Here is a 57,671-nt window from a genome sequence, read left to right as displayed (position 1 = left end):
TTTTTACCTAAAACTCGTTCTAATGAGCCGGTGATATCTTTCACTATTTCAGCCTTCTGCTCGCGACTTGCACCTTTAGTAATCTGTACGTTCACGTAAGGCATAAGGCCCCCAGTTGTTGATTACAGCTATTAAAATGCTTGTACATATCGCTAAGCCTCATTACGCCTTTTGGTTGAAAACAAGCCAAACCAAAATGCCCCTTCTAAAACAAGCCCCAAAATGATGAATAGAAACACACCTGACTGAATACCCATACTGTAAGATGCGATAGCTGCGACTAGAAGAACAAGAGCGATAAGAATTCGATAAACACCATTCATTTAAACTCTCCTTTTAAATGCCTAAAATAAAGATGCCTGTCTTACTTAATTTAGTTTAGTCAACTTTTAAGCTAAAAGCTTTAACCAATTTGTAACATGATGTCTTTAGTGATCAGTCGGTTAGCTTTGCAGTTTAATAGAGAGCAAGTCGGGCACAAAATATATACATCTGTATACAGAGATATCTGACTTATTAAGGTTTAACTTATCGCAATGCATATACTTGATATCTAAGGACAATTGGAGAGATAGCATGCAAGATATATATGACATCCATGCCCAAAAAAAGCGACTAATTTAAGCTTAAACAGCGACTTATTGCACAAAGCTAGAGACTTAAAAGTCAACCTATCTGCGACCTTAGAGCAGGCACTTAAAGACAAGTTGAAAAGTCTTGAAGAAGAAAGGTGGAAAAAAGAAAACAAAGCTGCCATAGCTGCGTACAACGAGTTTGTTGCTGAGAACGGCTGTATAGGCAATGAGTACAGGAATTTCTAGTGGCACAGTTTGAGTCGATTAGGCTTCTTATGTGTCGCGCTGTGACAACCTTTGAATTGCTTTAGGGTCTTCAGATATTTGTCGCTCAATAATGCTTAAGAGATCTTTGTATGAAACGCCCTTATATCCAACCCAAATATTTACGAAAACGAATACAGCGAGCCCAGGAAACATATAAATCAAATACTGCGAAAAACCAAGAGCATGAGAAAACGGTAAAAGAACACTGATTAAAAGCATTGCAAGTGATGATCGCTTCAAAACTACTAGACCTTCCCTAGCAGCTTGATACTTTTTAACATCTGACTGTTCCATAGTGACTAATTCCTAAATGTCTAACGACATATATTGTTTAAAAAGGGGCAAAGCCAAACGAGCCCATGGAGTTTTGTCGCTGGCGATTGTTAGTATTCTTCGTAAAGATGCTTGTCTTAGTTTTATGTCTGCTTTAATGTCGTGATTTGCACTTTTAACGCTTACTTGTGCCACACATTCTTTCTGAGGCCATATCCCAATACTCTTGCACCGATGACATCCCCATCTCGCCCCTTCGCGCATTTATTTGCTCTATTTCTTTAATTGGAAAAGGTTTAAAGGTACTTCCCTCACATTTACCTTGTGTCCCATAGAGTTGAGGCGTGTGGGTTCTGTCATATAGGTATACGTAGTTACCCGGGTCAATCTCTTTGCTTATGGCCAAAGGACGCATCATCGACAACATATTATTTTGAAACTGAGTATCGTGATCTGCATGTTGCACGATAATCCACGCCGCTTGAGAAGCATCTTTACCTACCATCTCTATTGTTGGCCAGCCAAATTTCTCAACTATCTCTTGGAGTCTTTTCGATTGCTCTGCGTTGAGTTCTTCAAAGCTAAATTGTGTTTTACCATGCAATGTATCTTGGTCCAGCTTCATCATTTCAAGTAACTCAGCGCGCAAATCGGAGAACTCTTCGCTGGCACATGAGGGACTACTTACGATTAATAAAAAAACTATACTATAAAAATACTTCATTTGGCTCCTCCGTGAGATTTAAAGTCCTATTTAGGTTATACATTGCGTTTGGTTTAAAGAAATAAAACAGGCACAAAATTTTATACTTTACGACGAAAGATGCCTGTCTTATCTAGTCCAAGTTATTTCATAATGAAGATATATAATGTTCTAACCGGTTGATACCAATTATTTCTTTTAACTCACCAGACGACTCCAAAACAAGCCAGCTGTTTTCAGTTTTTTCAAATTCAACCCCGTCAGAACGTAATAATGCTTCGGCAGTCTCGATTCTTTGTTGAAGCTCGAAAGATGCACTAACCTTACGCTGATACTTTTCATGTTCATTAATTTCTTTTTCTTTGTCTGGAGATATGGCTTCCCAACTTTTACTTCCACAACTCTCGCACTCATAGCCTTCATTGGCGACCCAATCGATTATTTCATCTTTGTACGCGAGCATGGCTGCGCCGCCAGTAATAATTGCTATGCAAATAGCCATAGCGAAGCCTGTTCCGGCAAAAAGAAAGCTAGTCCATGCCCAAAATCCAAATCCAGCTGTTGCACCACCCAGGATTTTCACAAAAAGATCTAAATTGACTTCTTCTGAAAAACCACAGTCACGACACTTTATTCTCATACCGAACCTCCTTGTTTTTAAATATAAGACAATTGACTAATGTAAACTTGCATACGCTATGGTGCATGTCTTGTTTAGTATTATTCATATCACCGCGCTTTTACGGCAAAATAAAGGCGTACTAAGATGCCTGTCTTGTTTAGTAGTGGCGGGAAGCTGGTGCTTCTCTTTCCACTCTGAATACGGCATTTTATATACCACTTCACGTGCGGCTTCGTAGTCGATATCAGCGACCTGCTCGCTTGCAGCCGCAAAAATAAACATGCCTGTCTTGTTAAGTGTGTTGTCTTTGCAATTACCTATTTAAAATAGAGAATAGACTGGCACAAAATGTATGACTTTGCACACAAACATGCCTGTATTGGTTAGTCGACGATTTTGCGTCCTGTTGGTGCACTTGTTAGGTTTACGAAACCAATAAATCACCATAGCCCCATACTGCAGTGCCAAGAATGACGAAGATATGAGAAACAACACTAAGGATTTTTCTTGAACGAGGCGCTTCTGGTTTCTTTGTTAGGTTTGATTGAACTAAACCGTTTACTATTGAATTATCCGAAACTGATGGCATAGTCGCTTTTTTTCTTGCAGTTTGGATGGCTGCATTATAGATATCTTCATAAGAATAAGATGCAAGTCTAAACTCAACTATTGCTGCGACTAGCACAACTATAGCGCCTGAACGTGCAAACCACGTAGTTAAGTTAATAGAGCATAAATCGAAATATATAGATATTGAAATACATAACAGCCCAAAAGCTAGTAACGACCATTCTATTTTATATTTTGATAATTCCACGATACTTGCCTTTAAACCTAGCGCCTTGCCCACAGGCCGATCGTCAGGGAGGTCCAGCCCGAAAGGCGATTGTGCGGCAACTTGTTAAATTTATACTCTAGTTTCACGTGCTTCATGTGCAAGTCCAGATTTCTCTGCCGCATTTTTGAAGACTGAATCTGCCTTAATATAAGCCTCTGATAATTCTACTCCGTTCTCTTTAAGACAAAACAGTAGAACTCCGATTGCTGCACTCCCCATAAAATACAAAAATGACAAAGTATTGTTTCTATGTTTACCAAGTGATTCTTGATCGCTTGGTATGTTTCCTGAACTAAATGTACCAAGATGGAAAAGCGCCCCATAAAGCGTCCCATGCAATGCTTCTGACGCATCACCGTATATCATTAAAACGTGTAATAATAAGTTCCTACCAGCCTTCAGGTCCAAAAAATCTGCTCTTTTTTCTATGTTCAATTTTGTCCATCTTGGGATTTCTCTGCCTTTTTCGCTAGTAAATCTCTCTACGGCATCCCTGTAATCTTTCGGAAGTTCGTATTGTCCACCGGAAAACTCAAGACTTATTTTTTTCTGGCCTCCAATTTCGATTTTTCTAGAAAGACTGCGAGCAACCTTGTTTTTTGTATAAGCAACGAATGATTCGTACTCTTCTTCGGGAGAATAAAGGAGGTAACAGAAATTTATTACTCTCTCTAGTAGCGCTCTTGAAATTATGTAGCACTGATTCACTCGAGAATTTTTTGCTAAAATATCTAGTGATATTGAATCTTCAATTATCGAAGCAAAAATAGGATAGAGCTTGACTGCCCTTTCATTCTGACATTCTCTCACTGTTATTTCATATGAAGTTAGTAGCTGAATATGCTTTTCAAAGCAATCCCTCCATAGAAGCATGCCTTTCTCTGTTTCCATATCTTTATAGTTAGACAATGTACGATTCCCTTAGAATTTAACAGCTTGCTCATCCCCAAACCGCCATGCTAATCCACACAACTTTCGAGAACCCCTCCTTGTACTTGAAACTTCAATACCCCATAACCACCAGAGAAATAGAGAAAAAACAGTAATGTCGTTTTTCGCTCATTTATAGAAAACACCAAACCGACGTTAAGATAAATTTGGTGTATTTCACGCAAGCTAAAAACAAAAAAAGCCAGCATTAGCTGGGTACATAAACATGCCTGTTTTGTTTAGTACTAAAACAGCCAACTGTTTTTTTAGTCCTTCTTGATACGCTTGTTAGATGATTTCTTAGGCGGTCTTCGCAATGAACTCAAGCCAAATAGCTGCCTAAGTTGATTCAAATCATCCGTTGCTTCAATGTGTTCTTCAAAAATCTTAACTATGTCACGTGAACTACTTCCTATTTTTGGGTACTTTGCTATAGATTTTGCAAAGCCAATCCCTGATTTGGCTGCTACTATTTCATCAATAATAGTTTCAACAGGAAGTTTGTACTCATCATTAAGGAAGCGTCCCAAGTCACTGGACTTTACTTGTTCTACTCGCTCTAGATCTCCTAACCTTTTATGTTCCGCTTGTATTATTTCACTAGATTTATCAGGTGAAACAACTTGCATAACCGACTCAAGGTAAGTTTTGAGTGTGGTGTTTATTTCTTTTAACCCATCTACTTGGTGAGATAATTCGTTGAATTTCTTTTGCTCTGACATTCGTTGTAAAAGCTCACGAAAAAGGCCTGCCCACTGCTCTCTAAGCCAACTTTCAATATCAGAAAATTTTTCAAAAGTTTTGGTAGCATTATTCCTAGGTAGAGAAAGTATTTTTTCAATAAACTTAAATATGTTCACGGAGTCAACATGAGCATATGAAATATTTTCATTTTTTTTATTGCGCAAATATGTTTGATACTCAGAATAAACGCTACTTTCAATTAAGATGTAGGTAGGCACGTCACGCTTATTAGCCTCTTCAAATTCCTTTTTTGTAACACTCTCATATCTATCAAAGAACTCTTTGTTTTTTTTTGTGTCACCTTCGCTAGTTTCTGAACCGTATCTTCCACCAACAATTAATACAAATATATCGGTGTTCAATATTTCTTTATAACAGGACTCATCTAGCGCCATATCTGGAGCGTATGCAATATTTCCTTTTTCTGACAATACAGTTTCGTAGCCTAAAGACTCAATAAATATATCCATTGAGGCTCGAACATGTTTTAAGTCATAATATGTTGAACTAATAAAAACCCTAGGATTTGCCAATGTACACTCCTTTGTTGATGATCATCTAACAGCTTACTCACTCCAAACCGTCATGCTAATCCACACAACTTTCGGGAAACTGTCCTTGTATCTACGAATACAATAACCCACAACCAACAGAAAAATAAAGAAAAACCTCAGAGTCGTTTCTAGCTCAGATATTAAAGTTACTAAATCAGCACACAAAAGCTAATATTGCATTCCCCCAACCAAAAAACCAAAAAAGCCAGCATTAGCCGGCTTTCAAAACACAAAAATAAATGTCGTCTTAACTAAAAACTACTTCCCCTGCCTAGCAGCCAATTTCTCTAACTGCTCATCAGTAGCAGGAAGCTGGTGCTTCTCTTTCCACTCTGAGTACGGCATTTTGTATACCACTTCACGTGCGGCTTCGTAGTTGATTTCAGCGCCCTGCTCGCTTGCAGCCGCCGAATACCATTTAGCTAAGCAGTTACGGCAGAAATCCGCCAAAATCATCAGGTCGATGTTCTGAACGTCTTTATTTGCGTCTAAGTGTTCTACTAAGCGGCGGAATACTGCTGCTTCTACTTCAGTTTGCGTTTGCTTATCCATTATCTTATACCTCTAAAAAAGCGCTTTTCGTAATGGTTTGAATGTGTGGGTTAACGAACAAAACCCAACCCGTTATTGCTTTTTAAACCTAAAACGAAAAAAGGGAGCCAAGCTCCCTTTTTACTTAAACATAACAAACTAGGTTTAAACCCTAATTGATATTACTCTGCGTCGTCAGACTTAGGCGCAGGCTTTTCTAGAAGCTCTTTAATGCTTAAACGTACACGGTTCTGGCGGTCGATTTCCATAACCTTAACGTCAACCATTTCACCTTCTTTAAGGTAGTCAGTAACCTTGTTCACACGCTCGTGAGCAATTTGTGAAATGTGAACAAGACCTTCTTTACCTGGAAGTACTTCTACGAACGCACCGAAGTCTACAATACGTGTAATCTTACCGTTGTAAGTCTTACCAACTTCAATTTCAGCGGTTACTTGCTCAATCTTGCCAATAGCGATGTCTGCTTTCGCACGCTCTGTAGCGAAGATTTTGATAGTACCGTCATCTTCAATCTCGATGTTAGTGTCAGACTCTTCAGTAATTTGACGGATCATTGCGCCGCCTTTACCGATAACGTCACGAATCTTGTCTTGGTCAATCTTCATTGTGTAAATGCGTGGAGCAAATTCACTTAGCTCTTCACGGTGACCGCCAATTGCTTCGTCCATTACGTTAAGAATGTGCAAACGTGCTTCTTTTGCTTGTTTAAGCGCAATTTGCATGATTTCTTTAGTAATACCTTCAATCTTAATGTCCATTTGAAGTGCAGTAATACCGTCGGTAGTACCCGCTACTTTAAAGTCCATGTCGCCAAGGTGATCTTCGTCACCAAGGATGTCTGAAAGTACAACAAAGTTGTCGTCACTCTTAACTAGGCCCATTGCGATACCCGCAACAGACGCTTTAATTGGAACACCTGCATCCATAAGCGCTAGTGAAGTACCACATACAGACGCCATCGAAGATGAACCGTTAGATTCTGTGATTTCAGAAACCACACGTACTACGTACGGGAATTCTTCTTCACTTGGCATTACTGCTTGAATACCACGCTTCGCTAGACGACCGTGACCAATTTCACGACGCTTAGGCGAACCAATCATACCGGTTTCACCAACACAGTATGGAGGGAAGTTGTAGTGAAGCATGAAACGGCTGTCGCGCTTACCTTGAAGCTCGTCAATCATCTGTGCGTCACGCTCTGTACCAAGCGTAGCAGCAACAATTGCCTGCGTTTCACCACGAGTAAATAGTGCAGAACCGTGTGTACGAGGAAGAATGCCTGTTGCTACGTCTAGAGCACGAATCATTGCTGGCTCACGACCGTCGATACGTGGCGCGCCAGAAAGGATGCGTGAACGTACTACGTCAGACTCAAGATCGTGAAGAAGGTCTAGTACTTCTTTCTTATCTTGCTCTTCGTCTTCAGCAAGGATAGCTTCTAGTGCTTTGTCTGTTGCTGCAGTTACCGCGTCTTTACGCTCTAACTTGTCAGAAATCTGGTAAGCCGCTGTCATTTCAGCTTCAGCTAGTGCTTTAACTTTATCTTTAAGTGCAGTGTTTTCTGCTTCTGGTGCCCAGTCCCACTTCTCAGTGCCAACTTCAGCAGCAAATTCGTTAACTGCGCTAACCACAGTTTGAAGTTGCTCGTGACCAAACATTACCGCACCTAGCATAGTATCTTCAGAAAGCACGTCAGCTTCTGATTCAACCATAAGTACTGCACCTTCAGTACCCGCAACAACAAGGTCAAGCTGGCTGTCAGCTTGCTCTTCTGCGCGTGTATTTAGAATGTATTCGCCGTTGCTATAACCAACACGAGCCGCACCGATTGGGCCGTTGAAAGGAATACCTGAGATAGCAAGCGCTGCAGAAGTACCAATCATAGAGATGATGTCTGTAGGGATATCTGGGTTAGCAGACATTACAGTAACAACAACTTGTACTTCGTTTTTGAAGCCTTCTGGGAATAATGGGCGAATTGGGCGGTCGATAAGACGCGCAGTCAATGTTTCGCCTTCAGATGGACGACCTTCACGCTTGAAGAAACCACCTGGGATTTTACCCGCAGCGTATGCTTTTTCTTGGTAGTTTACTGTTAGAGGGAAGAAGTCTTGATCTGGCTTGGCTTCTTTTTTACCAACTACTGTTACCAGTACAGACGTGTCGTCCATGCTCGCAAGAACCGCAGCTGTCGCCTGACGAGCAATTACACCCGTCTCTAGAGTTACAGTATGCTGTCCATACTGAAATGATTTAGTAATAGGAGTCACTATTTGTCCTTTAATTTCAATCTTTATTTTATCGCTTTTAAACGCGGCGCATAGTATAGCTTTGAAGTAGCTGTAATGCCATTGCCAAATACAGCCCCGCGTGGAATTTATTTAATGAATTTGCGAAAAATCGTTATCAGCTATAGCACCATGACTATATGAAATATCTGTGAAATTTCAATTATTGACTATATTTTCATCATACTGACACAAAACAGCGTATGCTAGAACAAAAAGCAAACAAGGAAATAACCCGTAGGTAATGCTGTAGACCATATACTGGCAATAAAGATACGGGCGACAAAGATTATTCATAACAAGAACGTCCAATATTAGTGTGCTAAGGAGATAACCATGTTGGTACTTCGACTTAATAAAGCAGGCATGCCACAAGAGTGGATAGATGTTGAACAAGCCGCAAAGCTTTACAGTCAGGACAAGGTGCTATTCGAGCTAGGCAGTGATGCTATAACCCTTAAAGGTGGCTGGAATCACGAAGGGCTGCAGAGCGAACTTACCCTATCAAGTATTATCGCTTGCGACGGCAAGGTAACAGATTTATCTGGCAAAGTTGCCCTTACCAACCGCTACTTGTTTAGACGCGATAGCTATTTGTGCATGTATTGCGGCAATAAGTTTACGCCTAAACAACTTACCCGAGACCACATTATTCCCCGCTCTCGCGGCGGAAAAGATATTTGGACGAATGTAGCCACCGCTTGTCAGCGATGTAATCATGCTAAAGCCGCTAAAACTCCTGAAGAAGCGAATATGCCTTTACTCGCTGTGCCGTTTAGGCCCAACGTTTACGAGCGTTTTTATTTAATGAACAGACGCATACTGGCAGATCAGATGGCATTTTTGGAAGGGCATTTTTCCCATCAGCGGGAATGGACGTGTAACGAATAAATTACAACGGATAAATGCAAGAAAAAGCAGTGAGCGACCAGTAAGTTAAAAAACAGGTCGCCCGTTGATAGAGTTTTACAGCCCAGTGCTAGTTGTTGTTTGCTGTTCTGTTGTAGCCGACGCTTGAAGGTTGGCGTTGTTATTCTCGCTTTGCTGTTGCATTAGCATCGCTTGCTCTTCTTTTTGCGCTCTAAACCATAGGCTTAACCAGTCAGAGCACATTTTGTGTTCTAGCTCATGGGCCTCAATGGTTGGGCAGAATAGACTTACCTTAACTACGACCTTTGCAAGTTCGTTTGTTTTAATCTCAACTTCTGGGTCTATACGAATAAACTCTTGCTCTAAATGACGTTCAATTAAGCCTTTATAGCGCTCTGCAACATCGCGAAAGTATTCACAGTGGGCTTGGGCGCGGGCGTGGAAAGCAGGTAACAAGCTATAGGCATTTACTGTAGGCTCGTTAACAATTTCAAACGAGTGCAAACGGTAGCGGCGCATAAAGTTAAGGTTACGCACGGTTTGGGTAACTAGCTGACTGTTAGGTACGTAAACGTGTTTACCCGTGTAGTTAAAGCTTTCTGGGTCAACTTCTAAAAGCGCAGTTTTTGCCCAGTCCATTTCTACTACTTCACCAATAATATTATTCATTTGGATCCAATCCCCTACCCTGAATGGCCTTGCGCCAAGGTAGTAAATGAAGCCCATAAAGCATTGAATAAATTCTCGGGTGGCTAGCACTATGGCAACCATAAATGCGGCAATGGATATAGCGAGTGTTTGTATTTCAGAGCTCCACACCATCATCAACACAATAATGATAAAAGCGTTACCTAACTGCTCTAAAATATTAATTTGGTTTCTTCTATCTTCCCCGCGCTGAGAACTGATGCGCCTTATCAGCAACAGCACACCTTTTTTAGAGAAGTGCAATACAATTAAAAGTAGTAGTGATGTCAGCAGTTTATACTCATTGGCAAACGCAATAAGCTGATTCCATAACTGCGTGGGGTCTATCACAATCTCCATGTATGCTCCGTCTGTACTGGCGAGGGTAAATCTTTGAATAAAAATAAAAAAGCGCCGACGAATGCCAGCGCTTTTCATTATGAAGCATGTAAACCTGCGGCACAATGCCGACCAGTTGCAACAACTATTTTTTAGTCGCGAATTTGGCCTTCACCGTTCACCAGGTATTTCTCTGAAGTCAACGACTCTAAGCCCATTGGACCGTAAGCATGTAGCTTAGTTGTCGCAATACCAATTTCTGCGCCAAGACCTAGCTGACTGCCGTCAGAGAAGCGTGAAGAGGCATTCACCATTACCACACTTGCATCTACGGCGCGTTGGAAAAGCTTACCTTTCTCGGCATCTTCGGTAACGATGACTTCGGTGTGGTTACTACCGAACTGCGCAATATGATCTACCGCACCTTCGAAGTCATCAACTACGCGAATTGCGATTTCTAAACCAAGGTACTCTTCGCCGTATGCGTCTTCTGCAATTACGTCTGCGCCATCAAAATATTGGCTACCTTTTTCGTTTACGTGAACCGTAACACCTTTTTCTTTAAAGGCATCGGCCACTTTAGGTAGAAAGTCAACCGCAACGGCTTGGTGTACAACCAAACCTTCAAGCGCATTACACACGCCAGTACGTTGAGTTTTACCGTTTAAAAGTATAGCCATGGCTTTATCTAAATCAGCATCTTTATCTACATAGAGGTGGCACACACCTTTAAAGTGCTGGATAACCGGTACCTTTGCGTTATCGGTAACGTAGTTGATAAGGCCTTCACCACCACGTGGAATAATAACGTCAATATAGTCGCGTTGTTCCATCAGCTCTTGCATTAATGCGCGATCTGGGTTTGGTACGACGGTAACTAGCGCTTTAGGCAAGTCATGCTTTTCAAGCACGTCTTGCATAAGTTCAGCAATGGCTAAACTTGTATCAAGGGCTTCTTTACCACCACGTAAAATTACCGCATTGCCCGATTTGAAACACAGCGCGCCCGCGTCGGCAGTAACATTAGGTCGTGCTTCATAAATCATGCACACAACGCCTAGCGGTATACGCATTTTCTTAATTTCAATTCCGTTAGGACGCGTACCAATAACACGCTCTTTGCCTACCGGATCGTCAAGCTCAACGATAACCTCGATGCCTTCGGCCATTGATTCAATGCGCTCATCGTTAAGGATTAAGCGGTCTATCATGGCTGCATCTAGATTATTTTCTTTAGCGCGCGCAACTTCCTTTTCGTTCACTTCAATAATTTTGCTTTTATTTGCGCGAATTGCCGCGGCCATATCAGTTAACACCGCGTTTTTCTGGCTCTCACTAAGAATTGCCAGTGTACGTGCAGCTTTTTTCGCCTGTTGTGCTAACTCTGTAATAATACTCATTCTTTCTCCAGATTTGCTATGTGCTGATCAGAAATAATTGGCCCTGTTTTTTCCTCAAACTCGTGGGCAAATTCATCACTTTCCTGATTCGCAATAAAATTCAATAAACAGCTACTGTAGTTCGACTTGGCTTTCACCAATTTAGTGCCGTCTTCTTTACGTACCAATATGGTATCGCCAACCGAGAACTCACCTTTCACGTCTACAATTTCGCTACTCGTTAGTTGCTCGGCGTCGGTATGTAAAGAGTCGTCGAAGTCTCCTTCTACTATCACCTCACCTTGCGCATTTGACGTATGGCGCATCCAATGCTCATTTTCTTGCATTGGCTTGGCGTGAGGTTTGAAATGCGTGCCTGGGTTTTCACCTGCTAGCAGCATATTAAACGACAGCTCAGTAAAGCCGTTAATAATATATGTATCTATACCATGCGAAACAGCTTTCTCGGCCGCTTCAATTTTTGTGCGCATACCGCCGGTGCCAACACCGCCTTTAACCGCACCACCAGCCATGTCATAAACGCTCTGATCGATGGTATCAACCGATTTAAGCAGTTTTGCGTCGTCATGTTCATGTGGGTTCTTGTCGTACAACCCATCAATATCTGAACAGATGATCAGTGCATCAGCTTCAGCCGCCGACGCCACCATGGCCGATAAATTATCGTTGTCACCAACCTTCAATTTGTCAGTAGTTACAGTATCGTTTTCGTTCACGATAGGTAGAATGTTGTTGTCTAACAAACTGAATATGGTTTCACGAATACTTACGTAACGCTCTCTGTCTCGTAGGTCAGCATGGGTAAGTAGCATCTGGGCAGACGGAAAATCAAACAGTCTATCCCATGTGGCAATCATCTCGGTTTGACCCGCTGCTGCCATAGCTTTCTTTACCGCTATATCTGATTTTTCTTGCTCTGGAAACAGGTGCGCACCCGCCGCGACAGAACCCGAAGACACAAGCACCACTTGTGTACCGTTAGCTCTACAACGTACGATAAATTGCGCGATGCTCAGTAAGTAGTGGCTGCTACAACCTTGCTGGTTGGGCGATATTAGTGCACTACCTACTTTGATGACTACGCGTTTCCAATTAGGATGACTCATAATAAACTTTTTAACCTTAAGATTGTTGACTCGCTAATTCTTCACTGGCTTGCACAAACGTTTCTTGTACGTTCGACGATGGGTTTTCGCTAAGGCGACTTACCATGTATAGCGTTAACGTACTTACCGCAAACCCTGGAATAATTTCATAAATAACGCTGCTTAACGTTTTACCGTCAGCTAAAACAGGCGCATAAATCCAAAACAGTACGGTTACCGCACCACTTATCATGCCCGCCATTGCCGCTTTCGCTGTCAGGTCCTTTTTATACAGACAAAACAGTACTAACGGACCAAATGCGGCGCCAAAACCAGCCCAAGCGTTACTTACTAAAGATAAAATTGTATTCGACGCATCCATGGCTAACAGCAATGCAACTACAGCCACACCTGCTACACCATATCGCCCAATTGTTACCGTTTGCTTTTCACTTAACGATTTTTCTGGCGACTTTTTATTTACCATTACACGGTAAATATCTTCTGTTAACGAACTTGCGCTAACTAATAACTGCGACGAAATTGTACTCATGATGGCCGCTAAAATTGCTGCCATCAAAAATCCACTAATTAACGGATGGAAAAGCAACTGCGAGAAGATAATAAATATAGTCTCTGGGTCGTCGACTGCAAGGCCAAATTGGTTAGCATAAGCAATGCCTACAAAGCCTGTAGCTAATGCACCAATAATTGTCACTGTCATCCAAGATATACCAATATTTCGTGCTGTTCCAATAGCTTTAACAGAGCGAATTGCCATAAATCGCACGATAATGTGCGGCTGACCGAAATAACCTAAGCCCCATCCCAAACTTGAAAGCAAACCGACTATCGTTAGTGTCTCTAACGATTCTGAAAAATTCGGTACAGATTGATAAGCGGCGCTTGTCATTTGCGAAACGCTATCAAACTCGGTAAATGCAACAATTGGAACCAAGACCAAAGCCACAAACATAATGCAACCTTGCACAAAATCTGTAAGGCTAACAGCTAAGAACCCGCCCAACAGGGTGTAAGACACCACAACACCTAGGGTGATGAATAAGCCCAGTTGGTAATCGACCGAGAATGCACTTTCAAACAACTTACCGCCTGCGACTAACCCTGCAGATGTATAAAGTGTGAAGAACAGCACAATGATTACCGCCGAAACGATTCGTAAGCTTGAATTTGGCTTATTGAAACGCTTGGCAAAGAATTCAGGCACAGTAAGTGAGTCGTTCGCCACCTCGGTATATACACGAAGTTTAGGCGCTACTAGTAAATAGTTAGCTAACGCACCTGCAACCAAGCCTATCGCGATGTATACCGCGTCAAAGCCGGTTAAGTACATAGCGCCGGGAAGACCCATTAACATCCAACCTGACATGTCGGATGCACCCGCGGACAGTGCGGTAACTTGAGGGCTTACTTGTCGCCCTCCTAATATATAACCAGAAATATCACTGGTAGATTGTCGGTAAGCAAACAACCCTATCCCCAACATCGCTATAAAATAAACGGCGAGTGATAGGTAACTTTCCATTGGCATAACGTTAGTTATTTCCTCTATTGCTCTTCGAAAACTCGTAAATGATTAACCGTTCTGAACACTTGCTACAACACATGTCGACGCAAATAATTAAATCGAACAATAATCATTAGAGCTCTAACAATATAAGGATTTGACAAAAAATTTCAAGTTTATTTTTTAAACAACTTAGTTTAAACAGCATTGATGTTCAAATTAACACCAACTATGTTTCACAACAATTTAGTCGAAAACAAAGTATATTTAACTCTAATAATCAACACCTTACAAAAAACCAGTCATTCATGGAACAATTTAACTTGGCGTTTAAAGCATAGAAAAAGCACAACTTTACTATCAGCTAAAACATTTTCATTAAAAATGCTTTGTTACGCACACTCAGCTGAAATAACATCCAAAAGAAGCTTTTCTACAGGCAATAATTGGGTTAGTTGCGTACAATCTTCGTTATTTAGTGAACGCACCTTTTCTATAAGCACCTCACACGCTTTTTTATCGTTTTTAACGGCAAATAGCTTCGGATGAATATAATATTTTCGGCATACTGTGGGCGTATTTCCAAGTTCTGCGGCCACAACTTTGCTTAAGGTACTTTCCCATTTTTTGGTTCTAGAATTATTAACTTGGTCGTAGACGTAAGGAAGGTTGGTTAACGCGAACCGACTAGAGGCCCAAGTCCTAAAGTCTTTGCAACTGAACTGCTCGCTTAGTTCTTTGTGAATGAACGCATTTACGTCTTCACTGGTTACATCGTGCCAGTGCTTACTCTTATCCTGATAGCGGAAAAGACAATAACCTTGCTGCTGAGCGCAATCGCAAATCAGCGAGGCAAGTTCAGGATCATTAACCTTCAAGGTTCTTGGTTTACCATGCTTTCCTGTGTAGGCAAGTTCAACGCTATCCTCACACTGTAACTGCACGTGTTTACGCCGCAGGGTCGTTAGCCCGTACGTTTCATTTTCTTTGCTATATTGAGTATTGCCTACCCGCGCGCCTGTGTAATCGAGCAGAAGGCACACCAGCGCACATGCTCGTTCTTGCGTCCACGTTGGTTGCGAAATCAAAGAAAGGCAGTGTTCTCGAAATTCAGAAAGGGCCTTGCCGAAAGCAAGCAGTCGCTCGAACTTTTCGACTTGCTGCTGTTCGTGCCATTTGTCATGGTAAATGTATTGTTTGCGCCCTTTCTCATCGAAGCCAACAGCCTGAACACTTGCCTTACTATCACGACTGATAAAAGTGTTTTGCCAATTTGGTGGAATAACAAGCTTCTTGATACGTTTAATCACACGTTCGCCCGTTACTTTCTTGCCACTGCTATAACGGTAGTAAAACCGTTTACTTCCGCAAGGAATACGCTTTATTGTCAGGTGGCTATCGTCTGTATACACATTGCAATAACCTTTAGTCCTTTTCATTTTTAGTTACTCCTTTCCCCTACTTGCCCCAAACAATAACAACTGAATAGCTGTAAGAGCACGCGTTAAGGGCGGCTTTGCTTCAATACTGACATGCCGTTGCGTTATTTTTGGGGAAAAGGTCAGTTCCCCTCGTACTACAGCGCTTATCTATAAGAAGAATTTACAGCTGAAATAAGGTAATTGATCACTTGCCTTTAAACCTTATTCCGAGTTTATCTATCTACCCAGAGCTTTATCTACCAACAGGGGCTTTTCACCTACGCTGTAACAATTTTTCACATCCCGTGTAAAATAATCGCAGTATCAACTCTTATCTTCACCCTTAAAGCTGATAGAGGCATAGTCATTTTTAATATTTGTCATCGACAGCCCACCCTTTTATTAACTAAACCATATGTAACTAACAGGAAATATCGCTATTTTACAGTCAGTTAGAGCATACCGCCCTAAAATTTGAACTAAAGTATTAGCTCTACTCATACTCCAGCGGAATACAAATTGAATAGTTAGTTATAACTAGAAATTAACTGCAGACATTTGGAAGAGACATCTGCAAACAGTTGCTTGCGAGGTTTATATGAAACCTGTAACCGGCGAGTAACTCTTGAACTAATTAAGTGGATTTAATTAGCGAGTCCAAGAAAAAAGTCGAGGATTTACATATGAGTATTCAAAATTCGAACAAGGTTGATTCAGAAAGCGCTAAAAGTAGCGAGCATGAGAACTTAAGGGCTAATGTCGTCTCTAACGACGAACTACAAGTGGCTGCCGTATTTAGTTCAAAGCAGAAAGTTCGTGAGGTACTAGAGATAGTGCAAAACAAAACATCAGTAGAATCATCACAGATAGAGATTATTGAAGCAGGTGACGCTAAGTTAAGTGAAAAGCTAGAGCGAAACAGCGAATCAATTGGAAAGAGTATGTGGTCTTCACACCTTCTTCTTGGTTCACTAGGGCTTGTAGCCGGCTTAATTGCCGCTTTTCTATTAACTCAATTTGGGCCTGCACTTACGCAGCAAAACCCGTTGTTTACTTATATTGCATTAATAAGCCCTGGCCTCTTCATTGGGCTATTCGTAGCTGGGCTAATCGGTTTGCGTCCGGACAGAAATGAAGTAATACAGACAGTAAGGCATGCAGTTCGCTATGGCAAAGTGGCGTTAGTTATTAATCTTAGAAAGTCTCAATCATCGTCAAAGGTGTCTCAGGTGTTGAAGCAGCACAGCGATAACGTGGTTGAATCTATTCGGTAGTGAAATTAATGACAGGAAAACATGCTAAACGGCAGAATGTGTTAAAGTGTTAAATTGTTAAACTGTTGATTGAGCTTGCTACTTAAAGCTCTTTCTTAAAAGTTATCTCAGGGCAATATACCGAATTTCGCGTATATTGCCCTTTAACGTTTGGTTTGTAGCAATTTGAAAGAAAGACTAGGCACCGATTGTATGGATTTGATATTTTTTGATTTAGATGGGACTTTGTTAAATAAGTCTTCAGAAATTTCTTCTTTCACAAGAGAAACATTGGGCTTACTAAGTGAAAAGGATATTGCCTTTACGGTAGCCACAGGGCGCACCATGCATTCAGCACAGTTCGTACTGCAGGGTCAATCTTTTGTACTACCTCATATCTATAATAATGGCGTAGCCATATGGGACCCAACCGGAAATGCCTTAACCTTGGAAAACTTGCTCGCCCCTAGTGAAGTTAACCTTATTATTGAGCATGCGGTTAAAAACAATATCACGCCTTTTATTAACACGGTTAATATGGATAGCCCTAACCACGAGCACGTGATTTATCATTCAGCGCCAAAGCATCAAGTGGAATTCGATTTAATCGACAAATACTTTTCGCGAACGAAAGCGCGGCTTGCCTCCATCGAGACCTTACCGGCTAATGCTCACATTACCAATATCAGTATGATTGGCGATGCTGCGCTGGTTTATGATATGTACAAGCAACTAAACATGCATGACGAGTTGATTGCCTATTCCGGCCCTGCCATTGAGGGCGATGAATATCGTTGGATGGACGTTCACCATAACCTCGCCAATAAAGGCAGCGCAGTAGAGCTATTACGCGGTCAATTAGATGCGAGCAATGTTATTGTTTTTGGTGATAGTGACAACGACTTGAGCATGTTTAAGCTTGCTGACGAAGCTTATGCGCCATCAAACGCAAAACCTTATATCAAAGATGCCGCCACTTCTGTAATTGGGCATCACGATGAAGATGGAATCGCTCGCTTTTTAAGAGAGCGATTCTCACTTTAGCCATTGTTGGCGCTTAGGCTACAGAATAAGGTGAAAACGTAGCTCACCGCTATGTAGCCAGCCTTTATAAGCGCCCCCCCCAATAAGAGCCCGTTGCTGAATTGTATTGATGGTGGCCCGGATTATGTTCGCTTGTTATATTTTCACTTATCTAAGTACTACCATTCGATAGGCTTTCTGTCTTTTAAGAATTGACCGTGAGGGCCGCCCTCTTCCTGCGTTGCAAGCCAAATTGCGGTATCTGCACCTTCTTCCGGTGTTTTAGGCGCGTCGCTGCCGCCCATTCGGGTATGTACCCAGCCAGGGGTCATGCTGTTTACCGTGACATCAATCTTTTTGCCATCAGCAGCTTTATCGACCTCGGCAGCCATTTTTACGGTAAGGGCATTAATAGCGGCTTTCGTTACTGCGTAGCATAAAGGCCCCTTTAAGCCTTCTGCAAAGCTACCGTAACTGGAACTTACGTTAATAATGCGACCAAACCCTCGTTCAATCATTTGCGGTAAGGTTTGCTGCATAAGCGTTAGTGGCGCGCTCACGTTAACCTGCATAGATTTCGCCAAACTTTCAGAATTCACTTCTTTCCAATCGGTATCGTCTAATATCCCCGCGTTATTTATCAGAATATCGATAGGGCCATACACGGCTTCTGCACGCACAAACGCGTCTACAATGGCTGTTTCATTATCAAGAGGCAGTTCAATAACATGTATATCCCCACCTACTATTTCCTTTTTGGTTTCAAGACCTGACTCTTCATCTCGACATCCCATCAATACTTTGTAACCTTTCGACAGCATTCCCTTCACTATTTCCAGGCCGATACCTCTATTGCCACCAGTTACTAATACGTTTTTCGTCATGCCAATACACTCCTTGCATTTACGCTTGGGCTTGTTTTGCCTCAAAACGATTGGATAAATAAAAACACAGCGGGAAAATTACGCTCCACACCAAAGCGATGAAAATATAAGAGAGCACCATGCTGGCACCTAGCTCTACCGCACCAAACTTAGCGCCTGCGATATAACTGAGAGGCGCAAAGACAGCCCCCGCAATTGCAGCGATAATCATTCGACCATTAAAAGCGGTTAAACTGTGATAGACAGTCCCCGCAAATGCGGCCCATAGAAGGCTAAGCCATATGGGAATTGGCCAAAAGCTCACTAACACTTCTGTCTGATTAAAAATAAATAGACCACTTAACGTCAGTAAGGCGTCAACTAGAGTACCAAGCAGAAAAACGACACTCATAAGCTTTATGTCTTCGATTCGTTTTGGGGAGAATACAATCCAAATCAAAAGTAGCCCTAGTACGGGTAGTACAGCGCTATTTTGAAACAGGATTACTAACCACCATATCGATTGAAACCACGCGAAATTAACAACCTTGAGTACTACCGTTTTATTCATTGTGAACGCTCTTATTTTCTATACAAAAATATACGCTTTCCGCCTTGTGATAGTTCAAATCAAAAATCTCAAAAGTAAACGAAATCAAATAAGTGTAAGTATAAACGCATAAGCTATTTGCTTTTTCCAATTACAAAGGATGTGTTAGTCGTGAAAATGGTGAAGTATTACATACTCGGAGCATTGTTGGCGTTAGTGCTAACGGTAACTGTACCCGTGCTATTGCTTAAAATTGCATTCGGATGGATAGCCTTTTCGCTTATTGCGGTAAGCAGTGCCTATTTGCTTAACTACCCAAGTTTATTTCGTAAACGCGAAGATGGCTCAATCCCCTTCTATATTCGTTGGATCTTTGTTCCATTTCTTTTGGGCTCAGGGCTGTATAACGAATATGCACGCAGAACAGACAAGGTTCCTCCGCTGCAAAAAATCGAACCCCATCTTTTTCTCGCATGCCGCATGTCTAGTCAACACGTAGACCTACTTAACGAAAATAATGTCGATGCCATCCTTGATGTTACAGCAGAATTTGACGGTCTAGATTGGACAGCGTATCAGGAAGATTATAAGTACCTAAACGTTCCTGTCTTAGACCATACAAGCCCCACCGCTGAGCAACTTGTCCTTGCTATCAACTGGCTCAATCAGCTGATATCTGATAACAAAAATGTGGTTGTTCACTGCGCACTTGGCCGAGGCCGTTCGGTGCTAGTAGTGGCGGCTTATCTTCTGGCAAAGAATCCGAGTTTGAGTGTAGATGATGCCTTATGTCAGATTAATCAAATACGCCAAACAGCAAGGCTCAATAAACGCCAATTAGCGTCGTTACAAAAAGTGAGAGATGGCGGGCTCTTATCTTTACGAAAAGAACTAACGTTAATTGTTAATCCAGTAGCAGGTGGCGGTAAATGGAAACAGTATCGAGGCGAAGTACTTTCTAGGCTTAATGAAAAGTTTAAAGTGACGGTAAAAGAAACCACACCGGAAGTAGACGGAAAAGCACTAGCGCAACAGGCCAAAGATGAAAAAGCGGATATTGTCATTGCCTGTGGAGGAGACGGTACATTAACCGAAGTTGCGTCAGCGCTAATTAATACTGACATCACCATGGGCATTATCCCCTTTGGAACGGCCAATGCACTTAGCCAAGTACTGCACGGGTATATCAGTAAAGTTATGCCTATAAGCACTGCCTGCGACATCATTATAAAGGGTGACACGTTAAAGATTGATACCGCAACTTGTAACGATAAAGTCATGTTGTTAGTAGCAGCCGTTGGTTTTGAAGAACAAATGATTTCGGCCGCTGACAGAGAAGAAAAAAACGTGGGAGGTCAGTTCGCCTATTTAAAAGGGCTGTGGAATGCTATTTCTAACAATGAAAATATGACATTTGAAGTAGCAAAAGATGACAAACCCGCAGAGACATTGGAAACGCCAAGCTTTGTGATCGCCAACGCTGCACCTATGACAACAGCATTGGCACAAGGCGCAGAGCAGCCTGATATAACGGACGGAAAGCTAGATCTCACTTGGTTATTGCCGCAGCCAAGCTCTGACAGGCAGTTTGCATCGCTAGCGGAACTCGTTTTAAGCCCAGCCGAATCTAAAAAGCAATCAGACTCCATACGCCATGAACGCGCATCACAAATAACATTGTCATTCGATAAGCCTACTGCCTATGCAGTTGATGGTGAAATCTATGAAGGCGATAAAATTATTATAAAAACCGTCCCTAGAAGCCTCACCGTGCTTGCCAACTTTGAAGATAAGGATTAATTGGTACATGGCTCAGAAAAGTAATTTTGAAGAAATTTTTAGCTTCCTTAATGACAAGTTTTCTAATGAAACAGAGTACCTTCAAGCGGTACACGAAGTACTTGAAGACATTGTTCCTGTTTACAATGCAAATGAACAATACAAAGCATTCGATATAGTCAGGCGCATAACCATGCCAGAGCGAGTTATTTACTTCACAGTCTCTTGGATGAATAGCGAGGGAAACATTGAAGTTAACCAAGGGTGGCGTGTGCAGCACAATTCAGCAATGGGCCCTTATAAAGGCGGGCTACGTTTTCACCCTACCGTTAACTTATCGGTGCTGAAGTTTTTAGCGTTCGAGCAATGTTTCAAGAATGCACTTACCGGCCTTCCAATGGGTGGTGGTAAAGGCGGTTCAGACTTTAACCCTAAAGGTCGTTCAGACCGAGACATCATGTTGTTTTGCCAAGCATTTATGCGTGAACTACAGCGACACATAGGCGCCAATACCGACGTTCCAGCCGGTGATATTAATGTTGGGGCCCGTGAAATAGGTTATCTCTATGGCGAATACCGCAGGTTAAATAATAAGTTTGAAGGTGTATTAACAGGTAAAGGGCTTGAATTTGGCGGCAGTTATGTACGCACAGAAGCGACAGGCTTTGGCTTAATCTACTTTTTAGAAGCCGTCTGCCAGCACCGAGGTTCAAAAATAGAAGGCCAAACTATAGCAGTTTCTGGCGCGGGCAATGTAGCACTTCATGGCGCACTTAAAGCGGTAGAAAAAGGCGGAAAGGTCATTTCCCTTTCTAATAGCCGAGGGCTTTTACATAATGAAGATGGGTTAACTGATACTGCGCTTGAATGGGCAATAGAGAATCACGCTAACCGTAATAATATTCTTGCAGATATGGCTGACGAAAACATGGGTAAGTGGGTACCTGATAAAAAACCTTGGCATTTAAAGTGTGATATTGCCCTGCCCTGTGCAACTCAAAATGAGCTGCTTGAAGATGACGCAAAAGCATTACTGGATAATGGTTGCCAAATGGTTTTAGAAGGAGCGAATATGCCGTGTACGAATGAAGCGCAATCACGCTTTTTAGACGCTAAAATCGTTTATGTTCCAGGTAAAGCATCAAACGCTGGCGGTGTTGCTTTATCTGGCTTAGAAATGAGCCAAAACGCTATGTTCAATCAACGGGATGCTAGTACGTTAGATGACCAACTTTATTCTATTATGGAGAGTATACATCAACGTTGTCTAGATGAAGGAAAGGCTAACGGTGGTGATTCCAAATACGTAAATTACATGAAGGGCGCTAACATTGCAGCGTTCAGGCGACTTGCTGATGCCATGGTTGCACAAGGCGTATAACCTCATCTTCATAATAAAATTGTCGATAAGTTTACGGTAAAGCCGCTGTGAATTTATCGGCAACCTCAGTGTAAATTTTGCTCTCCTCCTTTAACAAAACTGGTCTTCTTTTTATCAGTAAGAGTAATAAAACAAATAAATTCATAAAGTTATATACATAAGATTCTTGGAATAAAAATCGCATTACTAGAAGTGTCATTCACTTTTAAATTTGCAAAAGGAACTTCCCATGAAAATTTTTGAAGCACTTCGTCAAGACCACGAAAAACAACGTTTACTGCTTAAGATCTTAGCTGAGACCAGCGGTAATACTGCGGCACGTCGTGAATACTTTGAAGAGTTAAAAACACAGCTTGAAAGTCATGCTATTGCAGAAGAGCGCCATTTTTACACTCACCTGTTAGAGAAAGATTCGACGGTAGATTTAACGCGTCACGGTATCGCGGAACACCATGAAATTGACGAGCTACTTGAGAAACTTGACGAAACTGACATGAGTTCACCGGCCTGGCTACGTCATTTAAAGAATCTACAGGAAAAAGTAGAGCATCACCTTGCCGATGAAGAGCAGGAGTTTTTCCAAGTTGCTGGCAGTGTTCTAAATGAACGTCAGAAAACTCAGCTAGCCGATGAATATAAAAAAGAAATGAAACAAGAGCTAGATGAAGAAAAACTGACAGCCTAGTTAAAATAGCTGAAGCGCCATTAGGCGCTTCTCTTTTCTTTTAGTGTTGCATGAAAAAAGCCAGCTTAAAACGCTGGCTTTTGTTTGTTTCGTTACTGCTTTACAACACTTATTACATTGTTACTCGCGCAGTATAGCAAGTGACATCACCTACTTTTTGGCAATGATATAAATTGCGTGGATAACACCTGGAAAATAACCAAGGATGGTCAGTAGGATATTAATCCAAAAATGCGCACCCAAGCCAACTTGTAAAAATACGCCTAGTGGTGGAAGTAAAATTGATAAAAGTATACGAATGATGTCCATAATAAATTCCTTGTTTTTGAAGTAATTTCACAACTCAGTAGGCAAAATACTCACACGTAGCGATAAAATTAGGCCTATAGAGCGTTTTTACACGTCTCGATGTTATTTTTTGCATTAACAATGCCAAGTCGCATGAACAATGCCGAGTAACTGGAACGTACATACGTTACCTTGCTGTATATAAATACCGAGCAAACTGCATTGCGTATACTTAAAAAATAAACTTTTCCTTATAAAAAAGCTATTCACCGAAAGGCGTATTTTGAAGCCAATCATCAAGATCTGAACGATTTAGCGGGCGGCTAATGTAATAACCTTGTGCAATATCGCATCCCCACTCCTTCAAAATTTCAAGGGAAGCTAAATCTTCTACACCCTCAGCAACCACTTTCAAATTAAAGACATTCGCCAGACTAAGCACAGTATGAACAATTTGTTGATCGTTCTCATCGCTAGCCAGAGAAAGAATAAAGCTTTTGTCTATTTTAATCGTTTTAACAGGTAAGTTCTTTAAATAGGCCAGTGACGAATAGCCAGTACCAAAATCGTCAATCGCGAAGTGAAAGCCTCTAGCAGTTAATTCGTTAAGGTTTTCAATCGCAAGTGATGCATCAGCAACTAAATCACTTTCGGTTATTTCAAGCTCTAGAGATTCTGGTGATAGCCCCTCTTTCGTAAGCAGAGCCACAAGCTTGCTGAGTAACACTTTGTTTTGAATGTCTTGCGTCGACAGGTTCATGGCAACGGTAAACCGATAACCCTTCGACCTAAAGTAAGATAAGTCGGTAATGGTTTGCTGCATTACCCAGGTTGTTACTTGCTCTATTAACCCTGCTTGCTCGGCAATAGTGATGAATTCATCAGGCGGCACAAAACCAAGCGCGCTATTGTTCCAGCGGATCAACGCCTCCATGCTGCAAACTTTCATCGTTTGCAAATCAACCTTGGGCTGGTAGACCATAGACAGTTCGTTTTGCTGGCTCACAAGCGAGCGCTTCAATTCCGTTGTTATAGCAAGCCTGCGATTATATCTATCTTCTAAATCGGTCCGATACCGCACACACCAGCTATCACTATGAATAGCCTCATCGGTCACTATATTCATCTTTCTAAATAGCTCTTCAGAAGAAGAGGCGTCTTGAGGACACTCGATTACTGCCATAGCAACTTTAACGGGGATGGCAATTAAGTTACTTTCAACCGGCTGTTCTAAAATATGTTTAAGTGTTTCTAGCTGATCGTCGTTTAACGATTCGTGTGATATATACAGTATTTCGCCGCCAGCAAGCCGTGCAGACGTGCCAGGCCAGCGCTGCAAGCGCTCTGCAAGTGCTTTAAGGGTGTTATCACCATTCGAGTAGCCATATAAGTCATTTATGGTTCTAAACCCAATAACGGTAATAGCGACTACCTGAACCGCTCGCCCCTCTTTAAGCTCAGACTCAAAATAGCCTTCAACATAGTTACGATTAAAAAGGCCGGTTAATACATCATGTTCAGCCTGGTAGCGAATGTGCTTTTCACGACTTTTAATACTCTCTTGCATGCTGTCTACGGCAACTGCAAGTTCTGTAATTTCTTTTAGTTTTGACGGTGATTCAAGGGTTGAACCATAACTACCCGATGCTACTTTATTTACGGCTTTAACCAGTTTAGATACAGAGTCGCTCACATTTCTAGCCAGAAACAGGGAAAGTCCGAGCGCTACTAAAATGGCTAGTAGACAGAATGCCAATATGGTTAATTGAATACGCGTAAACGCGTTGAAATAAGACGTTGTATCGACAGCTAATGTAATAGCAACAGGTAAATTTTGCTCAGAGCCTATACTTACCTGCCGCGCCAAGTAAGTTAATTCGTTTTTAAAGGTTACATCCACCCAAGACGGATCTTGTTGTGATGCAATTATTCGTTGTGCTTCATCGTTATCTAATGTTGCCTTAATGATCTCGTTGGAATCTGCCTTAGAAATGATAATTTCGGCATCAACAAGTTGCTTTAGCTGTTCAAGTAAATCATCGTCAAATTCAACACCAATTAACATGTAGTATCTGAGTGTCGGGATCTCTACCCGAATAAGATTCAGCTCAACTAAATTATCGTTTACAACAAAGAAACCGCTATCTCGACCTTTTGCAACAAGCGATAAACTACTCTCTACGTCCTGACCAACCTTGAATAAGTCTGTGTGGGTTGCAACAACCTTGTGATCAAGGCTCACTAACGCAATGATTTTGGTATTAAGGCGGTCTGCATAACTCGTAAATGCAGCTTCAATAGAGGGAATATTCTCGGTTCCAACGGCGCGCCTGAAATCAAAGGAACGCGCCAGGACTTTCGATACACTTTTGATAACGGCTTGCCTGTCGGCGACAACTTTATCGAAAACTTTTTCAGCTAATAAAATATCGTGATCAATATTTTGAACAACAAGTGTGTTTGCAGAGCGCCAAACAGCGCCAATAATCAGAAGTGATGCTATTACAATCCCTATTAATAAGGTTTGGAATAAAGTCTGGCTTAGTGTCTTTTGCACTATAGTGCCCCGTGAAGATTGTTGTAATTTTGAAGCAGTCGAAATAGGTATCGATGTTAAGAATAGCTGAATAACAATAATAGGGACAGGTATAACATCCTGTAAATTTTAGATTTTAACGCTTTGTTACAAATGTCTTGCTCTTAACCGATATTTGCTAAAGCTAGGCTACTAAAGAAAAAAGCGAGGAAAAGCAAAAAGCCAGCTTAGCGCTGGCTTTTATTACTATTTGGTGCGGAAAGCGGGACTTGAACCCGCACGAGCTATGCTCACCACCCCCTCAAGATGGCGTGTCTACCAATTCCACCACTTCCGCGAAACTTTTTTTATGCTTAGTTTGAACCTTCAGAGCCATCAGCTACAGGAGCATCAGTATCATCAGCTACAGGCACATCAGATGCGTCTGCTTCACCAGCTGGCACGTCGCTTTGCGCCGCATCTTCAATAACTGGTACATCTTGGTCAGCCGGAAGCTGCACCGGCTCTTCAACAGCCGCTGGAACTTCTAAGTTGTTCCATTCATCTTCAGCACTTTCGCGGTTGGCGGTCAATGCACCTAAAGTAAGGCTAATGAAGAAAAACAAACCTGCCAATATGCCAGTGGTACGCGTCATAAAGTTGCCCGAACCAGACGAGCCAAATACTGTGTTTGAACCACCTGAGCCAAATGAAGCGCCCATATCTGCGCCTTTACCCTGTTGAATTAAAACAAATCCAATAAGTAAAAGTGCAACAATTAGGTATGCTACTAATAGCACTTCGTAAATCATAAATACCTCGTCAGTTTGCCGCTTGGCAAATTGAAATAAAATCTTCAGCCTTTAAACTGGCCCCGCCAATCAACCCGCCATCTACGTCTTTCTGCGCAAATAAGGTGCTGGCATTATCTGGCTTAACACTTCCGCCGTATAAAATACGTAGGCCTTGCGCCAGTTCTGTGTCTACTTTATCAAAGTAGCCACGAATAAATTCGTGAACGTCTTGTGCTTGTTCTGGACTTGCAGTTTTACCTGTACCTATTGCCCAAATTGGCTCGTAAGCTATAACTGTTTTGCTTAGTTCATCAACAGACATTGCATTAACAAGAGCGTCTAGCTGTTCACCGACAAACGACTCTACGTTGTCAGCCTCTCTCACTTCAAGGGGTTCACCCACACAAATGATAGGAACGATGCCAGATGCGACACACTGCTTAGCTTTTAGCGCTACAAGTTCGCTTGACTCACCCTGGTCTTCGCGTCTTTCAGAGTGCCCAACGATTGCGTATTCACAACCTGCTTCTTTAAGCATTTGGACTGATAACTCACCAGTATGTGCGCCATTTTCTAAATGACTTACGTTTTGAGTACCGATAGCAAATGAACGGGTTTCAAATGCGTGTAAAAGTAGAGAAGGAGCACAAATCACGATTTCCGATTCAGCTTTTACATCAGCAAGTTTCTGATTAAATTCAGCAACTAATGCCAAATTTCCATTCATTTTCCAATTGCCAGCCACGAATGGCTTTCTTACATTTTCACTCACAACGCAGACCTTAGCCCTGTCTTTAAAGCGGGCGTGATATTAACTATTTAATTGAAAAGATACAAGCACAAAAAGCAAAATTTCCTGCTACGCCAACTAATTGGCGAGATTACGAACAGTTTCTGCAATATGCTCAGCCCATTTATGAGATTGTGCATCGTCGTTCGACTCTACCATCACTCGAATTAGTGGTTCAGTACCGCTTTTACGCAATAATACCCTACCCGTCTTACCTAGGGCAGATTCCGCTTCTTTCTTAGCGTTTTGTACATCTTGATGTGAAAGATAATCCACTTCTTGGTTTGCGTAACGCACGTTAACTAATGTTTGCGGGTACATGTCAAAACCGCTCGCTAAGTCGTGTAGATCCATATGAGAACGCAACATTGCAGCAAGCACTTGAAGCCCGGCAACAATACCATCACCCGTAGAACTCATATTTAGATTGAGAACATGGCCCGAATTTTCACCACCAATTGCCCAGCCTTTCTGCTGCAACAATTCCATCACGTATCTGTCGCCTACGTTACTTCTTACAAATGGAACACCCAGCTTCGAAAGCGCGTTTTCAAGACCAAGGTTACTCATCAAAGTGCCCACTACACCGCCCTGCATCTTGCCATTTTTAAGCGCATCACGGGCAATAATGTAAACAATCTGGTCACCGTCTAAAACGTTACCGAGGTGGTCTACCATCATAATGCGATCGCCGTCGCCGTCTAGCGCAAAGCCAAGGTCAGCGCCGGTCTCTTTAACCTTTTCTACAATCGCATTCATTGAAGTTGCGCCAACGCCGTCGTTGATGTTTAGGCCATCAGGCGCTGTTCCTAGTTCAACGACTGTTGCGCCTAGTTCGCGAAGAACGTTTGGCGCTATGTGATATGTAGCGCCATGCGCGCAATCTACCACTATTTTGAGGCCTGTTAACGATAGCTCAGAAGGGAATGTACCCTTACAAAATTCAATGTAGCGGCCTGCTGCGTCATTAATTCGAGTAGCTTTACCTAACTTGTCAGACGCTACGCATGTCATTGGACGCTCTAACATGTCTTCAATAGCTAGCTCAATATCGTCATCTAGCTTAAAGCCTTGAGCAGAGAAGAATTTGATGCCGTTATCGTAAAAAGGGTTATGGGAGGCACTGATTACGATACCCGCTTCAGAACGGAATGTTTTCGTTAGATACGCAATAGCCGGTGTGGGCATAGGTCCTAGCAAGCCGATATTAATGCCTGCAGCCGATAGACCAGCTTCTAGAGAGGACTCTAGCATATAGCCAGATATACGTGTGTCTTTACCGATAAGTACTTTATTTGTGCCGCGGCCAGCTAGAACTTTACCGGCTGCCCATCCTAATTTGGTCACAAACTCTGGGTTGATATTGCTCTCACCCACTTTTCCACGTATACCATCGGTGCCAAAATATTTGCGCTGAGTCATTATTATTCCTTATTTAATCGTATTCAGCATTTTCACGATATTGACAGCGTCCGCTGTTTCTTTAACGTCGTGAACGCGAATAATCTGTGCGCCCATTTGGGCGACAATTGTAGCGAGGCTTACGCTTCCAGCCAAGCGCTCATCTACTTTTCTATTAAGCAAATTGCCTATCATTGATTTTCGTGACATTCCAACTAAGACGGGAAAGCCCAACGACATAATATCAGGCAGATGTTTAACTAGGGTATAGTTATGCTCTAGGGTTTTACCAAATCCGTAGCCTGGGTCGAACAGTATCGACTCTTTCGCAATGCCGGCTTGCTCACACACTTTTGTGCGAGCTATTAAAAACTGACTTACTTCCTTAATTACATCGCTATATTCGGGGTTATTTTGCATAGTTCGCGGTTGCCCCTTCATATGCATTAAGCACACGGGTACATCAGCGGTCGCGGCGGCTTCTAGTGCGCCGGGTTCTTGTAAAGCACGTACATCATTAATTAACCCTGCACCCGCGTTGACTGCTTCACGCATTACTTCTGCTTTACTGGTATCAATAGATATCACAGCATCGCTATTTTTAGCGACTGCCTCAATAACAGGTATTGTGCGGTCTAGTTCTTCTTGCAAAGATACATCAGGGGCACCAGGTCGTGTAGATTCACCACCAATGTCAATGAAGGTTGCGCCATCATCAAGCATGCGATGCGCATGTTCAACTGCTCGCGTCACATTGGCGTGCTTGCCACCGTCAGAGAAAGAGTCAGGGGTTACATTTAATATGCCCATCACATGAGACTGTGATAGATCGACGAAGTGCTTTCCAAACTGCATGAATTACTCGCATTATTGTTCTTTAAAGATGAAGCTATAAAGCAAACTGATTTTAACCCACAGAGATAGCGATAAGCATTAGATTAAAATCAAACTGCTCTAACAAAAAACGCCAGCTGAACTGGCGTTTTTTAATTAGTGTAGCGGCTTAGCTTGGAATATCGCCAGGCTTGCCTACCGACGGTTTATCAACACCATCGTTTTTAATTTCACCTTCGCGAACTGGTGCACCACCGCTTGGCTTATCGCCACCAGACGGCTTGCTGTCATCCCAGTCGGCAGGAGGACGAACGTCAGTGCGGTTCATCAGATCATCGATTTGCTTAGCATCAATGGTTTCGTACTTCATCAGTGCGTCTTTCATTGAGTGTAAGATATCAATGTTGTCTTCAAGGATTTTTTGAGCGCGTTCGTAGTTGCTGTCGATCAATGACTTGATTTCGGCATCAATAGCACGTGCTGTGTCATCAGACATATTCGTTGCCTTAGACATAGACTTACCTAGGAACACTTCACCTTCGTCTTCAGCATAAAGCATTGGACCCATTTTGCTCGACAAGCCCCACTGAGTCACCATCTTACGTGCAATTTCAGTTGCGCGCTCGATGTCGTTGGACGCACCCGTTGTTACTTTGTCATCGCCGTAAATGAGGGCTTCAGCAATACGCCCACCAAACAAGCTAGAAATCATGCTTTCTAAGTGTTGTTTAGAATGACTTACACGGTCTTGCTCAGGCAAGTACATGGTCACACCCAACGCGCGACCGCGTGGAATGATCGATACTTTGTAAACCGGATCGTGCTCTGGCACTAAGCGACCAACAATGGCGTGACCTGCTTCGTGATACGCTGTCATTTCTTTTTCAGGCTCAGACATCACCATAGACTTACGTTCAGAGCCCATCATGATTTTGTCTTTCGCTTTCTCGAACTCTTCCATTGAAACCAAACGTTTGTTACCACGGGCAGCAAACAATGCAGCTTCATTTACTAGGTTCGCCAAATCGGCACCTGAGAAACCTGGTGTACCACGAGCAATAACAGAAGGTTCTACGTTGTCAGCAACAGGTACTTTGCGAATATGAACCTTAAGAATTTGTTCACGACCGCGAATATCAGGCAGACCTACTACAACCTGACGGTCGAAGCGACCAGGGCGAAGTAGCGCAGGGTCAAGAACGTCTGGACGGTTAGTTGCCGCAATAACGATGATACCTTCATGGCCTTCAAAGCCGTCCATTTCAACAAGCATTTGGTTAAGTGTTTGTTCACGCTCGTCGTGACCACCACCTAAACCTGCACCACGTTGACGGCCTACCGCATCAATTTCGTCAATGAAGATAATGCAAGGCGCTGCTTTCTTAGCTTGTTCGAACATATCACGAACACGCGATGCACCAACACCCACGAACATCTCAACGAAATCAGAACCCGAGATAGTAAAGAAAGGTACTTTTGCTTCACCCGCGATAGCTTTCGCAAGCAAAGTTTTACCCGTACCAGGAGGACCTACCATAAGTACGCCCTTCGGAATTTTACCGCCAAGCTTTTGAAACTTAGACGGGTCGCGAAGGAAGTCAACTAACTCAGATACGTCTTCTTTAGCTTCATCACAGCCTGCTACGTCAGCAAATGTCGTCTTGATTTGGTCTTCACCAAGTAAGCGAGCTTTGCTCTTTCCGAAGGACATAGCGCCACGGCCGCCACCACCTTGCATTTGACGCATGAAGAATATCCATACACCGATAAGCAATAACATGGGGAACCATGAAATGAAAATTGACGTTAGAAGAGACTGCTCTTCCGGTGGTTCACCGTAAACTCTTACATCGTTTTTAACTAAGTCAGATACCAACTTGTCATCAAAGTAAGGTACGAATGTTTGGAAAGTTTCGCCTGAACGCTTTGTACCGCGAATTTCGCCACTATTGTTGATGCGAACTTCACGAATATTTCCCTGTTCTGCTTCTCTCAAAAACGTTGTGTAGTCAGTTTGCGAACGAGACGATTCACTCGGTGAAAAGCTCTGAAAAACCGACATTAAAACAACGGCGATGACTAACCATAAGATTAAATTTTTTGCCATATCGCTCAATGCTACTAACCTCTATAAACCCGAATTGCTTGTATATTCAACAAGTTGTTTATTGAATAAACGGCACAACTCGCAACGAAAACCGCTTAACCCAAAGCGTACTACACTTTATACCCACAAGCCACCAAATACACCTCACGAGAACGTGATCTGGACGAGTCAGGCTTACGCGTCTTTATGGTTGTGAAAGATTGTTTAAGCGCGTTCATGAACTCAACAAAACCTTCACCTTGGAACACCTTAATAACAAAAGAACCTCCAGGCTTTAAAACTTGGTGACACATATCTAGCGCTAGTTCGCAAAGGTACATAGAGCGAGATTGGTCAACCGAAGCGTTACCTGCAAGGTTAGGTGCCATATCAGACAACACAATATCTACGGTGTTCCCACCGATTCTGTTCAATAGTGCGTCGAGAACCGCGTCCTCTCTGAAATCACCTTGTAAAAAGTCTACGCCAACTATCGGGTCCATGGGCAAAATATCGCACGCGATAACTTGACCATTGTCGCCAACAAGCTGTGCAGCTAGCTGAGACCAGCCTCCTGGTGCAGCACCAAGGTCTACAAGTGTCATTCCTGGCTTTATAAGCTTATCTTTTTTCTGGATTTCTTCCAGTTTATAAATAGCTCGCGAGCGCCAACCTTCCTTATTTGCTTTTTGCACATAATGGTCGTTGACGTGTTCTTGTAACCAGCGTTTACTGCTGGCGGAGTGTTTCTTTTTTGTCATTCCAGTACAATGTCATTAGGATTGTAGAGAAGATGGCGTTAGAATACGTTATTTCAAGCATAAACTAACAGATTAATTGTAAGAAATATTACTAGATGAAACTTTCAAATAAACAGAAACAATTCCTAAAAGGTCTTGCACACCCGTTAAAACCTGTTGTGCAGCTAGGTGGGAACGGCCTGACAGAAGGTGTCGTTGCAGAAATCGACAACGCACTTAGTCACCATGAATTAATTAAAGTTAAGGTGCCAACTGATGATCGTGAAGAAAAAGCGCTTATCATGGATGCCATTGTACGTGAAACCAACTCAGTTAAGCTTCAGGTAATTGGTCACACGCTAATTATCTACCGTCAAAGCGAAGACTGTAAAATTCAGTTGCCAAAATAGCTGCAAAATAACTGAATAAAAGGTGCCGTTCCCTTTCGGCACCATAGTTTTTCTTCTTACTTCCCGTTAACATCACGTTAATAATAGTGAACAAACAGGGTTTAAGGGAAAACTATGACGCTAAATAATCTTACTGCCGTTGTCACTGGCGGTTGTTCAGGACTTGGTCACGCAACTGCTATCGCGCTTCGCGATGCGGGGGCCAACGTCAGCCTTTTCGACCTAAATGACGAACTTGGCGCGCAACGCGTTGAAGAATTAGGTAACGGCAACACGCTTTTCACCAAAACCGATGTTCGTGATGAGGCTTCTGTTCAAGCGGCTATCGACGCAACCACTAACAGGTTTGGTGCTATTTCACTGGTAGTCAACTGCGCTGGTATCGCGCCCGCAGAACGTTTGCTAGATAAAGAAGGCAACCCTACTCCACTCGGCGATTTTCAGAAAACTATCGATATTAACTTGGTCGGCAGTTTTAACGTATCTCGTTTGGTGGCTGCAACTATGGCCAAACAGTCGCCCATTAACGAAGAAGGTGAACGCGGTCTTATTATCAATACTGCTTCAGTTGCGGGCTACGAAGGTCAAATAGGTCAAACTGCTTATGCTGCGAGTAAAGGCGGCATTATCGGTCTAACTCTACCCATGGCACGCGATTTAGCACCACTAGGCATCCGCGTTAATACGATAGCGCCAGGCGTAATGGGCACGCCAATGCTGCTTGCTATGCCTGAAAAAGTACAAGACGCCCTTTCTGCTAACGTTCAGTTTCCTAAACGCCTTGGGCTACCTGAAGAATTTGCAAAACTGGTTATTCACATGGCAAACAACAGCTATTTAAATGGTGAAACAATCCGCTTAGACGGCGGCCTTCGCATGCCGCCCAAGTAGAAAAAAGTACAAAATCATAAACATCGGTTTTGCAAATAACGAGCACAAAAAACTTTAAAAACGGGAGCATAAGCTCCCTGTTTTGTCAGGATGGCTAAAACAATTGCCCCGTTTTTTAATAGAAGTCGCTAAAAGTAAGTATATAGATAAGTCGTCGGAAGAGAAATTGCATCATCTTCGTTAACACGTAACTCAGGATGTAAAGCGGTAAGTCTTTCATAACTTTCCGGGTAATAAAGCTTTACTAATTTCATTCGGCTCTTATGAAATTTATCAATAGTAGGCTTAAAACGCATTAGCTCGTTAACCGTTTTTTCAATACTCATGAGTGAGTTAGTATTTTTTCTGATGTTGAGTGCAATATGAAGAGGGTCTTGCCCTTCCTTTGAACCACTGAATTGGGCATTGTTTTCAAAGAGGTACGATATTAATTCCACATCGTGCTTTGACGCTGCATAGTAAACTAGACTCTTACCGTAATTGTCAGGTTCGTAAATGGGTACACCCAGGACTGACATATTTTCTATAAAGTCGCTGTTCAAAAGTCCTCTAAAGGTTAATTCTTTATAATCATTTATCCCGCTCCAGAGTGGGCTCTGAACTATTGCGGAATAGCCTGTTTGAAACATCAGCAACTTGTACATCACAAATTCATACTGACTTTTATGCACAGGCTCAGACAATATTAAATCAATGCCTTGTTGCGCTTTCCCTTCTCTAAAATAAGTGTATGAAGAATCTATTCTATCTATCAAAGCTTGATTTACAGGTACACCTTCAGTGGGTGTTCTATATTTACGAAGGTAATAATCAACTAGCACTGGATCTGTACCAGAAAGTTCACCGATGATCGCTTTTTTATCACCATCAAAACGTGAAGCAACCTCGGATACGACATCGTGTATTTCTCGTGGTTGCCAGCGTTTGTTTAGCTCTGTCACGTGCGCGTTACATTCCGTAGTGATACGTTGTAACTCGGTTTGATTTAGACTCCCTTTTACACTTGCCAACTGTTGTTTTTCTAACGTTTCAATGAGGGGATGATTTTCACTTATCCGTATATTTTTTCTTTGGGCTATTGAAGTTAAATCCAAATTATAATCAATGATGAGCGTCTGAATTTCGCTATCGTCAAATCTGTAAAAGTGCCGAGGAAAACTCCCTTCTACCAGTTCATACGTTTGTGACTCGAAACGCGCGGCTGCGTTAAAATCCAATAACTTTAATACAATATTAGCTGCGGATGCCCGGTTATCATCATGAAAGCCGTATGTCAGTGCACTAAGTGCCCACTCCATACTAGAGCCTAAGTATTCGTCTTTCGTGGGTCTAAATCCCCGCTTAAGCATAGCGTCAACAATATTATCGCGATACCCCATAATGGCATAGTCAAGAAGCGAAGTTGTGGCGTAACGATCATAGGAAACTTTGGCAAAAGGATTTTCTAGCGCTTCGAACATCATGAGTATGCTGTCATCTGATGTATTTTTATCGAGAAGAAAATACGCAACATCGTCAACACTCACATCGTTTTCAGCAAGCGTCGTTTGTTTTTCTAATAACGTTAAACGCTCAAAATTTTTAAGCTTTGGATTGGGAACCTTTATCATTACTGATAAGCCCCACTCTTTAGCTAAAGGCTCTGCATCAAAGAATTTGTCGTTCAAATCCTTAGTTTGCAAAGAAGTTGGCGCGTCACTTCTTATGTATTCAATTCGAAAACTCTCAGCAAAATTTGAGTTTGTAAAATGTTCAACAACCAGTGTGACTTCATTAAGAGAATAGATACCCTCTTTGATGTAGCGATCCCAACTGGTATAGCTATTCCGTGCCCAGTTGTAAACACGCTGTTTTTGCTGGTTAAGCATTGTTATACAAGAAGAGTAGTTCTTAGTATCAGCGAGGGGTATTTCTTCGGAATTATTATCTGTTGTCGAGTCAGTAACGTTATATTCTTCGACGGGCGAATACGTTGTTTCGCTTGCATCGGAAGAGTATTGACTTCTCACATAAATAACCCCACAACCAAGTAGCACAACCCCTATGGTAATTAATAGCCTTTTGTCCATTGCTATGTACTCCCTTACTCAAATGAATTTTACCCTTATTCTCATTTACCCCCGTCACTTAACCCTCGGCTTCCCCGAAGACTAGCGAACTACTCTCTCTTAAAGCTATTCGCCATCTCCACCGTTCACAATAAGGGCGATATTGTATAAACGGTTTACCGCATGGTAGTTAATAGAGTTTTTAGGGTAACGCCCTTTACTGCTAATTTTACCCGCTTCTTGTTCCATCAAAATAGTAAGCGCATCGTCTACCGTTTCAACGGTATAAATATGAAACAGCCCTTTTTTCACGGCATCGATAACGGTGGTATCTAATACCAAATTTATCGCATTCGATTTAGGGATAATCACGCCCTGCGTACCGGTTAGGCCGCGGTGCTGACACAAGTCGAAAAAGCCTTCTATCTTTTCGTTCACACCGCCCACCGCTTGCACTTCACCATATTGGTTTATTGAACCTGTAATAGCCAAGGTTTGTAGGCACGGGATTTCAGTAAGAGCAGATATAAGTGCAACCAGTTCTCCAAGGGATGCGCTGTCGCCGTCTATATGGCCGTACGACTGTTCTAATGCGATGTTTGCAGATAACGTTAACGGGAAATGCTGAGCGTACTTATTACCTAAATAGCCGTTAAGTAACATAACCCCTTTAGAGTGTATGGGCTGTCCAAGCTCTACTTCACGCTCGATATCAACTACGCCACTTGCCCCGGCAAACACAGTAGATGTTATGCGTGCAGGCGTACCAAATGCGGTGTCACCAATATCTAATACGGTTAATCCGTTTACTTTTCCTACCGCTTTGCCTTCAGTGGCAATAAGCACGTGCCCTTCTTTAATATCGTTTAAAAGCGTTTGACTAACGCGGCCTGTGCGACGTTTTTTGGCACTTAATGCTGTTTTTAAATGATCGAGCTCTAGCGTGTCGGCATTCGACTTCTTGCAGAAATAGTAGGCTTCATTAACTAGTTCGATAACTTCAGCAAAATGCGCGGAAAGCTTTTCTTTGTGTTCCGCCATTCTAAGCGAATACTCAACCAACCTGCACATGGCATTAGCCGTTATACCTACAAGCCCTAACGTATTAAGATGTGCACGTACTTTGCCCACAAAGTCGAAAAGTGCCTGTCGAGTAACGGGGATTTCTAAATCAAAATCCACTAACACTCTGAATAGCTCGTCAAACTCATCATCATAATCTTGCAGGGTGTAGTACAAATCGCGGGAGCCTAGCAAAACGATTTTCACATTTAAGTCGATAGGCTGAGGGTTTAGTGTGATGTTATTCACCATACCAACGTCTTGCTGCGGTAAATCCATGCGCAAACGCTGGGACTTAATGGCAAGTTTCAGGGTATCCCACACAAATGGCTGTTCTATTAGTTGGTCGACATCCAGTAAAAGGTAGCCGCCATTTGCCCGGTGCAGTGCACCTGACTGTATCATTCTGTAATTGGTAAATACGCTACCATGAATGTTGGTATATTCAATTTTACCGAACAGGTTTTGGTAGGTAGGGTTCGGCTCGTAAATAACAGGTGCCGCATCGTCTAATTTATTTGATACCAATACATTAGGAAGAAACTGCTCTTCTAAAAATACCTTCTTATCGAAATCGTCACTCTTTTCCTCTTTTTGCTCTTCATTATGAATAACTAAGATAGCGTTAACCAAAGCGGTTTTAAGCTGTTTTAGATACTTCATAACCCCAAGCTCAGAGGCGTATTTGTGCTCAAACACTTTGATAAGCGGCTTAATCACATGCTCTGCGGTCTTTTTGTCAAGCTCACGCAGCCTTTCTGAATTTTCGCGCTTCCACGTAGGTAAACTCAACAGACTTTCACTCAGTCTATTTTCTAAATCATCTATGAGCGTGTAAAAGCCTTCTCGCTGCTCGTCTGTAAGCGATGCAAAATCAGTATCTCTTATTGGCTTGCCATTAATGATAGGTGAAAACGTAATTGAGCCACCCTCTTCATAAAGCGCAACGTCATTAGCTTGTGCGTAACGCTCTACAGCATCAATAGCTGCATCGTACTTTTGTTCAAACTCTCGTGAAATTGATGCACGGCGGCGCTGATAACCAGGGTTATCAAATGCAATAGGCAGTGAATCCAAGACATCATCGATAAGTGCAGCCATATCTTTTTGAAACGCCTTACCGCCACCAGGGGGGAATTTTAGCGCTACTGGCTGGCGTTCGTCGTCAAAGTTGTTGATATAACACCAATCGTCGGGTGCACGAAGCTGTGCGACTTGGCGTTCAATGTAGTCTTTTACTAAAGTGAAACGCCCTGTGGCAGGCTCACCCATTACGTAAAGGTTGTAACCTTTGGTGTTAATACCTAACCCAAAAGTGAGCGCTTCCCGTGCACGCTCTTGCCCAATAAAAGTCGCGTTTAGCGCTTCATCGTCTTTTAAGGCACTGTTTACCGCTCGGCGATTTATGGTAGGTGATAGCGCGTCTACATTTAACGCATATATATTAGTGTCTACAGACATGCCTGTTCTATTTTCGTTTCTTTACTTAAGTGAAACCCTAATTAACAGCACTGTCAAACGGTTAACTCTAATAAGGCAGCTTTACGTTGTTAATTGCACAACAAACAACCAGCTCAGTGTCTTAATGGGCACGTTGAGGCATATTGCTCAGGCTTTAACTCCTCTATTCATATTGATACTTCGGGGAGCAAGGTGTAGGTTTTAATGAGCAGTATGCGCAATGACGCAATAAATAGTAAAATTTTAAGCGCCAAGCAGCCAGCATGAATAATAAAAAGCAAGGTTAAAACGATGACAATAACAACGAAAGCAAGCCAAGCCCTGCTCCTTTCAGGTCTACTGAGCCTAACATTCACTTCACCTAGTCACGCTGACGTAAACTATGCAGATAACTCTGGTTTTTCTATTACTAACGAAAGTGAAAGTGCGGCCCCTATCGAAGCCGTGTATTCTCACTTTATTCAAGACGTAGATAAGTGGTGGCCGAAAGATCACACTTGGTGGAAGGGCACGCTAAGTATTGATGAACAAGCCGGCGGTTGTTTTTGCGAAGTTACACAAACAGCAAGTGCGGCACACATGCAAATAAGCTATGTTGAGCCTAATAAAAAGGTAGTGATGACCGGCGGATTAGGGCCTCTTCAAGAAATGGGCGTATCAGGTGCGCTCACTTGGGAATTCAGCACCGTAGAAGAAAACGCCTTATCGAACGATGATATAAAGCGCGAACCTTCACCTAAAACAAAGGTTACCCTTACCTATCACGCCTCTGGCAATATTCACTTCAATGGACAACGAGCATCTAACGAAGACGCTGCCAAATTGGTTAAAGTTGTCGATAAAGTTCAGGCGCAGCAGTTAAATGCATTAACCGCCTTTAGCGATAAACAATTTAACGAAGTTGAAAAAGACAGCGCTAAACGATAATAGAAATGACCAGAAATAGGTCGCTATGTGAATTTTACGCGAGAGTTTAAGCAAATCATCTTCGTTAACGCGCCTAAACAGCTGCATTTATGCTCACTTTTCATGCAAGCAGAAATAAATATTGCCTAGTTCAGTGTTAAGCTATTGAGGCATGGCTTAGCGCTGGGTTATTCTATTGGGCTATATGTATGTAAAGTGGGAAAATCCCACGTGCGGTTAAATGGCAAGAATGCAGGAGAGGTTTTAAATTCTCCTGTAAATCGTTCGCCTTATGCCGCCCCATAAACGTTTCAACTTTTAATGCGGAAGCCTAAGTTTCATGGCCGATAATCAGTACAATCCGAAAGACATTGAACAGCGTGTTCAGCAATACTGGGAAGATAACCAATCTTTTAAAGCAAACGACGATGTAGATAAAGAAAAATTCTACTGCCTGTCGATGTTTCCATATCCTAGTGGCCGACTTCACATGGGTCACGTGCGCAACTACACCATTGGTGACGTAATTAGCCGTTTCCAGCGTATGCAGGGTAAAAATGTATTGCAGCCTATGGGTTGGGATGCTTTCGGTCTACCAGCGGAAAATGCAGCGATTAACAACAATACTGCACCGGCGAAATGGACATACTCCAACATTGATTACATGAAAAATCAGCTTCGCTCGTTGGGTTTTGGTTACGACTGGGACCGCGAAGTAACAACATGTAAATCTGATTACTACCGCTGGGAACAGTGGTTCTTCACACGCCTTTATGAAAAAGGCCTTGTGTACAAGAAAAACTCTACCGTGAACTGGGACCCTGTAGATCAAACTGTTCTGGCTAACGAGCAGGTAATTGACGGTCGCGGATGGCGTTCAGGGGCCCTAGTTGAACAAAAAGAAATTCCACAGTGGTTTATTAAAATTACTGACTACGCTGAAGAGCTTTTACAAGATTTAGAGCAGCTTGAAGAGTGGCCGGATCAAGTACGTGCCATGCAAGCAAACTGGATTGGCCGCTCTGAAGGTGTAGAAATCACGTTTGACCTAGCATCAGCGGTTAATGATATTGCCGATTTAACGGTATACACCACCCGTCCGGATACCTTCTACGGCGTAACTTATGTAGCAGTAGCGGCGCAGCACCCATTAGCTGAGTTTGCAGCGCAGTCTAATCCAGATTTAGCAGCCTTTATCGAAGAGTGTAAGAACACCAAAGTTGCAGAAGCTGAATTAGCGACGATGGAGAAAAAAGGCTTTGCCACTGGCTTTGAAGTTATTCACCCTTTAACTGGTGAAAAGCTTCCAATTTGGGTCGCTAACTTTGTGTTGATGGACTACGGTTCAGGCGCAGTTATGGCTGTACCAGGTCACGACCAGCGCGACTGGGAGTTTGCCACAAAGTACGATTTGCCTATTAAGCAAGTTATTGCGCCAAATGCAGGCGATGAAGATAAATGCGACCTTTCAGCTTCTGCGTTTACAGAAAAAGGTAGCTTAATTAACTCGGAAAAATTTGACGGGCTTGAGTTCGACGCGGCATTTAACGGTATCGCTGATGAGCTTGAAAACAAAGGCTGCGGTAAGCGCAAAGTAAATTACCGTTTACGTGATTGGGGCGTAAGCCGACAGCGCTACTGGGGCGCGCCTATTCCAATGTTAAATTTGGAAAACGGTGAATCGGTTCCGGTTACTGCTGACCAACTACCGGTTGTGCTACCGGAAGAAGTAGAAATGAATGGCGTAACCTCGCCAATAAAAGCTGACCCTGAGTGGGCTAAGACCACATACAATGGTGAAGCTGCGTTACGTGAAACTGACACCTTTGATACCTTTATGGAGTCATCTTGGTATTACGCACGTTACGCTAGTGCTACCAACAATGATGCCATGCTTGACCCTACTTCAGCCAACTACTGGCTACCGGTAGATCAATATATTGGTGGTATCGAGCACGCCATCTTGCACTTGCTTTACTCGCGTTTCTTCCACAAATTGCTACGCGACGAAGGCTTGGTGAACTCTGACGAGCCATTTAAGCGCCTATTGTGCCAAGGCATGGTATTAGCCGACTCTTACTACCGTGAAGACGCCTCTGGTAAGAAAACTTGGTTCTCGCCTACCGAAGTAAGCACAGAGAAAGACGACAAAGGCCGCATTGTTAAAGCGTGGCTGACAGCAGATGGCGAAGAAGTTATTCATGGCGGCATGACCAAAATGTCTAAGTCGAAGAATAACGGTATCGACCCGCAAGAAGTTATCGACTTATACGGTGCCGATACAGTCCGTCTATTTACTATGTTTGCAGCGCCACCAGAGCAGACCCTAGAGTGGGTTGATTCTGGCGTTGAGGGTGCAAACCGTTTCTTACGTCGTATCTGGAAGCTTGTTACCGAGCACGTGGAAAAAGGCACGCCAGAAGCTATTGACGTTAAGTCACTGTCGAAAGACCAACAGGCACTTCGCCGTGAAGTACACAAAACGATTGAGAAAGTGTCTGATGACTTAGGTCGTCGCCAAACCTTCAATACTGCGGTTGCTGCAGTAATGGAGCTACTGAATCACCTTCAAAAAGCACCACAAGAAAACGCTCAGGACATCGCTATTATGCGTGAAGCCTGTGAGTCAGTCTTGTTGCTACTTAACCCTATTACCCCGCACATCGCTCACGAGCTTTGGAAAGTACTAGGTCACAGTGAAGATATCGAATCAACGCCATGGCCACAGGCAGATAAAGCGGCATTGGTTGAAGACGAGAAACTTATTATTGTTCAGGTTAACGGTAAGGTTCGCGCGAAAATGACCATCGCAGCTGATGCAAGCAAAGAGACAATTGAAGCGTCTGCGAAAGAGCAGCCTAACGTTCAGCAATTTATCGAAGGTAAAACCATTCGCAAAGTGATTGTTGTTCCTGGCAAGCTTGTCAACATTGTAGCTAACTAGGTCAGATGGCGATGAAAAAGCACTTACAATTTGTAGTCGCTGTGTTGGCTACCGTTTTGGTTACAGGCTGTGGTTTTCATTTGCGAAGCAGCCCTAGCCTACCTGACGACATTAACACGGTTGCCATTGAAAGTGCTCGAGCACACGCGCCCCTTGCGCGTGCGCTCGATAAACGCCTTAACGTTTATGGTTTATCCAGTGTTAACGTGGATAAAACAACCCGCTCTAATCAACACGTAAACATATACTTGCTACCAGAGAAATTAGAGCGCCAGCTGCTGTCTGTTTATCCGTCGGGACAAGTTGCTGAGTACGAGCTTATTTACGTAGTTCGTTATCGTGTTAAATTTCCCGGTAAAGAAGCGGTGATGGCCCAATTTGAAGTGGTACGTGACTATCAAGACGATCCGGACCAAGTGTTGGCAAAGTCTCGTGAACTTGAACTAATGTTAAGCGAAATGCGCAACGAGGCAGCAGATATTATGATTAGACGCCTTTCTAGTCAGGCAGTTGCTGCGCCTAACGTATCGTCATTATAAATCAAATAGACATCAGAACTTTTCATGCAAATTTATCCAAACCAATTTAGCCAAGATATTTCAAAGGCATTACGTCCATGCTATTTGGTGTTTGGAGACGAGCCACAGCAAAAATTTGATGTTATTGAACAAATTCGCGCCAAAGCGAAGGCTAAAGGTTTTGAAGAACGCACTGTGCTTGTTGCTGAAACAGGCTTCAACTGGAACCAGTTAATAGAAGCTACGCAAAGCATGTCGCTTTTTTCTAGCCAGCAGTTTATTGAATTAGAGCTACCCACAGGAAAGCCTGGCACTGAAGGCAGCAAAATGCTGCAAGAAGTCGCGGCGTCTTTAAACCCCGATATTCTGTTGCTCGTTCACGGCCCTAAAATAGGTAAAGACGTACAGCGTGGCAAATGGTTTAAGGTTCTTGATGAACTGGGCGTATCGGTGCTTTGCTATCCGTTGGAAGGTAAGCAGCTAAACGCGTGGTTGAATCAACAGCTCAACGCCCATAAGCTTTCCGTGACCGCATCAGGCGCCAAAATGATTGCCGATTTTTGTGAAGGCAACATGCTGGCCGCCAAGCAGGAAATTGACAAGCTTGCGCTGCTCTATCCGCAGCAATCTATATCAGATGAGCAAATTGAGCAGGCTATGGTGGACCAATCGCGCTTTAACGTGTTCCAACTGGTTGACGTGATGCTTAGCGGTGACAGCACTCGCTGTATCAAAATGCTCTATCGATTAGAAAGCGAAGGTCTAGAGCCAAACATTATTATCTGGGCGCTTGTGCGTGAATGGGAGCAGCTATGGAAGCTAAAACTAGCTCAGCAAAGCGGAACGCCTATACAGTGGCAAAAGTTTGGTATATGGCGCAATAGGCAAGGTTTTTATCAAAGTGCATTAAATCGTTTGAGCCTTGCACAGCTCGAAGACATACAAAAAGCACTTACGCGAGCTGACCATGCATTTAAACAAAATGTAATCGCCCGGCCCTATGTTGAAATGTGTCACCTTTGCATGATGTTCATGGGCATAGATCTTCGTGAAATCCCGCTGTTACAAGCGTAAAAGCCATATAAAGTATGAACAAGGTATAGACAAGGTTCGGACAAGGTAAACAAACTAGTGAGTCAATCACGCTCTTCTCAATCAAACCAACACGTAAAAGCTATCCTAGGCGGTACTTTTAACCCACCACATAAAGGTCATATTGGTGCTGCATTGAAAGCCGCTGATGAAGTGGGTATTGAGCGCGTTTATCTAATGCCGTGTAAATTAGCCCCCCATAAGTCGGTAGGCGTTTCAGAAACCCACCGGGTAAGAATGATTGAACTTTGTGCTCAAAACAATGACAGACTTATTCCAGAGTTAATTGAACTGACGCTCCCGTCACCCTCTTACACGGTAAAAACACTGCGAGCGTTGAGAGAAAAAAGCAATGATACAATCTGTTTTTTCATTGGCGCAGATTCACTGTATAATCTGGATAAATGGTACGAGTGGGAAGACCTGCTCGATTACTGTCACTTAGTGGTTATGCGCAGAGACGACGAAGAATTTTCGCCTCCCCCTGCGATACAAGCTTGGTTAGATCGTCATGTGACTAACGATAAAAATGTTATTCACACGAAGCCTACAGGCCATGTAGTGTTGACCAACACGCCACTGTATAGTGTTTCATCTACTGAAATTCGTGACGTATTAGCAGATGCTGCCACGTCTGACGAAGCGAATGCGCCAAACGCTTTAAAGGCTACTTCTGCCGAGTCTTGGCTAGAAGAAAGCGTATTAGCCTACATAAACGAACATCAGTTATATAAAAGTTAAGTAAGTGAGGAAAGCTCTTGGAGAGTCAACAGCTCAAACAGTTTGTTAAAGACAAAATTGACGACATGAAAGGCCGTGATGTTATCGAACTAGACGTTCGCGGCAAATCAACAATTACAGATACCATGATCATTTGTTCGGGTAACTCTAAACGCCACGTATCTTCTATTGCTGAAAACGTAATGGTTGAAGCAAAAAATGCCGGTCATGCTCCTGGTAGTGTGGAAGGTAAAGAAACAGGTGAATGGGTTCTTGTTGATTTTGGTGATGTTATCTTGCACGTTATGCAGGACGAAACCCGTGACTTCTATCAGTTAGAAAAACTGTGGGCGCAGTAATTTAGACGCCGGCTAGAAATACATAGCTACACGGTCGATAAAGGCCATACCTCATTAGCGTATGGCCTTTATTGTATAAGAGAAAAACTAATTCCTGCGGTAAGGGTACATTAAGTGCGTATACAAATTGTGGCGGTCGGAACAAAGATGCCAGGCTGGGTTAACACAGGCGTTGAAGAATTTATTCGTCGATTTCCCAACGATATGCCGGTGTCATTCACTGAAATTCCCGCTGGCAAACGGGGTAAGAACGCCGATATAAAGCGCATTTTAGAAAAAGAAGGCGAGCAAATGCTGGCTGCTATTCCTAAGGGAAACCGCATTGTTACCTTAGAAGTAACGGGCAAGCCTTGGGACACCCCTACACTGGCTAAACAACTCAACAATTGGAAAATGGACGGGCGCGATGTAAGCCTTCTTATCGGCGGGCCTGAAGGATTGGCGCCTGAGTGTATCGCGGCGTCGGAACAGAAATGGTCCTTATCAGCCCTTACGCTCCCCCACCCTCTTGTTCGAATTATTCTTACCGAAAGCCTATACCGCGCATGGTCGGTCACGCAAAATCACCCGTACCACCGTGAATAAGAAATCGCTACACTAATGCAAAGGAAGTCAATGCCTCGAAAACGACAAGCAATTCGCGATCATTCAGCTGAAGCGAACTTGTTCGCTCGCCGCGCGACTATCGCTTTTATTATCGTTGTAGCCATGTTGGGCATTGTGCTAAACAACCTCTATTCTTTACAGGTTACCCAATTTGAAGATTACCAAACCCGCTCTAACGGTAATCGAATAAAAGTTTTACCCATAGCACCAAACCGCGGTCTTATTTACGACCGAAATGGTGTACTTTTAGCGGAAAACCGCCCGGTTTTTAGCTTAGAAGTCATTCCCGAACAGGTCGATGATATTGACCAGACCCTTGCTGATCTAACCGAATTAATGGACATCACAAGCGATGAGCTAGAGCGCTTTCAGTCAACGCTTAAAGGTACCCGTCGATTTAAACCCGTAGCCCTTCGCACACAATTAAGCGAAGAGGAAGTCGCGCTTTTTTCTGCCAGCAAACACAAATTTCCGGGCGTACAAATTGAAGCCCGTCTAGCTAGACATTATCCGTACAAAGAAACCCTCACTCACGCCCTCGGTTATGTGGCACGTATTAATAAACGCGACTTACAAAAGCTTGTTGAAGCAGGACAAGAAGATAATTACGCGGCAACTCATGATATTGGGAAATTAGGTATTGAGAAATACCACGAAGAATTACTGCACGGTAAAGTCGGCTATCAGCAGGTTGAAGTAAACAATCAGGGCCGAATCATTCGTGTGCTGAGTGTTGAACCGCCAACGCCGGGCAAAGATATAGTGCTTAACCTAGACCTTGAGCTTCAGTTAGAGGCTCAGCGAATAATAGAAGGTATGCGCGGCGCAGTAGTCGTAACCGATGTTAAAACCGGTGGCGTGCTTGCCCTATATTCTAACCCCAGCTACGACCCGAATTTATTCGTGCACGGTATCAGCAGTAAAAATTATTCTGCGCTGTTGAATTCACCAGACCGGCCACTTATTAACCGTGCTACTCAAGGTCAATACCCTCCTGCTTCAACCATCAAACCTCATTTAGGTTTTGTTGGTCTTGAAGAAGGCGTTATTACAAAAGACTATACGGTTAACGATACAGGTCGCTACAAATTACCTAATGTATCCCATGTTTGGCGTGACTGGCGTCGATGGGGCCATGGTAAAGTAGATGTCTCGAAAGCCATTGAGGTGTCTTGTGACACCTACTACTACGAACTGGCCTACAAGTTAGGTATCGATAAAATTAGTGAGTCTATGTATGAATTCGGCTTCGGAGATTTTACCGGTATCGATCTTTATGAAGAATCAGACGCGAATATGCCAAGCCGAGGCTGGAAGCGCGCACGATTCAATCAACCTTGGTACATTGGCGACACTATACCTGTCGGTATAGGCCAAAGTTACTGGACCACTACCCCTGTGCAATTAAACACATCAGTTAACACGTTAATTAATGCCGGCGAACGCTATATCCCTCAAATTATTCGCGGATATATGAATACAGATAGCTCTGTTGACCTTATCCCACTTAAGTCACTACGACCTATAGAAATTAAAAACCGTGAAAATTTAGACGTGGTATTAAACGCCATGCGCGATGTGGTAAGTGGCGATGAAGGCGGAGCACGCCATGCGTTTGCAGGCACACCATATGATTCAGCGGGTAAAACAGGTACAGCGCAGCTCTTTACGGTTGGCCAAAATGAAGAATACGACGCCAGTAAAATAGACGAGCGCCTTCGCGACAACGCCATGTACGTAGGGTTTGCACCTTTTGATGACCCAGAAATATCGGTAACTGTGGTACTTGAAAACGTAGGTGGTGGTAGTAAGAACGCCGCGCCTGTCGCACGTCAAATCATGGACTTTTACTTTCGAGATCGTGTTTTTGAAACTGCCGACGTTAATACGGCAAGTAGTGAGAATAAATTAGGGGCAAACCAGTGAAGCGAACCACCATAAACCCTAATAAGATAAGCTTTCTTCAGCGAATTCACATCGATGGCTGGCTACTGGTTGGTCTGCTCGTACTAAGTTGTGTTGGACTATTTACGCTCTATTCTGCGTCTGGACAGGATATGGAGCAAATGGAGCGCCAGTTTATTAGGCTGGGATTTAGTTTTATCGTCATGTTCGCTCTCGCCCAAGCCCCTTTAGGCGTGTTTAGGTTTTTCTCAACCTATGCCTATGCTGCTGGCCTATTAATGCTTATAGCCGTATTGCTGTTTGGTGACATGGGTAAAGGCGCACAGCGCTGGCTCGATTTAGGCTTTATTCGTTTTCAGCCCTCTGAATTAATGAAGCTTGCCGTACCTATGATGGTGGCGTGGTATATCAGTAAATTCACCATGCCGCCACGCACCACGCATATCATTGTTGGTTTTGGCTTGGTGGTTGTGCCCACCATCCTAATTGCTAAGCAACCCGATTTAGGCACCTCACTGCTCATTGCAAGTTCGGGCATCTTTGCCATATTCCTGGCAGGAATGAGCTGGCGACTTATTTCTATCGTCGGCGGGCTTATTGGTGCGTTTACGCCTGTCATGTGGTTTTTCTTGATGAAAGACTACCAAAAACAACGAGTTCTCACCTTTTTGAACCCAGAGAGTGACCCTCTCGGTTCTGGCTACCACATTATTCAATCTAAAATTGCCATTGGTTCAGGCGGGGTTGACGGTAAAGGCTGGCTACAGGGTACCCAATCGCAGCTAGAGTTTTTGCCAGAACGCCATACTGACTTTATTTTTTCTGTATTTAGCGAAGAATTTGGTCTCACCGGTGTCATGTGCTTAATGGCAATTTATATTTTTATCATTATGCGCGGACTGATTATCTCAAGTCGCGCACAAGATGCTTATGCGAAACTACTTGGCGGTAGTATCACGCTTACCTTTTTCGTTTATGTATTTGTCAACATGGGCATGGTTTCAGGACTACTCCCTGTGGTAGGCGTCCCCTTACCCTTAGTGAGTTTTGGTGGAACATCTATGGTGACTTTGATGGCAGGTTTTGGCATTCTTATGGCCATTGCCACTCAAAAACGTTTAATGTCTAGATAACTTTTATGTTACAGCGCCTTTTTTCGGTACTTGATTTAGTTAATGTAAGCGCATTTCAAGCAAGCTTACCAAACGCATTTGCGCGTAAACACTTTATGCGTTGCGGCGCGGCTGTATTTACCGCCATCTTGTTAGCAGGGTGTCAAAGCGCGCCTTCTCAGTCTAGCCGATACACTCAACAGCAAGATTCTGCACCAAAACATGTTGCAAAAAAGCCTGAAACATTAGACGCGGTCCCCAAATACGAAGCCTATCGCATGTTCAACAGCAGGCCATATAAAGTATTGGGCAAACACTATACGCCTATGAATAGCGGTAAAGGCTATGAAGAGATAGGCTATGCAAGTTGGTACGGCCAGAAGTTTCATGGTCATTTAACCTCAAATGGTGAAACCTATAACATGTTTGCTATGAGCGCAGCTCATAAAACATTGCCGCTCCCCTCTTACGTACGCGTTACTAACTTGGAAAACAACAAGCAAGCCATAGTTCGCGTTAACGACCGCGGTCCTTTTCATGACAACCGGATTATAGATTTATCTTACGCCGCCGCAGTGAAACTTGGCTATCACAGTAAAGGCACTGCAAAAGTTAAATTGGAAGTTATTCATTTTGACGAACAAAACAATGTCACGGTAGGCAATAACCCAACGGTGACCTACGATGAGTACTTAGGCATAGCGGTAACTCCTCCTGAGATAGCCAGTACGTCGCCTAAGCCCCCTCTTGACCCAGCAAAAGCTGAAAAAACAGCAACTAAACAAAGCAGTAATACCGTTGCCGATGCTGTCTACATACAAGTTGCAGCGCTTTCAAACGCGGAAAAGGCAAAGTCCATTTCCAACGTACTGTCGGCCTTGTATCAAATTCCCGCTCACTTGCCGGTAGCTGATAACATTTATAAACTCCAGCTTGGTCCTATTCACGACGAAGCTGTCGTGGCAGAGGTGCTCGAGCAATTAAAGCAAAACGGTTACCCTAACGCTTACGCAATTACACAAACGCTATAAGCTGTTACTGAGTACTCAATCTCCCAGCTTTTTTTGTACGGGGATATACATACCCATTGAAGGTTGCGCCCCCGCATAAAAATATAAGCTTGTTGTCTTGCCAGCTTATTCCCGCTCATAAAATCAACGACATTGTGGCAGCTTTGTGTCATTCAGCAGGCAATATCACGGTTTCTTCGTCTTATCCCTACTATCCCTTAAACTTTTTTGATAAAACCTAGTCTTATAAGCAGCCTTTCGTTAAGATCTCGTATTGCCCAAAGAAAATATGGGTAAATAGTCAGAGTTCGGTTACGAACTGGATAAAAGCTAAAATTGGGTAGCCATGTTTTAAGGTATTCGCTTCGCGGTTACCGCAATAACAGGGTAAGCTTTAACTCACACGGATAAACGGTCAAAGAAATTAGAACCATGCTCAGAATAATTCAACGCGCTAAACCGTCATTACTTTCATTTGCCTTTTTGGTGATGGGGACATTACTGCACACAGCTAACGCTGCAGTAGTGACACCGCCAGCCCCCACTGTAGCTGCAGAAGGTTTTTTACTTACCGACTATGAAACCGGTAACGTTATTGCGTCAAAAAACGCAGATATGCAGCTTGCACCAGCAAGCTTAACCAAAATAATGACGATTTATGTCATTGGTAAAGAGCTTCAAGCGGGCAACATTAGTCTGGACGATGAAGTCACTATTTCTGAAAATGCATGGGCGAAGAAATTCCCAGATTCATCAAAAATGTTTATCGAAGTAGGAACACAGGTTTCTGTAAGTGATTTGCTTCGCGGTATCGTAGTGCAGTCAGGAAACGATGCCTGTGTTGCAATGGCCGAACACGTAGCGGGCTCTGAGTCTGCGTTTGCTAGCATGATGAATGCTCACTCAGCATCACTTGGTATGACAAGTTCTCACTGGGTAAACGCACACGGCTTGCACGACCCAGACCACTACACTACACCACGTGACATGGCTGTGTTGTCTCGCGCGCTTATTGCTGAGACACCAGAAATGTACAAAATTTACAGCGAAAAAGAGTTTACCTACAACGGTATTAAGCAATACAACCGCAACAGCCTATTATGGGATAAAAGCTTAAACGTTGACGGTATCAAGACTGGCCACACGTCAGACGCGGGTTACAGCCTAATCACTTCAGCGGAACAAGGCGGAATGCGCCTAATCTCAGTGGTTATGGGTACAGACAGCGAACGTGCGCGTAAAGTTGAAAACAAAAAGCTGCTTAAATACGGCTTCCGTTTTTACGAAACACTAACGCCATATGAAGCTGGTCACAGTTTTGTAGCGCACCGTATCTACATGGGTGATAGAGAAACCGTAGACCTTGGAATTAATCAATCTACCCCCATTACTATTCCGCGCGGTCAGGCGGCAAACTTAGAAGCTAACTTTGAGCTTGACGACAAGCTAGAAGCGCCGCTTGCAAAAGGCCAAGTTGTTGGGAAACTTTACCTACAGCTAGATGGTGAAGATGTAGCGAGTTACCCTTTGGTAACACTTCAAGAAGTAAAAGAAGGCAGCTTCTTTAACCGCGCTAAAGACTACATTATGCTTCAGCTAGGTTTTGACGACGAGTAAGTTACCTTACTGAAAACGTTAAAAAGCTAGTTGTGAAGCGGCCAGATTTGTTACAATCTGGCCGTTTTTTTATATGATATTTTAAGTACCAAGGATATCGCATGGATACCCGTTTCGACGAACTACTAGATTTTCCAACAAACCAAACCTTTAAAGTAATGGGCGTTGCCCACGAAGACCTACCAGAACAAGTAGTAGGATGTCTTCAACAGCATGCACCTGGCGACTATTCACCTACAGTGAAACCAAGCAGTAAAGGTACTTACCACTCGGTGTCTGTTAGCGTGCGTGTTACCAGTAAAGAGCATATGGAAACCATTTACACTGAGTTAGCTAAATTAGAGCTTGTTAGGGTTGTACTTTAAGTGAATGAGCAGTCGACATCGGCTACCGTAGATGGCGTTATTGTACGTCAACTAGGTCGTCAGCCTTATGCGCCAATCTTTGAAGCGATGAAACGCTTTACTGATGAGCGCGACCAGAATACAACTGATGAAATATGGCTTGTGGAACACGATGCGGTATTTACTCAAGGGCAAGCGGGTAAAGCTGAGCACATACTGATGCCTGGCGATATACCCGTGGTTCAGGTAGACCGTGGCGGTCAAGTTACCTACCATGGTCCAGGCCAGCAAGTCATTTATTTGATGCTTAACATAAAGCGCCGCAAGCTAGGCGTACGCCATTTAGTCACTGCAATGGAAGAAGCAGTGGTCGGACTACTTGCTAAGTATGACGTTAGGGCTTATCCAAAGCCCGACGCGCCTGGGGTATACGTCGACGAGAAGAAAGTCTGTTCGCTAGGTTTAAGAATACGTAATGGCTGCTCGTTTCACGGTTTGGCTTTAAATGTTAATATGGACCTATCACCGTTTCAGCGTATCAACCCATGTGGTTACGCCGGTATGGAAATGATCGATACCGCGCGCCTTAATGGTCCAACGACACTTGAAACCGCTGGTAAGGAATTAACGCACCTGTTGCTAGAAGCGCTTTCCCTTGCACAGCCAACATATAAAGAAGGTTTTGATGAGTAACGCACGACCTCAAGCGGGGGTAAAACTTCGCGATGATGAAAAAGTAAAACACATACCCGTCACCATTATTCCTACAGAAAAGGAAGAAATGCTGCGCAAGCCTGAGTGGATCAAAATCAAACTTCCTCGCACTACCGAGAAAATTGACCACATCAAGAAAACCCTGCGCAAAAACAATCTTCACTCTGTGTGTGAAGAAGCAAGCTGCCCTAACCTAGCAGAGTGTTTCAATCACGGTACCGCCACCTTCATGATTTTAGGTGATATTTGTACCCGTCGATGCCCTTTCTGCGACGTAGCCCATGGTAAGCCGCTTCCGCCTAGTGCAGAAGAGCCTGAAAAACTCGCCAAGACCATCGCTGAAATGAACCTGCGTTATGTGGTGATCACTTCGGTTGACCGCGATGACCTTCGCGATGGCGGAGCTCAACATTTCGTAGACTGCATTAACGCAATTCGCGAACACAGCCCTTCGACAACCATTGAAGTGTTAGTCCCTGATTTCCGTGGACGTATGGACCGTGCGCTTGAGATTTTCAAAAACGGCGTACCCGACGTATTTAACCACAACCTTGAAACCATTCCGCGCTTATACCGCGAGTGTCGTCCAGGTGCAAACTATCAGTGGTCACTGGACTTACTTAAAAAGTTCAAAGCACAGCACCCTGAAGTTATGACTAAGTCAGGGCTTATGATGGGAATGGGTGAAGAAAACGAAGAGATTCAAGGTGTACTTGATGACTTACGTGCTCACGATGTAGATATGCTTACTTTAGGTCAATACCTTCAGCCAAGCCGTCACCACTACCCGGTTAAACGTTATGTTCACCCGAAAGAGTTCGATGCTCTAGGTGACTATGCTAAAGAGATTGGCTTCACCCATGCAGCATGCGGCCCTATGGTTCGCTCTAGCTACCACGCCGACCAACAGGCAGCGGGCAAGGAAGTGAAATAAAAAATGTGACATAAAGCGGTGGTCTTCACCGCTTTTTTTTGCCCCTATTTCTGGGTGACAAACCCACAGGTATTGTTAGAATGCCCTCAAAATACGCAGTCCCTTTTTTTCAAGGGCTTTGAAGGGTAAGAGCATTTGCATGCGCAAACATATTTATATCGCCTATACGGGCGGAACAATTGGTATGAAGCCATCTAAACAAGGCTACGTTCCAGCCGCCGGCTTCCTGTCAGATACGCTTAAAAATATGCCTGAGTTTCATCGTTCGGAGATGCCCCTTTTTACGCTCCATGAATACGACAATCTCATAGATTCTTCAGATATGGATCCCACGGATTGGCAGCGTATCGCCGATGATATCGCCAATAACTACGACAAGTATGACGGCTTCATTATATTGCATGGCACTGACACAATGGCTTACACCGCCTCAGCGCTAAGCTTTATGTTAGAGGACTTGTCTAAGCCAGTAATAGTGACTGGGTCACAAATCCCTCTAGCTGAGCTTCGTTCTGACGGCCAAGTTAACCTACTCAATGCGTTATTTGTAGCCGCGAACTTTCCTATCGCTGAGGTCGGGCTTTTCTTTAATAACCGACTTTTACGTGGTAACCGAAGCCGTAAAGTGGATGCAGACGGATTTAGCGCATTCGACTCGCCTAACTTCCCTCCTCTATTGGAGGCTGGCATTAATATCCGCCTTAAGGCAGGAGAACTCGCAAAAGCGCCCACAAACAACTTAACCGTATCTAACGTGTCAGCACAGCCTATCGGCATGGTGAGTTTATACCCAGGCATAGCACCAGAGGTAATTAAAAACACCCTGCAGCAGCCTGTAAATGCGCTAATCTTACTTAGCTACGGCGTGGGGAATGCCCCCCAGAACCCTGAGCTTATTGCACAGCTTAAATACGCTAAATCTCGTGAGATACCGGTTTTAAATTGCACCCAATGTATGCGAGGTCGCGTGAATATGGGGGGTTATGCAACAGGACACGGTTTGCAGGAAGTGGGCGTCTTGTCAGGTAGTGATATGACCCCTGAAGCCGCTCTTGCCAAACTGCACTATTTATTAAGTAAAGGGCTTCCTTTTGAAGATGTCTGTAAGTTGCTAACGCAAAATCTGCGTGGCGAATTAAGCGACTAAGCTTACATAAAAGGTTAACGCTGAAGGCACTATTTAAAACGTAGCTTTATTTAAAACGTAGCGATAGTGCCAAGTAAGAAAGATTTCAAAGAATGAAGGTTTAAAAAGTGACAACAAACTATTCAGGTATGCTGAAAAAGATGCGTACCTCTGCTGACGAAAATAACAAGGTTAACTATACACTGCCTATTGGCGATGCATTACTGGATATCAACGAACTTATCGGTAAAGAGGTGTCCGTTACTTTTTCTGGTGAGATTAACTGTGTTCATTGTAATCGTAAAACTAAGAAAAGTTTTAACCAAGGGTATTGCTACCCCTGCCTAATTTCACTTGCTCAATGCGACAGTTGTATTATTAAACCAGAAAAGTGCCACTACCACGAAGGTACGTGTAGAGAACCTCAATGGGGCGAAGAACATTGCTTTAGCGAACACTTTGTTTACTTAGCAAATACAGGTACCGTAAAAGTAGGTATTACCCGTCAAGTCACAGATGGCGTATCTACACGCTGGATGGACCAAGGTGCAACCCAGGCTACTGTTATGTTGCGCGTGCCTGACAGGCTGACAAGTGGCCTAGTTGAAACCTTATGCAAAGACCATATTGCCGACAAAACTAATTGGCGCACTATGCTTAAAGGAAAGCCCGATGAGGTCGACTTAGAGCAGGTTAAATCAGAGCTGATGAGCAAAATTGAAAATGATTTAGAGGCGCTAAAACAAGAGAAAGGGCTTCAAGCCGTTTCAGAAGTGTCTACGCCGATACACGACATTCACTATCCTGTAGAAGAATACCCAGTTAAGATAAAATCTTTAAATCTTGATAAGGACCCGTCGTTTAGCGGCGTGTTACAGGGGGTTAAAGGTCAGTATTGGATGCTAGACGGTGACCGCGTTATCAATATAAGAAAGTTCGCGGGCTACAACGTAGATCTATCGTTTTAGAACGTCTGTCAAATCTGTTGTTAGGTCTGTTGTTGGGGATTAGCAACAACAGACCCGTATTGACAACAGCTCGCTATGGATACCGTTTACTGTAATGCCTTAGCGAGAAAACCAACACTTACTGCCAATATTCAAAGTAGTCATCACTATTTCTTTGCGGCTTAGGTGCGGGTTCAAACGCCGGCGTTCCTAGATATAAGAAACCCACTAGTTCATCTTCTTCGCTTAAACCTAACCCGTTTCTCACTGTTTCACAGTGCGCATAGCCACCAGTACGCCACATTCCATTAAATCCCTGTGCAACTGCAGCCATTTGCATGGCCATAACACCACAGCTTGCAGAAGCAATTTGCTCAACACGGGGCACTTTTTCGTGTTCTTTGTGTTTTGCAATAGCAACAATTATCATAGGCGCGCGCTTCGGGAGTTGCACTGCACGCTCAATTTCCTTTTGCGTCTTTTCATTTTTTATCGCTGACTGCTCATAAAGGGCACCCAGTTTATCTAGGCCCTTACCTGTACATACAATGAAACGCCACGGCGTTAAGCACGCGTGATCTGGCGCTCGAAGGGCTGCCTGCATGATATTTTCCAAGGCATCACCACTTGGCGCAGGTGCTTCCAGCCGAGGCTGAGAACTTCTATTAAGTAATAATGTTAATGCGTCCATTTACGTCCCTACTTTTCACTCATATGGTTGTTGGCTCATATGGTTGTTGGCCCATACGCTAGCGCGTAATTAAAATGGCATGACTGAGTTAAAAACCATACCTGTACTGTATGGTAGATCCTACGGCTGATAAACAAAAAAGACCAGAAAATTCCGGCCCTTTAACGTGAATGTCTTGAGGGTAAATAACCGTAAAACTAATCCATTTTGCGGCTAAACATTTTTCCTAAATAGTAGTCCACACTGAAAAAACGACCGCCACCATAAATGAACAATACTAACAACATAACGAAATAGGTGGCCGCGAACTCGATACCGTTATTGAGTACAACAAAGTTGCCGCTTGAGGTTAGCCAGTCATAGCGACCGTGCTCTTGTAGCAACGACTTAGCGGCCGACAGCTTTTCCGGTGCAGCCATAATGCTCTCGTTCAATAAAATAGTACCATCTGCTAACCAAGACGAAGCGTCCGCTATGGCTAGCCATCCATTTTCCGCATGCACGCTTACCATGGCGACGACCATTGTTATCATAAGAGGTATACTAACCAATCGCGTTAAAGCGCCAAACAACAACAAAATACCACCTACTAGCTCAGCCGCTGTAGCCAGAAATGCCATGACCAGTGGCATAGGTAATCCAAGGCCGTAATCGTCGTTTCCAAACCAATCGACTATACTGTCGAAACTAGATGCTTTGTTCCATCCTGCTTGTATCATCACAGGGGCTAAATATAGGCGCAATAGAAGTAATGGGATACCGTCGGCTAATTGAAGCCGTGTAACAAATTGTTGATAGAGGTGTGTCATTGTTTTACCTATCCGGTGTGCTTAGAAAATAAGAACGGCGCTTTATGCAAAAAATTTCACCTCACAAAAATAAGCCATCTCCCTTCTCTCGAATAATGCGAAAAGGCCAAGAAAAAACAAACTATAAAGCGCGTAATGGCAAGCTTCTCATGCTAATGAGCGAAGAAGATCATGCGCGCATAGCTAAGTTAATTAGTAAATGGCTAGCACAGGATGAAACAAACCCGTGACCTACACTCACCAGCGCTGTTTCTAATCTAAATTTCTTCGTTGCCGGCACACAGACCAAAAGCGCTTACAAAAAATTACAATTAAGTTAGCGATCTTACTCGATTTAGGTAACATAATAGGATGCAGTACATTGGGCTTGATACACCTGTTTCATCTTGCTCTGATTAGTTAATTCAAAAAAGGTAGTGATAAAAATGGCAGCCAAAGGAAATTGGACTAAATCCTTGTTTATTGGCTTGTGGACGGTGCTTAACTTTACCCGCAAACTTTTCTTTAATGTGATATTCATTGTTATTTTTGTTGGGTTGATTGTCGCCATTGCCGGTCAGGGCGATGAGCCGTTATCAGTAAATAAAGATAGCGCGTTGTTTCTTACCTTGAACGGTAAGCTCGTTATTGAAAAGGAAAGTATCGATCCATTTGAACAGTTTTTGCAGGAATCGCTTGGTAGCGAGCCCGAAAACCCGGAAGTACTCGTTCGCGATGTTATGAAGGTTTTAGAGAATGCCAAGAAAGACCGACGCATAAAAGCCCTAGTTCTTGACCTTCATGG

General features: G+C 43.2%; 57 protein-coding genes and 1 tRNA gene (2 of these 58 only partly in view). 27 read left to right on the top strand and 31 right to left on the bottom strand.

Going from position 1 to position 57,671, the window contains the following annotated elements; genetic code table 11:
• Both IW644_RS04470 and IW644_RS04465 read right to left on the bottom strand, forming a co-directional pair.
• A protein-coding gene (locus tag IW644_RS04470; protein WP_179983356.1) for a tautomerase family protein crosses the window boundary here: on the bottom strand, nucleotides 1-104 show its 5' portion. The gene continues 97 nt to the left of window position 1, outside the view; 104 of the gene's 201 nt are visible here — the first part of the coding sequence; its start codon is at nucleotides 102-104; the stop codon falls past the left edge of the window.
• Nucleotides 105-152: 48 nt separating this feature from the next.
• On the bottom strand, nucleotides 153-323 hold the full coding sequence (locus IW644_RS04465; protein WP_179983355.1) for a hypothetical protein: 171 nt from the start codon (nucleotides 321-323) through the stop codon (nucleotides 153-155).
• 318 nt (nucleotides 324-641) lie between these two features.
• On the opposite strand from IW644_RS04465, the gene IW644_RS04460 reads away from it, so the two are divergent.
• A complete protein-coding gene (locus IW644_RS04460) occupies nucleotides 642-821 on the top strand; it encodes a type II toxin-antitoxin system CcdA family antitoxin (protein WP_442864419.1) in 180 nt (59 codons plus the stop codon).
• A 27-nt stretch (nucleotides 822-848) separates the two neighbouring features.
• Here IW644_RS04460 and IW644_RS04455 read toward each other — a convergent pair whose 3' ends face one another.
• The 9 genes from IW644_RS04455 to pnp all read right to left on the bottom strand — a co-directional run bounded on the left by IW644_RS04455 (nucleotide 849) and on the right by pnp (nucleotide 8,331).
• Nucleotides 849-1,136: a hypothetical protein gene (locus IW644_RS04455; protein ID WP_269916557.1), complete on the bottom strand. Its 288-nt coding sequence runs from the start codon at nucleotides 1,134-1,136 to the stop codon at nucleotides 849-851.
• Between the two features lie 154 nt (nucleotides 1,137-1,290).
• On the bottom strand, nucleotides 1,291-1,839 hold the full coding sequence (locus IW644_RS04450; protein WP_269916556.1) for a DUF6624 domain-containing protein: 549 nt from the start codon (nucleotides 1,837-1,839) through the stop codon (nucleotides 1,291-1,293).
• Nucleotides 1,840-1,966: 127 nt separating this feature from the next.
• A complete protein-coding gene (locus tag IW644_RS04445; protein ID WP_269916555.1) occupies nucleotides 1,967-2,458 on the bottom strand; it encodes a hypothetical protein in 492 nt (163 codons plus the stop codon).
• Between the two features lie 84 nt (nucleotides 2,459-2,542).
• Complete coding sequence (locus IW644_RS04440; RefSeq protein ID WP_442864418.1) at nucleotides 2,543-2,722, bottom strand: DUF1244 domain-containing protein; 180 nt, start codon at nucleotides 2,720-2,722, stop codon at nucleotides 2,543-2,545.
• A gap of 142 nt (nucleotides 2,723-2,864) precedes the next feature.
• Nucleotides 2,865-3,257 (bottom strand): hypothetical protein, encoded by a 393-nt coding sequence (locus tag IW644_RS04435; protein WP_269916554.1) that lies wholly within the window; start codon nucleotides 3,255-3,257, stop codon nucleotides 2,865-2,867.
• A gap of 90 nt (nucleotides 3,258-3,347) precedes the next feature.
• A complete protein-coding gene (locus IW644_RS04430; protein WP_269916553.1) occupies nucleotides 3,348-4,187 on the bottom strand; it encodes a DUF5677 domain-containing protein in 840 nt (279 codons plus the stop codon).
• 287 nt (nucleotides 4,188-4,474) lie between these two features.
• On the bottom strand, nucleotides 4,475-5,485 hold the full coding sequence (locus tag IW644_RS04425) for a DUF4062 domain-containing protein (RefSeq protein WP_269916552.1): 1,011 nt from the start codon (nucleotides 5,483-5,485) through the stop codon (nucleotides 4,475-4,477).
• A gap of 279 nt (nucleotides 5,486-5,764) precedes the next feature.
• The gene (locus IW644_RS04420) at nucleotides 5,765-6,058 is read right to left on the bottom strand and encodes a DUF1244 domain-containing protein (protein WP_269916551.1); all 294 of its coding nucleotides are present in this window, start codon (nucleotides 6,056-6,058) and stop codon (nucleotides 5,765-5,767) included.
• 161 nt (nucleotides 6,059-6,219) lie between these two features.
• Nucleotides 6,220-8,331 (bottom strand): polyribonucleotide nucleotidyltransferase, encoded by a 2,112-nt coding sequence (gene pnp, locus IW644_RS04415; RefSeq protein WP_269916550.1) that lies wholly within the window; start codon nucleotides 8,329-8,331, stop codon nucleotides 6,220-6,222.
• Nucleotides 8,332-8,685: 354 nt separating this feature from the next.
• Here pnp and IW644_RS04410 point away from each other — a divergent pair, with 354 nt between their 5' ends.
• Nucleotides 8,686-9,240, top strand: coding sequence for an HNH endonuclease (locus tag IW644_RS04410; RefSeq protein ID WP_269916549.1), 555 nt, complete (start codon nucleotides 8,686-8,688; stop codon nucleotides 9,238-9,240).
• A gap of 75 nt (nucleotides 9,241-9,315) precedes the next feature.
• Here IW644_RS04410 and IW644_RS04405 read toward each other — a convergent pair whose 3' ends face one another.
• From IW644_RS04405 to IW644_RS04385, 5 genes are all read right to left on the bottom strand, one after another.
• On the bottom strand, nucleotides 9,316-10,266 hold the full coding sequence (locus IW644_RS04405; RefSeq protein WP_179983345.1) for a mechanosensitive ion channel family protein: 951 nt from the start codon (nucleotides 10,264-10,266) through the stop codon (nucleotides 9,316-9,318).
• Nucleotides 10,267-10,397: 131 nt separating this feature from the next.
• Nucleotides 10,398-11,645, bottom strand: coding sequence for a glutamate-5-semialdehyde dehydrogenase (locus IW644_RS04400; RefSeq protein WP_269916548.1), 1,248 nt, complete (start codon nucleotides 11,643-11,645; stop codon nucleotides 10,398-10,400).
• On the bottom strand, nucleotides 11,642-12,751 hold the full coding sequence (proB, locus tag IW644_RS04395) for a glutamate 5-kinase (protein WP_269916547.1): 1,110 nt from the start codon (nucleotides 12,749-12,751) through the stop codon (nucleotides 11,642-11,644). The genes IW644_RS04400 and proB overlap by 4 nt, the downstream gene beginning before the upstream one ends.
• A 16-nt stretch (nucleotides 12,752-12,767) precedes the next feature.
• Complete coding sequence (gene putP / locus IW644_RS04390) at nucleotides 12,768-14,282, bottom strand: sodium/proline symporter PutP (protein WP_269916546.1); 1,515 nt, start codon at nucleotides 14,280-14,282, stop codon at nucleotides 12,768-12,770.
• A 368-nt stretch (nucleotides 14,283-14,650) separates the two neighbouring features.
• The gene (locus IW644_RS04385) at nucleotides 14,651-15,697 is read right to left on the bottom strand and encodes a DNA topoisomerase IB (protein WP_269916545.1); all 1,047 of its coding nucleotides are present in this window, start codon (nucleotides 15,695-15,697) and stop codon (nucleotides 14,651-14,653) included.
• Between the two features lie 665 nt (nucleotides 15,698-16,362).
• On the opposite strand from IW644_RS04385, the gene IW644_RS04380 reads away from it, so the two are divergent.
• Both IW644_RS04380 and IW644_RS04375 read left to right on the top strand, forming a co-directional pair.
• The gene (locus tag IW644_RS04380; RefSeq protein ID WP_179983340.1) at nucleotides 16,363-16,953 is read left to right on the top strand and encodes a hypothetical protein; all 591 of its coding nucleotides are present in this window, start codon (nucleotides 16,363-16,365) and stop codon (nucleotides 16,951-16,953) included.
• 192 nt (nucleotides 16,954-17,145) lie between these two features.
• Nucleotides 17,146-17,976 (top strand): HAD family hydrolase, encoded by an 831-nt coding sequence (locus IW644_RS04375; protein WP_269916544.1) that lies wholly within the window; start codon nucleotides 17,146-17,148, stop codon nucleotides 17,974-17,976.
• Nucleotides 17,977-18,134: 158 nt separating this feature from the next.
• On the opposite strand, the gene IW644_RS04370 is transcribed toward IW644_RS04375, so the two are convergent.
• Entirely contained in the window at nucleotides 18,135-18,839 is a 705-nt protein-coding gene (locus IW644_RS04370) for an SDR family NAD(P)-dependent oxidoreductase (RefSeq protein WP_269916543.1), read from the bottom strand.
• A 19-nt stretch (nucleotides 18,840-18,858) separates the two neighbouring features.
• On the bottom strand, nucleotides 18,859-19,389 hold the full coding sequence (locus IW644_RS04365; protein WP_269916542.1) for a DUF2878 domain-containing protein: 531 nt from the start codon (nucleotides 19,387-19,389) through the stop codon (nucleotides 18,859-18,861).
• Nucleotides 19,390-19,539: 150 nt separating this feature from the next.
• Between IW644_RS04365 and IW644_RS04360 the strand changes: the two genes are divergently transcribed.
• The 3 genes from IW644_RS04360 (at nucleotide 19,540) to IW644_RS04350 (ending at nucleotide 23,213) form a co-directional block, all read left to right on the top strand.
• The gene (locus IW644_RS04360) at nucleotides 19,540-21,168 is read left to right on the top strand and encodes a diacylglycerol kinase family protein (protein WP_269916541.1); all 1,629 of its coding nucleotides are present in this window, start codon (nucleotides 19,540-19,542) and stop codon (nucleotides 21,166-21,168) included.
• A 7-nt stretch (nucleotides 21,169-21,175) separates the two neighbouring features.
• Complete coding sequence (gene gdhA, locus IW644_RS04355) at nucleotides 21,176-22,528, top strand: NADP-specific glutamate dehydrogenase (RefSeq protein WP_269916540.1); 1,353 nt, start codon at nucleotides 21,176-21,178, stop codon at nucleotides 22,526-22,528.
• A 229-nt stretch (nucleotides 22,529-22,757) separates the two neighbouring features.
• On the top strand, nucleotides 22,758-23,213 hold the full coding sequence (locus IW644_RS04350) for a hemerythrin domain-containing protein (protein ID WP_269916539.1): 456 nt from the start codon (nucleotides 22,758-22,760) through the stop codon (nucleotides 23,211-23,213).
• 150 nt (nucleotides 23,214-23,363) lie between these two features.
• Here the strand turns inward: IW644_RS04350 and IW644_RS04345 are convergent, their stop codons facing one another.
• The 9 genes from IW644_RS04345 to rlmE form a co-directional block, all read right to left on the bottom strand.
• The gene (locus IW644_RS04345) at nucleotides 23,364-23,522 is read right to left on the bottom strand and encodes a YqaE/Pmp3 family membrane protein (RefSeq protein WP_015067141.1); all 159 of its coding nucleotides are present in this window, start codon (nucleotides 23,520-23,522) and stop codon (nucleotides 23,364-23,366) included.
• Nucleotides 23,523-23,763: 241 nt separating this feature from the next.
• Entirely contained in the window at nucleotides 23,764-26,058 is a 2,295-nt protein-coding gene (locus tag IW644_RS04340) for a GGDEF domain-containing protein (protein ID WP_269916538.1), read from the bottom strand.
• A 230-nt stretch (nucleotides 26,059-26,288) separates the two neighbouring features.
• A tRNA-Leu gene (locus IW644_RS04335) sits at nucleotides 26,289-26,374 on the bottom strand.
• A 16-nt stretch (nucleotides 26,375-26,390) separates the two neighbouring features.
• Entirely contained in the window at nucleotides 26,391-26,828 is a 438-nt protein-coding gene (secG, locus tag IW644_RS04330) for a preprotein translocase subunit SecG (protein WP_269916537.1), read from the bottom strand.
• 10 nt (nucleotides 26,829-26,838) lie between these two features.
• A complete protein-coding gene (gene tpiA, locus IW644_RS04325; RefSeq protein WP_269916536.1) occupies nucleotides 26,839-27,582 on the bottom strand; it encodes a triose-phosphate isomerase in 744 nt (247 codons plus the stop codon).
• Nucleotides 27,583-27,678: 96 nt separating this feature from the next.
• Nucleotides 27,679-29,022 (bottom strand): phosphoglucosamine mutase, encoded by a 1,344-nt coding sequence (gene glmM, locus IW644_RS04320; protein WP_269916535.1) that lies wholly within the window; start codon nucleotides 29,020-29,022, stop codon nucleotides 27,679-27,681.
• A 9-nt stretch (nucleotides 29,023-29,031) separates the two neighbouring features.
• The gene (gene folP, locus IW644_RS04315) at nucleotides 29,032-29,856 is read right to left on the bottom strand and encodes a dihydropteroate synthase (protein WP_269916534.1); all 825 of its coding nucleotides are present in this window, start codon (nucleotides 29,854-29,856) and stop codon (nucleotides 29,032-29,034) included.
• Nucleotides 29,857-30,004: 148 nt separating this feature from the next.
• Nucleotides 30,005-31,951, bottom strand: a complete 1,947-nt coding sequence (gene ftsH / locus IW644_RS04310) for an ATP-dependent zinc metalloprotease FtsH (protein WP_269916533.1) — start codon at nucleotides 31,949-31,951, stop codon at nucleotides 30,005-30,007.
• A gap of 101 nt (nucleotides 31,952-32,052) precedes the next feature.
• Entirely contained in the window at nucleotides 32,053-32,682 is a 630-nt protein-coding gene (gene rlmE / locus IW644_RS04305) for a 23S rRNA (uridine(2552)-2'-O)-methyltransferase RlmE (protein WP_014949364.1), read from the bottom strand.
• Between the two features lie 95 nt (nucleotides 32,683-32,777).
• Here rlmE and yhbY point away from each other — a divergent pair, with 95 nt between their 5' ends.
• Together yhbY and IW644_RS04295 are read left to right on the top strand one after the other, a co-directional pair.
• Nucleotides 32,778-33,071 (top strand): ribosome assembly RNA-binding protein YhbY, encoded by a 294-nt coding sequence (gene yhbY, locus IW644_RS04300; RefSeq protein ID WP_014949363.1) that lies wholly within the window; start codon nucleotides 32,778-32,780, stop codon nucleotides 33,069-33,071.
• A 114-nt stretch (nucleotides 33,072-33,185) separates the two neighbouring features.
• On the top strand, nucleotides 33,186-33,962 hold the full coding sequence (locus IW644_RS04295) for a 3-hydroxyacyl-CoA dehydrogenase (RefSeq protein WP_269916532.1): 777 nt from the start codon (nucleotides 33,186-33,188) through the stop codon (nucleotides 33,960-33,962).
• Between the two features lie 128 nt (nucleotides 33,963-34,090).
• Here the strand turns inward: IW644_RS04295 and IW644_RS04290 are convergent, their stop codons facing one another.
• Both IW644_RS04290 and IW644_RS04285 read right to left on the bottom strand, forming a co-directional pair.
• Nucleotides 34,091-36,031 (bottom strand): hypothetical protein, encoded by a 1,941-nt coding sequence (locus IW644_RS04290; RefSeq protein ID WP_269916531.1) that lies wholly within the window; start codon nucleotides 36,029-36,031, stop codon nucleotides 34,091-34,093.
• 105 nt (nucleotides 36,032-36,136) lie between these two features.
• A complete protein-coding gene (locus tag IW644_RS04285) occupies nucleotides 36,137-38,533 on the bottom strand; it encodes a Lon protease family protein (protein ID WP_269916530.1) in 2,397 nt (798 codons plus the stop codon).
• A 291-nt stretch (nucleotides 38,534-38,824) separates the two neighbouring features.
• On the opposite strand from IW644_RS04285, the gene IW644_RS04280 reads away from it, so the two are divergent.
• From IW644_RS04280 to IW644_RS04205, 16 genes are all read left to right on the top strand, one after another.
• A complete protein-coding gene (locus IW644_RS04280; protein WP_269916529.1) occupies nucleotides 38,825-39,460 on the top strand; it encodes an SRPBCC family protein in 636 nt (211 codons plus the stop codon).
• A gap of 319 nt (nucleotides 39,461-39,779) precedes the next feature.
• Nucleotides 39,780-42,383: a leucine--tRNA ligase gene (gene leuS / locus IW644_RS04275; RefSeq protein WP_269916528.1), complete on the top strand. Its 2,604-nt coding sequence runs from the start codon at nucleotides 39,780-39,782 to the stop codon at nucleotides 42,381-42,383.
• An 11-nt stretch (nucleotides 42,384-42,394) separates the two neighbouring features.
• Nucleotides 42,395-42,922: an LPS-assembly lipoprotein LptE gene (locus IW644_RS04270; protein ID WP_269916527.1), complete on the top strand. Its 528-nt coding sequence runs from the start codon at nucleotides 42,395-42,397 to the stop codon at nucleotides 42,920-42,922.
• Nucleotides 42,923-42,946: 24 nt separating this feature from the next.
• Nucleotides 42,947-43,975 carry a DNA polymerase III subunit delta gene (holA, locus tag IW644_RS04265; protein WP_269916526.1) on the top strand — a complete coding sequence of 343 codons (1,029 nt, stop codon included), beginning with the start codon at nucleotides 42,947-42,949 and terminating at the stop codon, nucleotides 43,973-43,975.
• A gap of 57 nt (nucleotides 43,976-44,032) precedes the next feature.
• Complete coding sequence (gene nadD / locus IW644_RS04260; protein WP_269916525.1) at nucleotides 44,033-44,734, top strand: nicotinate (nicotinamide) nucleotide adenylyltransferase; 702 nt, start codon at nucleotides 44,033-44,035, stop codon at nucleotides 44,732-44,734.
• Nucleotides 44,735-44,751: 17 nt separating this feature from the next.
• Nucleotides 44,752-45,072 carry a ribosome silencing factor gene (gene rsfS / locus IW644_RS04255; protein WP_118495087.1) on the top strand — a complete coding sequence of 107 codons (321 nt, stop codon included), beginning with the start codon at nucleotides 44,752-44,754 and terminating at the stop codon, nucleotides 45,070-45,072.
• Nucleotides 45,073-45,186: 114 nt separating this feature from the next.
• Nucleotides 45,187-45,657 carry a 23S rRNA (pseudouridine(1915)-N(3))-methyltransferase RlmH gene (gene rlmH / locus IW644_RS04250; protein ID WP_269916524.1) on the top strand — a complete coding sequence of 157 codons (471 nt, stop codon included), beginning with the start codon at nucleotides 45,187-45,189 and terminating at the stop codon, nucleotides 45,655-45,657.
• Between the two features lie 30 nt (nucleotides 45,658-45,687).
• Nucleotides 45,688-47,604 carry a penicillin-binding protein 2 gene (gene mrdA / locus IW644_RS04245; protein WP_269916523.1) on the top strand — a complete coding sequence of 639 codons (1,917 nt, stop codon included), beginning with the start codon at nucleotides 45,688-45,690 and terminating at the stop codon, nucleotides 47,602-47,604.
• On the top strand, nucleotides 47,601-48,716 hold the full coding sequence (gene rodA / locus IW644_RS04240) for a rod shape-determining protein RodA (RefSeq protein WP_269916522.1): 1,116 nt from the start codon (nucleotides 47,601-47,603) through the stop codon (nucleotides 48,714-48,716). The genes mrdA and rodA overlap by 4 nt, the downstream gene beginning before the upstream one ends.
• Before the next feature lie 5 nt (nucleotides 48,717-48,721).
• On the top strand, nucleotides 48,722-49,726 hold the full coding sequence (locus IW644_RS04235; RefSeq protein ID WP_269916521.1) for a septal ring lytic transglycosylase RlpA family protein: 1,005 nt from the start codon (nucleotides 48,722-48,724) through the stop codon (nucleotides 49,724-49,726).
• A gap of 411 nt (nucleotides 49,727-50,137) precedes the next feature.
• The gene (locus IW644_RS04230; protein WP_179983315.1) at nucleotides 50,138-51,322 is read left to right on the top strand and encodes a D-alanyl-D-alanine carboxypeptidase family protein; all 1,185 of its coding nucleotides are present in this window, start codon (nucleotides 50,138-50,140) and stop codon (nucleotides 51,320-51,322) included.
• A gap of 101 nt (nucleotides 51,323-51,423) precedes the next feature.
• Nucleotides 51,424-51,687 (top strand): DUF493 family protein YbeD, encoded by a 264-nt coding sequence (gene ybeD, locus IW644_RS04225; protein ID WP_269916520.1) that lies wholly within the window; start codon nucleotides 51,424-51,426, stop codon nucleotides 51,685-51,687.
• Between the two features lie 87 nt (nucleotides 51,688-51,774).
• Nucleotides 51,775-52,359 (top strand): lipoyl(octanoyl) transferase LipB, encoded by a 585-nt coding sequence (gene lipB, locus IW644_RS04220; protein ID WP_442864425.1) that lies wholly within the window; start codon nucleotides 51,775-51,777, stop codon nucleotides 52,357-52,359.
• A complete protein-coding gene (lipA, locus tag IW644_RS04215) occupies nucleotides 52,352-53,314 on the top strand; it encodes a lipoyl synthase (RefSeq protein ID WP_269916518.1) in 963 nt (320 codons plus the stop codon). The genes lipB and lipA overlap by 8 nt, the downstream gene beginning before the upstream one ends.
• A gap of 139 nt (nucleotides 53,315-53,453) precedes the next feature.
• Nucleotides 53,454-54,461: an asparaginase gene (gene ansA / locus IW644_RS04210; RefSeq protein WP_179983311.1), complete on the top strand. Its 1,008-nt coding sequence runs from the start codon at nucleotides 53,454-53,456 to the stop codon at nucleotides 54,459-54,461.
• A 107-nt stretch (nucleotides 54,462-54,568) separates the two neighbouring features.
• Nucleotides 54,569-55,408 (top strand): DUF2797 domain-containing protein, encoded by an 840-nt coding sequence (locus IW644_RS04205; RefSeq protein WP_269916517.1) that lies wholly within the window; start codon nucleotides 54,569-54,571, stop codon nucleotides 55,406-55,408.
• Between the two features lie 118 nt (nucleotides 55,409-55,526).
• Here IW644_RS04205 and IW644_RS04200 read toward each other — a convergent pair whose 3' ends face one another.
• Both IW644_RS04200 and IW644_RS04195 read right to left on the bottom strand, forming a co-directional pair.
• Nucleotides 55,527-56,078 carry an NAD(P)H nitroreductase gene (locus IW644_RS04200; RefSeq protein ID WP_179983309.1) on the bottom strand — a complete coding sequence of 184 codons (552 nt, stop codon included), beginning with the start codon at nucleotides 56,076-56,078 and terminating at the stop codon, nucleotides 55,527-55,529.
• A 197-nt stretch (nucleotides 56,079-56,275) separates the two neighbouring features.
• Nucleotides 56,276-56,887: an HvfX family Cu-binding RiPP maturation protein gene (locus tag IW644_RS04195; RefSeq protein ID WP_269916516.1), complete on the bottom strand. Its 612-nt coding sequence runs from the start codon at nucleotides 56,885-56,887 to the stop codon at nucleotides 56,276-56,278.
• A 44-nt stretch (nucleotides 56,888-56,931) separates the two neighbouring features.
• Between IW644_RS04195 and IW644_RS04190 the strand changes: the two genes are divergently transcribed.
• Together IW644_RS04190 and sppA are read left to right on the top strand one after the other, a co-directional pair.
• Entirely contained in the window at nucleotides 56,932-57,117 is a 186-nt protein-coding gene (locus tag IW644_RS04190) for a hypothetical protein (protein ID WP_269916515.1), read from the top strand.
• A 195-nt stretch (nucleotides 57,118-57,312) separates the two neighbouring features.
• Nucleotides 57,313-57,671 carry the 5' end (the start) of a signal peptide peptidase SppA gene (gene sppA, locus IW644_RS04185; RefSeq protein WP_269916514.1) on the top strand. The gene runs 1,507 nt beyond the window's last position, so 359 of the gene's 1,866 nt are visible here — the first part of the coding sequence; its start codon is at nucleotides 57,313-57,315; its stop codon lies beyond the right edge, outside the window.

Source organism: Alteromonas sp. PRIM-21 (assembly GCF_027563165.1).
Classification (GTDB): domain Bacteria; phylum Pseudomonadota; class Gammaproteobacteria; order Enterobacterales; family Alteromonadaceae; genus Alteromonas; species Alteromonas macleodii_A.
The sequence above is the reverse complement of the archived record's forward strand: the minus strand, read 5'-3'. Positions and strand labels throughout refer to the sequence as shown.

Excerpts from the sequence above, each read along its gene's own strand:
- IW644_RS04465 (WP_179983355.1), bottom strand. The coding sequence starts at position 323 with ATGAATGGTGTTTATCGAATTCTTATCGCTCTTGTTCTTCTAGTCGCA.
- IW644_RS04455 (WP_269916557.1), bottom strand. The coding sequence starts at position 1,136 with ATGGAACAGTCAGATGTTAAAAAGTATCAAGCTGCTAGGGAAGGTCTA.
- IW644_RS04450 (WP_269916556.1), bottom strand. The coding sequence starts at position 1,839 with ATGAAGTATTTTTATAGTATAGTTTTTTTATTAATCGTAAGTAGTCCC.
- IW644_RS04445 (WP_269916555.1), bottom strand. The coding sequence starts at position 2,458 with ATGAGAATAAAGTGTCGTGACTGTGGTTTTTCAGAAGAAGTCAATTTA.
- IW644_RS04440 (WP_442864418.1), bottom strand. The coding sequence starts at position 2,722 with ATGTTTATTTTTGCGGCTGCAAGCGAGCAGGTCGCTGATATCGACTAC.
- IW644_RS04420 (WP_269916551.1), bottom strand. The coding sequence starts at position 6,058 with ATGGATAAGCAAACGCAAACTGAAGTAGAAGCAGCAGTATTCCGCCGC.
- IW644_RS04410 (WP_269916549.1), top strand. The coding sequence starts at position 8,686 with ATGTTGGTACTTCGACTTAATAAAGCAGGCATGCCACAAGAGTGGATA.
- IW644_RS04405 (WP_179983345.1), bottom strand. The coding sequence starts at position 10,266 with ATGGAGATTGTGATAGACCCCACGCAGTTATGGAATCAGCTTATTGCG.
- IW644_RS04400 (WP_269916548.1), bottom strand. The coding sequence starts at position 11,645 with ATGAGTATTATTACAGAGTTAGCACAACAGGCGAAAAAAGCTGCACGT.
- proB (WP_269916547.1), bottom strand. The coding sequence starts at position 12,751 with ATGAGTCATCCTAATTGGAAACGCGTAGTCATCAAAGTAGGTAGTGCA.
- putP (WP_269916546.1), bottom strand. The coding sequence starts at position 14,282 with ATGCCAATGGAAAGTTACCTATCACTCGCCGTTTATTTTATAGCGATG.
- IW644_RS04385 (WP_269916545.1), bottom strand. The coding sequence starts at position 15,697 with ATGAAAAGGACTAAAGGTTATTGCAATGTGTATACAGACGATAGCCAC.
- IW644_RS04380 (WP_179983340.1), top strand. The coding sequence starts at position 16,363 with ATGAGTATTCAAAATTCGAACAAGGTTGATTCAGAAAGCGCTAAAAGT.
- IW644_RS04375 (WP_269916544.1), top strand. The coding sequence starts at position 17,146 with ATGGATTTGATATTTTTTGATTTAGATGGGACTTTGTTAAATAAGTCT.
- IW644_RS04370 (WP_269916543.1), bottom strand. The coding sequence starts at position 18,839 with ATGACGAAAAACGTATTAGTAACTGGTGGCAATAGAGGTATCGGCCTG.
- IW644_RS04365 (WP_269916542.1), bottom strand. The coding sequence starts at position 19,389 with ATGAATAAAACGGTAGTACTCAAGGTTGTTAATTTCGCGTGGTTTCAA.
- gdhA (WP_269916540.1), top strand. The coding sequence starts at position 21,176 with ATGGCTCAGAAAAGTAATTTTGAAGAAATTTTTAGCTTCCTTAATGAC.
- IW644_RS04350 (WP_269916539.1), top strand. The coding sequence starts at position 22,758 with ATGAAAATTTTTGAAGCACTTCGTCAAGACCACGAAAAACAACGTTTA.
- IW644_RS04345 (WP_015067141.1), bottom strand. The coding sequence starts at position 23,522 with ATGGACATCATTCGTATACTTTTATCAATTTTACTTCCACCACTAGGC.
- secG (WP_269916537.1), bottom strand. The coding sequence starts at position 26,828 with ATGATTTACGAAGTGCTATTAGTAGCATACCTAATTGTTGCACTTTTA.
- glmM (WP_269916535.1), bottom strand. The coding sequence starts at position 29,022 with ATGACTCAGCGCAAATATTTTGGCACCGATGGTATACGTGGAAAAGTG.
- folP (WP_269916534.1), bottom strand. The coding sequence starts at position 29,856 with ATGCAGTTTGGAAAGCACTTCGTCGATCTATCACAGTCTCATGTGATG.
- rlmE (WP_014949364.1), bottom strand. The coding sequence starts at position 32,682 with ATGACAAAAAAGAAACACTCCGCCAGCAGTAAACGCTGGTTACAAGAA.
- yhbY (WP_014949363.1), top strand. The coding sequence starts at position 32,778 with ATGAAACTTTCAAATAAACAGAAACAATTCCTAAAAGGTCTTGCACAC.
- IW644_RS04295 (WP_269916532.1), top strand. The coding sequence starts at position 33,186 with ATGACGCTAAATAATCTTACTGCCGTTGTCACTGGCGGTTGTTCAGGA.
- IW644_RS04290 (WP_269916531.1), bottom strand. The coding sequence starts at position 36,031 with ATGGACAAAAGGCTATTAATTACCATAGGGGTTGTGCTACTTGGTTGT.
- IW644_RS04285 (WP_269916530.1), bottom strand. The coding sequence starts at position 38,533 with ATGTCTGTAGACACTAATATATATGCGTTAAATGTAGACGCGCTATCA.
- IW644_RS04280 (WP_269916529.1), top strand. The coding sequence starts at position 38,825 with ATGACAATAACAACGAAAGCAAGCCAAGCCCTGCTCCTTTCAGGTCTA.
- leuS (WP_269916528.1), top strand. The coding sequence starts at position 39,780 with ATGGCCGATAATCAGTACAATCCGAAAGACATTGAACAGCGTGTTCAG.
- IW644_RS04270 (WP_269916527.1), top strand. The coding sequence starts at position 42,395 with ATGAAAAAGCACTTACAATTTGTAGTCGCTGTGTTGGCTACCGTTTTG.
- holA (WP_269916526.1), top strand. The coding sequence starts at position 42,947 with ATGCAAATTTATCCAAACCAATTTAGCCAAGATATTTCAAAGGCATTA.
- mrdA (WP_269916523.1), top strand. The coding sequence starts at position 45,688 with ATGCCTCGAAAACGACAAGCAATTCGCGATCATTCAGCTGAAGCGAAC.
- IW644_RS04235 (WP_269916521.1), top strand. The coding sequence starts at position 48,722 with ATGTTACAGCGCCTTTTTTCGGTACTTGATTTAGTTAATGTAAGCGCA.
- IW644_RS04230 (WP_179983315.1), top strand. The coding sequence starts at position 50,138 with ATGCTCAGAATAATTCAACGCGCTAAACCGTCATTACTTTCATTTGCC.
- ybeD (WP_269916520.1), top strand. The coding sequence starts at position 51,424 with ATGGATACCCGTTTCGACGAACTACTAGATTTTCCAACAAACCAAACC.
- lipB (WP_442864425.1), top strand. The coding sequence starts at position 51,775 with ATGAAACGCTTTACTGATGAGCGCGACCAGAATACAACTGATGAAATA.
- lipA (WP_269916518.1), top strand. The coding sequence starts at position 52,352 with ATGAGTAACGCACGACCTCAAGCGGGGGTAAAACTTCGCGATGATGAA.
- ansA (WP_179983311.1), top strand. The coding sequence starts at position 53,454 with ATGCGCAAACATATTTATATCGCCTATACGGGCGGAACAATTGGTATG.
- IW644_RS04200 (WP_179983309.1), bottom strand. The coding sequence starts at position 56,078 with ATGGACGCATTAACATTATTACTTAATAGAAGTTCTCAGCCTCGGCTG.
- IW644_RS04195 (WP_269916516.1), bottom strand. The coding sequence starts at position 56,887 with ATGACACACCTCTATCAACAATTTGTTACACGGCTTCAATTAGCCGAC.
- IW644_RS04190 (WP_269916515.1), top strand. The coding sequence starts at position 56,932 with ATGCAAAAAATTTCACCTCACAAAAATAAGCCATCTCCCTTCTCTCGA.